Source organism: Actinoplanes sp. NPDC049599 (assembly GCF_044465625.1).
GTDB lineage: Bacteria > Actinomycetota > Actinomycetes > Mycobacteriales > Micromonosporaceae > Actinoplanes.
Genome location: NZ_JBITLX010000008.1, coordinates 57,051 through 113,032 on the forward strand (window position 1 = coordinate 57,051; position 55,982 = coordinate 113,032).

Sequence of the window (55,982 nt, forward strand, 5' to 3'; positions counted from 1 at the left end):
CAGGTGGTACGGCGGGCACGCCGATGTGCCGATCAGCCGCAGTTTCTCGTCCAGGAACTCCATCATCCGCGCCGGGTTCAGCAGCGCCTTGGTCTCCTGGTAGAGGTACGACTTGTTGGCCGAGCCGCCGCCCTTTGCCATGAACAGGAACTTGTACGCGTCCGGCTGGCCGCCCGGGTCCTCGGCGTACAGCTCGATCTGCGCCGGCAGGTTGGAGCCGGTGTTGCGCTCGTCCCACATGGTCAGCGGGGCCAACTGCGAGTAGCGCAGGTTCAGCCGGGTGTACGCCTGGTACACGCCCTGGGCGATGGCCTGCTCGTCGGCGCCGTCGGTCAGCACGTGCCGGCCGCGCTTGCCCATCACGATCGCCGTGCCGGTGTCCTGGCACATCGGCAGCACGCCGCCGGCCGCGATGTTCGCGTTGCGCAGCAGGTCCAGGGCGACGAAGCGGTCGTTCGGCGAGGCCTTCGGATCGTCGATGATGGCGCGCAGCTGGGCCAGGTGGGCGGGGCGCAGGAAGTGCGCGATGTCGTGCATGGCCTCGGCGGTCAGCAGGGTCAGCACGCTCGGGTCGACGGTCAGGAACCGTCGGCCGCCGGGACCGTTGACCACGTCGACACCCTCGTCGGCGAGGAGTCGGTACTCGGTCGGGTCGTCACCCGTCGGCAACAGTGGCGAGTACGAGAAAGCGGCGGCTCTGCTCATGACGGGCAAGCCTAGGCCAGCGCCCGTGGGCGGCGCGAACCAGCACCTTTTGTCACCGCGCCGGCGACGCGCCGAACGGCAGGTACGCCATGTCCCGCCCCGACACCAGGATCAGGCCGCCGGGCCCCACCGCGAACACCTTGGCATCGGTACGCGCCTCGGCGAGCACCCCGCCGGTGCCCGGGCTCAGCGCGATCACCTTGGCGGGTTTCTGCTCGGCCAGCACCGCCGCGTACGGCGTCAGCGCCGCCTGCACGGTCGGGGTGACCGCCCGCCGCCAGGCCACCTTGCCCCGGCCGAACGACCGCCCGACCAGCGTCCGCTTGTCCTCGGTGCGGATCAGCGCGTACCGGTCGTCGACGGCGAGCACCGCCTGGCCCTTGTCGCCCCGCCAGAGCATCCGGCCGTCGTGCGCGGCGATCAGCTCCGGCCGGCCCACCGGGTCGACGCCGAGCACCACCTCGTCGCCGCCGGCCGGGTCGTGCTCCTGCTTGCAGGACGAGCCGTTGTCGGCGGTCCGCAGGTTGAGCGCGTCGCGCGCCCAGACCGGCCGGCCGTTGGGCGGGTCGTGGGCGATGACGCTGTAGTAGCAGGTGCCGTCCCGGGCCTCGCCGGTGACCGTGAGGACGCGGCTGCCGACCACGGCGACCCGCTGGTCCCGGCCCGGCGTCCGGGTCTGCACCACCCGGCCCTGCGCGGTGTCGATCACCTCGATCTTGCCGTCGCCGGGCAGCCCGAGCAGGTTCGGCAGCGGCCGCGGCCCGGCCGCCCGGGCGTCGATCCGCTCCGAGCTCAGCGGCCGGGTGTCGGGCAGGTCGGGGTTGGCGGCGTCCAGCACGAAGCCGATGCCGGGCGTGCCGATCGTCCACATCGGCGTGCTGCCGCGCGGCTCCCAGGCACTGAGCTCACACTCGCCGGCCTTGGGGCAGCGCAGATCGAGCACCGCGTCGGCGTACGTCCACACCGCCGTGGCCTGGGTGTCGCGGCGGCGGACCGCGCCGGTGGCCGGGTCCAGCACCTCGTAGCCCTTGGTGAGCAGCCGCCCGACCACCACGACCGCGTCGGTGGCGCCGCCGGCCACCCCGGCCCAGTCGGCGTCGGACTTCCACAGCTGGACCCCGGCGGTGATCCCGTACGCCTCGATCGAGGTGCGGTACTCGACCACCACCGCACCGCCGGTGATCGTGACGCTGCGTGGTGACCCACCGATGGCGGTCTGCCAGCTGGCCACGCCCTCGGCGATCGGGTCGCTCTGGTTGATCCAGGACCAGATCTTCGGGAACGGGTTCCACACCCCGGTGGTGGCCAGCACGATGATGACCACGACGCCGACCAGCGCGTAGCCTTTCGCCGACCCGCCGGAAGCCACGCCGACACGGTAACGAGATCGACTCAGCGCGACCGCGAGCCCGAAAGGCCCGTGTCGTCCGCGTATTACCGACTTGCCGCCCGGACCAGTGGCATCGTGCGGTACGGGATCTGCTCGGCCAGCGCAATGATCGTCGACGCCCGCAGGATGCCCTCGTAGGTCACGATCTCGTCGATCACCCGTTGCAGGTCGGCGTTGGAACGGGCCACGATCCGGCACATCAGGTCGCCGCTGCCGGTGATCGTGTGCGCCTCGAGCACCTCGGGGATGTCCGCGAGGTGGGCGGTCACCGCCGGGTGGCCGTACCGCTGGCTGATCTCCAGGGTGACGAAGCTCATCACGCCGTAGCCGATCGCCGCGGGTGAGACCTCCGGGCCGAAGCCGCGGATCGCGCCCCGCGCGATCAGCTTGTCCAGCCGCGCCTGGACGGTGCCGCGGGCGACACCCAGCCGCCGGGAGACCTCCAGCACGCCGATCCGGGGCTCCTCGGCCAGCAGCGCGAGCAACCTGCCGTCGAGGGCGTCCAACTGCACATCTTGTCCAGCCATAGTGCCGTAAGACTCTACCGAATGCGCAGACTGACCAGCCACATCTCCGACTATTGCCCAGCACCCGGCGGAGGGTCAGCCTCTGGACATGACGCAGATGTTGGAAACCGCCACCGGGACCGTCGACGTTTTCCCCGTCAAGGGCGTCGACCACCTCCAGTTCCTGGTGGGCAACGCCAAGCAGGCGGCCCACTACTACTCGACCGCGTTCGGCATGACCTGCGTGGCCTACCGCGGCCCAGAGCAGGGCTTCCGCGACTACGCCGAATACGTGCTGGTCAGCGGCTCGGCCCGGTTCGTGATCACGGGCGCCGTGCACGCCGGGGCGCCGCTCGCCGGGCACGTCGCCAAGCACAGCGACGGCATCCTCGACATCGCCCTGGCCGTGCCGGACGTGGACGCGGCGTACCGGCACGCGCTGTCCGCCGGCGCCACCTCGGTGAGCGAGCCGCGTGACCTCAGCGACGAGCACGGCACGGTCCGGGTCGCGTCCATCGCGACGTACGGCGACACCGTGCACACCCTGATCGACCGCTCCAGGTACACCGGGCCGTTCCTCCCCGGCTTCGTGGCCCGCGGCCCGATCGTCGACCGGCAGCCCGCGATCGACGCCGGCCTCCAGCCCAAGCGCTACTTCCAGGCCGTGGACCACGTCGTCGGCAACGTCGAGCTGGGCAAGATGGACGAGTGGGTGGCGTTCTACGGCCGGGTGATGGGCTTCACCAACATGGCGGAGTTCATCGGCGACGACATCGCCACCGACTACTCGGCGCTGATGTCGAAGGTCGTCGCCGACGGCACCCGCAAGGTCAAGTTCCCGCTGAACGAGCCGGCCGTCTCCAAGCGCAAGTCCCAGATCGACGAGTACCTGGAGTTCTACGGCGGCCCGGGCGCCCAGCACGTGGCGGTGGCCACCAACGACATCCTGGCCAGCGTCGACGCGATGCGCGCCGCCGGGTGCGAGTTCCTGGACACGCCGGACTCGTATTACGACGACCCGGAGCTGCGGGCGCGCATCGGTGCGGTGCGGGCCCCGATCGAGGAGCTGAAGAAGCGCAAGATCCTGGTCGACCGGGACGAGGACGGCTATCTGCTGCAGATCTTCACCAAGCCCGTGCAGGACCGCCCGACGGTCTTCTTCGAGCTGATCGAGCGGCACGGGTCGCTCGGCTTCGGCAAGGGGAACTTCAAGGCGCTGTTCGAGGCCATCGAGCGGGAGCAAGAGCTGCGCGGAAACCTGTAACACTGTCTCCGTGACCCAAGCAGACGACGACGCCGCGGCCGTGGCCGGCCCGCCGACCGGCGGGCCGGTGCGCGCCCCGGTGCCGCCGCACCCCGCTCAGCAGGCCCTCGTGCCGCCGCAGACCTTCGGGCCGCCCCGGCCGGCGTCCTACGGCCCCGGGCCGGGGCAGCCGCCGTACTACCCGCCGCAGCAGTACGGCTGGCGGCCGCAGCCCGTGCCGGTGGCCCCCGACGGGCGCCCGCTGGCCGATTTCGCCACCCGGCTGCTCTCCCACCTCATCGACACCTCGATCCTCACCGGCATCGCGATGGTGGTGTTCGTTCCGGTGGTCTTCGCGGTGTTCCTCAACCTGATGCCGGACTTTGCCGAGTCGGCGGGCAACTCCGACCCGACCGTGCTGGCGAACGACATCTTCGCCGACCTCTTCGTGCCGCTGCTGCTGGTCGAGCTGGGCCTGTTCGTGGTGGTGCTCGCGGGCTACTACGTCTACTTCGTCGAGATGATGTTCCGCAGCGGTCAGACGCTCGGCAAGAAGCTGATGAAGATCCGGGTCGTGCCGTTCGCGCCGGGCGCGACGCTGACCCGGGGCATGGCCGCGAAGCGGTACCTGATCGAGTTCCCGGTCGGCATCTTCGTGCCGTTCTTCAACTACCTCGACGGCCTGTGGCAGCTGTGGGACAAGCCGTACCAGCAGACCCTGCACGACAAGGTCGCCAAGACCGTCGTGATAAAGGTTGCGCCATGACATCGCTGCCCGCCGGTTGGTACAAGGACCCGGCCGACCCGACGACCCAGCGCTGGTGGGACGGCGAGGGCTGGCTGGGCAAGGCCATCCCGGCCGACGCGACGCCGCCCGACGGCCCGCCGCCCGCCGACGAGCCCGGGCCGCAAGCACCGCCCGCACCGGCCGCCGGCGCCGTGATCACCCCGCCGCCCGTCGGTGGGAGTCCCGCGGCGCCGGAGAATCCGGCCGGACCGCCTCCGGGCTGGGGGACGCCGCCGGCCGGCTATCAGCAGCCACCGCCGGGTTATCAGTCGCCGCCCCCGGGCTGGACACCGCCGCCGCCGGGTTATCAACCACCGCCGCCGGGTTGGACGCCGCCCGCGGATTACCAGTCGCCGCCCCAGGGCGGCACCCCGCCGGCCGGATATCAGCCGCCCCCGGGCTGGGCGCCACCACCGCCCGGCTGGACACCGCCGCCCCCGGGCTGGACACCGCCGCCCCCGGGCTGGACGCCGCCGCCCGGCTGGGTGCCGCCGCACGCCTACGGCTACCAGGTGCAGGCACGGCCGCACGGCCAGCCGCTCGCCGGCCTGGGCCGCCGCCTGGTCGCCCGGCTCGTGGACATCGTCGCCGTGCTGATCCTCAACGTGCTGGTCAACGGCTGGCTGGCGTACCAGTGGTGGCTCGAGGTCGAGCCGATCTTCCGCGCCACCATGGCCGACCCGTTCGCCACCCCGCAGCCGGCCTCCGCGCGCTCCAGCTACCTGATCCTGACGATGCTCGTGGTCGCCACCGCGCTGTGGTTCGCCTACGAGGTGCCGGCCCTGGCGAACAGCGGCCAGACCCTCGGCAAACGCCTGCTCCAGGTCAAGGTCGTCAAGCTGGAGAGCACCGACCGGCTGGGCTTCGGCCGCGCGTTCGGCCGCTGGGCCCGGATGGGCATGTGGACCCCGCTGTGGAGCTGCTACGGCGTGGGCTTCCTGGCCCAGCTCGTCATCGCCGGCTCGGTGCTCTTCGACCAGCAGCTGCGCCGGGGCCTGCACGACAAATCGGCCGGGACGGTGGTCGTCGCCGTGCCACCCGGCCACCGGGCCCAGCCGGTCCAGGCGGCGCCCGATCACGCCGACGACTCCTCCGGAGGGAAAAGATGAGCAGGCTGACCCGCGCCGACCTGGACGCGCTGCCGGCGTACGTGCCCGGTCGCAGCGTCGCCGACCTGGCCCGCGAGCTGGGCATCGCCGAGGCGATCAAGCTGGCCAGCAACGAGGTGCCGTTCGGCCCGCTGCCGGGCGTGCCGGAGGCGGTGGCGACGGCGATGACCCAGTCGCACCGCTACCCCGACATGGGCGTGCTGGAGCTGCGCAACCGCCTCGCCGAGCGCTACGGCGTCAGCCCCGACCGGATCGTCACGGGCTGCGGCTCGGTGGCGCTGGCCGAGCACCTCGCCAAGGCGACCTGCCTGCCGGGCGACGAGATCGTGTACTCGTGGCGGTCGTTCGAGGCGTACCCGATCATCTCGGCCGGCGTCGGCGCGACCGGCATCCGCGTGCCGAACACCCCGGCGCACGGCCACGACCTGCGGGCGATGGCGGAGGCGATCACCGACCAGACCCGGCTGGTGCTCGTCTGCAACCCGAACAACCCGACCGGTACGAGCGTCCGCAAGGCGGAACTGGACCGGTTCCTGGACGCCGTGCCGTCGGACGTGCTGGTGGTCCTGGACGAGGCGTACCGCGAGTTCGTCACGGACGACCAGGTCCCGGACGGCCTGGCGACCTACGGCGACCGGCCGAACGTCGTGGTGCTGCGCACGCTGTCCAAGGCCTGGGGCCTGGCGGGTCTGCGGATCGGCTTCCTGGTGGCCCAGCCCGAGGTGGCGGCGGCGATCCGCAAGGTGCTGACCCCGTTCTCCACGAGCCTGGTGGCCCAGGCGGCGGCGCTGGCGGCGCTGGACGCCGAGCCGGAGGTGCTCCGCCGCTGCGCGCTGGTGATCAGCGAGCGGGAACGGGTCACCGAGGCGCTCCGCAAGCTGTACCCGGACGTGCCGACCAGCCAGGCGAACTTCGTCTGGCTGCCGCTGGGCGACCGGGCGATGGCCTTCGGCGCGGCCTGCGAGCAGCGCGGGGTGATCGTCCGGCCGTTCCCCGGCGACGGCGTGCGCATCACGATCGGCAAGCCGGAGGAGAACGACGCCCTGCTGGCAGCGGCGGAAGCCGCACTGTAGGCCGGATCGGTCAGTGCTGATGGGCGGGTTCCGCTTTCCAGGCCGGTAGCGCGCTCGCGGCCAGCGCCAGCAGCAGGCAGGTTGCTGTGGTCAGGGCCGCTGCCGGCCAGGGAACCACCAGCGGCACCTCGGTGCCGACCTGGGCGGCGAGGGATGCTGCCGGTGACCGGCCGCATCAGCACCCGGACCAGCAGCGGAACCACCGCCGGCGCCAGCAGGGCCGCCGCGACGACCAGCGCCATGGCCCCGATCGTGGCGAACCGCGCCATGTCGGTGACGCTCGCCGCGGTGGTCGTGAAGACGCCGGCGGCGGCACCGACCGCCGCCGCGGCCGAGCCGGCGACCACCAGCGCCGAGCGGTACAGAGCGGACCGGATCTGCCGCGGTGTCGCGCCGACCGCCCGCAGCAGCCCGATCTCGCGGCGGCGCTGGTTGACGGAGAAGGCCGAGGTGGAGGCCACCAGGGTGGTCGCGGCGGGTGAGGCGCTGCTGGCGCCCACGGTGACGCGGCGGCTGATCACCCACTTCGCCGGCCGGGCCGAGCCCGCGAGCGGGAGGTGCTGACCCTGATCGGCCGGGGGCTGTCGAACGGGGAGATCGCCGAGCACCTGCGGCTGGGCCCGGCCACCGTCAAGACGCACGTCGGCCGGTTGCTGACCAAGCTGCAGGCCCGGGACCGCGCCCAGCTGGTGATCGTGGCGTACGAGACCGGGCTGATCAGACCGCTGCCGGCCGCGGCCGAGCAGCCCGCACCGGGAGGGTCCGCCGGGCCGCCAGGACGCCGAGGGTCGCGGCCACGGTGAACGCCGCGGCCACCGCACAGATCGGCCGCGACCGGGTGAGGATCTGGAACGTGGCCGCGAAAGCGGCGATGAGCTGGGAGATTGCAGATATCGCCCCGGTCGCGGCGATGAGCAGACGCCGCGGGATCCGCCTGGTGAGCGCGGTGCCCGCACCCACCACATGCTCCTGATCCGAGTAAAAGAAGGGGGATCGCTGTGTCGACGCGCGCAACCGAGCTGCTCCGGGTGGTGCACGCCCGTCCCGGTGTCACCCGGGCGGACGCCGCCCGACTGATCGGCGTCGGCACCGGCGCGACCACCGAGCTGGTCGGCCGGCTCGGGCAGGCCGAGCTGCTCGCGGAGGGACCGACCGCGCCGAGCGGGGCCCGGGGCCGCCCGACCACCGCGCTGATCCCGCACCCGCGCGGGCCGCTGATCGCCGCCGCCTCGATCACCCACGAGGCCTGGCGGGTCGACGTCGTCGAGCTGGGCGGCAGCATCCTGGCCACCGCGGGCGAGCCGCTGGCGGGCCGCGGCGGCGACGAGGTGGTCGCGGCGCTGGGTGCGGCGGTGCGCCGGCTGCGTCACGAGTACGGCGACCGGATCCGCGGCATCGGCATCGCGGTGCCGGGCACGGTCTCCCGCGACCTCATGCTGGACGCCAGCTACCTGGGCTGGCACGACGTCGACCTGGCGGCGGCCTGGCCGCGGGCGGAGATCTTCGTGGCCGGCAACGACGCCACGCTGGCCGCCTCGGCGGAGTCCCGGCGCGGGATGGCCGTCGGCGCCGCCGTGGCCCTGCACCTGCGCATCGAGTCGGGGCTGGGTGGCGCGGTGGTGGACGGCGGCAGGGTGCTGATCGGCGCGCTGGGTGCGGCCGGGGAGTTCGGGCACATGCCGTTCGGCGACCCCGCGGTGCGCTGCCCGTGCGGCGCGTACGGCTGCTGGGGCACCGCCGTCGACGGCTCGGCGCTGGCCCGGCTGCTGGGGCACGAGCCGCCGCGCGATCCGATCACGTACGCCCGGCGGATCATCACCTCGCCGGAGCCCGGGCCGGCCGCCGCTGCCGCCACCGTGGCGACGGCCCTGGGCCGGGGCATCGCGGGCCTGGTCAACGGGCTGGACGCGGACCTGGTCACGCTGGGCGGGCTCGGCGTCGACCTGCTGACGGCGGCTCCGGAACAGCTCATGGTCGCGTACCGGGCGGGGTTGATGGGTTTTCGCCGCGCGGCGCCGCCGCCGGTGCTGCCGGCGCTGCTGGGCGACGACGGCCCGATCGCCGGCGCCGCCGAGGAGGCCTGGACGGCCCTGCTCACCAGGCTCGTCTAGGGCGGGGCGCCACCGCGTCAGCCGAGCGGGACCGCGACCAGCTGCCCGGCCGGCGTCTCCGGGCTGGGATAGATCGAGGTGACCGCGTAGAGCGTGCCGTCGCCGACCGCGCAGGCGAAGCCGCCCCGGTCCAGCTCGACGGTGCGCAGCTCCTCGCCGCCCTCGCGGACCCGGACGCAGCGCTTGTTCGGCACGTCGGCATACCAGACCGCACCCTCGGCGTCGATGCAGATGCCGTCGGGCACGCCGGCACCGAGCGGCGCCCAGATCCGCCGCTCGCCCAGGCTGCCGTCGGCGGCGATGGTGAAGGCGGTGAGCCGGCGGGCGTACGACTCGGCGACGATCAGCGTGCCGCCGTCCGCGGTGACCGCCATGCCGTTCGGGAAGTGCACGCCGTCGGCCACCTGCCGGGCCGTGCCGTCCGGCTCGACCACAGCGATCAGGCCGGGTGCGGGCTCGCCGCCGGGGAAGTCGAAGCCGATGTTGTTGACGTACGCGCGGCCGCGGGGGTCGACCGCGATGTCGTTCCACGGATGGGTGCCGCCGAGGGCGGCCAGGTCGGCGTGGGTGACCAGGCTGCCGTCCGGCTCCCGGCGCAGCAGCAGCCCGCGCCCGGTGATCACCAGCAGCCGGCCGTCGGGCAGCCAGTCGATGCAGAACGGGAAGTCGTCGATCCGGGCGACCACCTCCGGCAGGTCCCGCTCGACCCTGATGATCTCGCCGGCACCCCAGTCGCAGAACCAGAGCCGACCCTCGTGCCACCGGGTCGACTCACCCAGGACCAGCCCGTCCATGACCACGCGCATGGAAAACACCCTAGAACACGGCGACGACCACGGGCTCCAGCGAATAGAACTCGCCGCTCGCCGTCGGCATGAGCCGCTCGACGGCCAGGTGGCCGTCGGTCAGCTGCCACTGCTCGGTCGTCCAGGGCTCGGCCCGCTCCTTGGCCACGTACAGCGGGAACGCCGCTCGTTCCGTGCCGCCGGCCAGGTCCAGCATGACCAGCCGGCGGTCCGGGGTGAGCAGCGCGACCCGGCCCGCCCGCGCCCCGAGCACCTGCGCCGCGCCGGCCCGGCGCCACACCTCGCGGCCCGCCCGGGAGGCGGCCACGGCTCCGCCGGCGCTGGTCAGCACCAGGTCCTCCGCGGCCGTGGCGTCCGGGGCGTCCAGGGCCGGGGTGCGTTCCGGGCGCGTACCGCCGGTCAGCCAGCCGTGGCCGGACCCGTCGCGCAGCCCGGCGCACCCGGAGCGGGCCACGTCGCAACCGACCGGGGTGAACGGACCGGCCGGCCAGCCGTCGGCCGGGCCGCCCGTGCGCAGGTCACGGACGCCGGTGTCGCACACGTACCGGTCGCCGGTGGTCACGAAGCCGTTGGCGCAGCCGGCCGGCAGCGGCACCGCCCAGCGCCGGGCGCCGTCCGCGGCCGCGTGGGCGATCAGCTGCCGCCCGTCGCTGACCAGCACGGCGGTCCCGGCGGTATGCAGGCCCGGCGGCGCCCAGACCGCCGCGGAGCCGGTGCGCCCGGTGAAGGACGCGGCGCGGGGTCCGGCGGCCCGCCAGGTGACCTTTCCGGTACGCCCGTCCAGCGCCACCAGCTCACCGTCGGACCAGCGGGTGACCACGGTGGTGCCCACCGCAACGATGCCGGTCAGCCGCTCCGGCCAGCGGCGGAACGACCACCGCGCGGTGTGGATGGTCTTCGCCTCCACCGGCCCGTCGGCCTTGACCAGGCGTGCTCCCGCGTAGACCCGGACGCTCCCGGCCACGATCAGCGGCGCCATCGCGAGCTTGCCGGTCACCCCCGGCGGCACCGTGGCGGCGACCGGGTAGGCGCCGGTGGCCGGCTCCAGCACCTCGGCGGGGGCCAGCACCCGCCAGCCGATCAGGGCCGCGGCCGCCAGCACGGCGACGGCAGCGAAAGCACGCAGCAGCTTTCCGGTCACATCAGGGACGATACGGTCACCACAGCGGTGACTCCTCAGGCGGCGGCAGCCAGGTCGTCCAGGTCACGCCGGAGGGCGCCCTCGACCGTACGGGCAGCCAGCCCGCCGAAGACCAACGCCAGAAACCGGCCCGCCGGCGCGGTCGGCGTCCCGTCCTGCACCACGGTGACCATGGTGCCGCCCCGGTGCCGGCCCTCGATCACCGGCACGAAGGTGTAGGTCATCCGGTATTCCGCGCCGATCCCGGGCGAGGTGACCACAAAGCGCTCACCGGCCACACACTCGTGGACCCGGAACTCCTCGGTGATCTCCCCGCCGTCGGCCATCGTCCGGGTCTCGCGCCACACCGTGCCGGCGCCGAAGGACCCGCGGGTCAGCAGCTCGACGGCGACGACGGTGGACAGCCGGTCGCACCGGCTCGGCAGATCGGTGAAGGCGCGCCACACAGCGGACACCGGCGCCTCGACCAGACGTGTCACCGCTACCGTGGACATAACGTGACCTCCCGCCTAACAAGGTACGGGCAGTCGTTCGTCAGCGACAGACAGTTCCGGTTACCGAACCGAGCCCGATCGGCGTGCCACCGGCACCGGGCGCGGTGGCGCTGATCGTGACCGTGTCGCCGTCCAGCAGGAAGCCCCGGGTGGAGCCGTCGTCGAGCTTGACCGGCTCGGCGCCGTTCCAGGTCAGCTCCAGGAACGAGCCGGCCTGCGCGCGTGCCGGGCCGGAGACGGTGCCGGAGGCGAACAGGTCACCGGTCCGTACGCTCGCGCCGTTGACGGTCAGGTGGGCGAGCTGCTGGGCGGGCGTCCAGTACATCTGGGCGAACGGCGGCGCGCTGACCGGGGTCCCGTTCCACTCGACCGTCAGCGCCAGATCCAGGCCGTCGCCCGGCGGCCGCAGGTACTCCGCCGGCACGGGCTCCTGCGCGACCGCCGGCACCACCGCGCCGGCCAGCGCCTCCAGCGGCACCACCCACGGCGACACCGAGGTGGCGAACGACTTGGCCAGGAACGGCCCGAGCGGCTGGTACTCGAACGCCTGGATGTCCCGGGCCGACCAGTCGTTGACCAGCACCACGCCGAACACGTGCTCGGCGAAGTCGGTGGTGGCGATCCGCCGGCCCGGCACGCCCACCACGAAGCCCACCTCGGCCTCGACGTCCAGCCGCTGGGTCGGCCCGAAGACGCCGGGGCCGAGCTGGCCGGCCGGCCGCTCGATCGGGGTGCCGGAGACGACCACCGTGCCCGCGCGGCCGTGGTAGCCGATCGGCAGGTGCTTCCAGTTCGGCTGCAGCCCGGGCCGCTCCGGCCGCAGGATCCGGCTGACCTGGCTGGCGTGGTGCTCGGAGGAGTAGAAGTCGGTGTAGTCGGCCACCTCGAACGGCAGGTGCAGCTCCACCTCGGCGAGCGGGACGGCCGGCAGGGTGGGCGCCAGCTCGACGATCCGGGCCCGGATCGCGCTCCACTGCGGACGCCCCAGCGCCATCAGCACGTTGAGCGTCGGCTGCCGCAGCGCGCCGCCGGCCAGGATCAGGTCGTCCTGCTCGGCCCGGGCCAGGTCCAGCACCGCGTCGCCCAGCCGGACGCCGATCCGGCGCACCCCGTCGCCGGTGCTGAACACGCCGTACGGCAGGTTGCGCAGGTCGTAGAGGGTCATTCGTAGCCGCCGTTGATCAGGCCGAGACGGATCAGCTCCGTCAGCGGCTCCAGGATGTTGGCCGTCCCGAACCCGGCCCAGAGCGGCCGGGGCTCGTCCCGGCGGGCCCGGGCCGGCTCGACCAGCGGCACCGGGTGGGTGGCGGCCAGCGCCTCGGCGACGTCGGTCACCTCCGCGCCGTCGCTCGCCGCCACCGTCGCGACCAGCACGTTCAGGAAGCCGTGGTGGGTGAAGCCGGTCTCGGGGTCGGTGTGCCGCAGCGCGTGCCGCAGCCCGGCGGCGAGCTTGAACGGCAGGTCGCGGTCGCGGCAGGCGCAGATGACCGCGGCCAGCTCCACGGGGGTGGGGAACAGCTCCGCGGCGAGCCCGCCGACCCGGAACTTGGGCGCGATCCGCAGGCCCCGCGCGCGCTGGGCGGTCACCGTGTCGAGCCCCGCGAGCAGGCCCCAGCTGAGCGGGATCTCCGCGTACACGTCCAGGTCGGGGGCCTCGGCCGCGAGCGCCTCCAGGGCGACCAGGCCGGGCTGGGGGTCCTCGCCGCGGCGGGCGACGGCCGCCTCGACCCGGCCGACCTCGGCGCCGGCCGCGCGCAGCTTGGCGACCACCGCGGGCAGGTGGCCGATCGCGGTGTCGTTGATGACGCCGACCGTGAGCCCGGTCAGGGTCAGATCGGGGTTGGCCAGGGACGCGGGCACCAGCAGCGCCCCGATCAGCCCGGAATACCAGGATCCGCGGTGCTTGGTGTGTGCCGCCCGGGCCTCGGCGAACCCGATGATGCCCGGCGGCAGCAGGGACGCGTCATCGACGAGTCCTGCGAACAGCGGCGGCACCAGCGTTGACACGAAACTGAACCTAATGGACGCTTCGAGAGCCGGACAACACCGTCCGTAATGTCAGTTTTCTAGGGGTGGTGGCAACGATGCCCTACTACCGCAGCGTCGGGGAGATCCCCCGTAAGCGGCACACCCAGTTCCGTCGCCCGGACGGCGGACTCTACGCGGAGGAGCTGATGGGCCAGGAGGGCTTCTCCTCCGACTCCTCCCTGCTCTATCACCGGTACGCACCCACCGCGATCACGGCGGCGGAGGTGCACGAGCCGCCGGTGGCCGGCCGGTCGCCGAACCTGCCGCTGAAGCCGCGGCACCTGCGCACCCACAAGCTCGACGCCGGCCCCGGCGACGCGGTGCTGGGCCGCCGCCCGCTGCTGGCCAACGGCGACGTCCGGATCGGCTACGTGGTCGCGGACCGCCCGTCCCCGCTGTACCGGGACGCGGTCGGCGACGAATGCCTCTACGTCGAGGACGGCGCCGCCACGATCGAGACCACCTTCGGCACCCTGCGGGTCACCGCCGGCGACTACGTGATCATCCCGACCTCGGTGGTGCACCGGATCGTGCCCGACGGGCCGGTACGGATGCTGACCATCGAGGCGACCGGGCACATCGGGCCGCCGAAGCGCTACCTGTCGGTCCGCGGGCAGTTCCTGGAGCACTCCCCGTACTGCGAGCGCGACGTCCGGGGCCCGGACGCGCCGCTGCAGGTCGAGGGCACGGACGTCGAGGTGTACGTCAAGCACCGCGCGGGCTGGACCCGGCACGTGTACGCGCACCACCCGTTCGACGTGGTCGGCTGGGACGGCTGCCTGTACCCGTGGGCGTTCTCGATCCACGACTTCGAGCCGATCACCGGGCGGGTGCACCAGCCGCCGCCGGTGCACCAGACGTTCGAGGGGCCGAACTTCGTGGTGTGCTCGTTCGTGCCGCGCAAGGTCGACTATCACCCGCTGGCGATCCCGGTGCCGTACAACCACCACAACGTCGACTCGGACGAGATGATGTTCTACACCGGCGGCAACTACGAGGCCCGCCGCGGCTCGGGCATCGAGCAGGGATCGATCTCGCTGCACCCGTCCGGCTTCACCCACGGCCCGCAGCCGGGGGCGGTGGAACGCGCGATCGGCGCCGAGGCCTTCGACGAGTTGGCCGTCATGGTGGACACGTTCCGCCCGCTGGAGCTCTGCGACGCGGCGCTGTCCGTCGAGGACACCGGCTACGCCTGGACCTGGAACAGATAGGGCGAGGAGGGGGAGCTCGTGGCTCCCCCTCCCCGTTCTCCCCGGAACGAACGGCTATCCGATGTGGAACTGGTCGCCGTAGACGGCGAAGTCCAGCGGGGTGTTCAGGTCGAGGTTGCCGTTGCGCAGGAAGACCCGCTGGGCGGTGTCGATCCGGGTGACGTCGGAGTGGGCCTCCTCCTTCTTCATCTCCACCACCCGCTCGTCGAGGAACGCGTTGAGCCAGGTCGTCTCGTTGCCGCCCTGCGACGGCGGCTTGGCCAGCCGCAGCGCCCGGCTGCGGATCGAGCGCATGCCCTCGTAGCCGTGCACGACCGCGGCGTCGTAGTAGGCGAACTGGCCCAGCGCGCGGACGCCGTCGGCCTTGCCGTCGCGCACGGACGGGTTGAAGTAGACCCGGTCCCGCTCGGACTCCTGGGCCGCCTGGAACACCGGGTCGGCCGCCGCGGTCTTCCAGTCGCGGGTGAAGTTCGGGTCGAGGCCCGCGTGCGACTCGGTCCCGTTGACGCTGCGCAGCGCCGGCAGGTACTTCGCCAGCACGTTGCCCGGCTTGGTCGCCGTGTACGCCTCGACCAGCTCCAGCATGTCGCCGGTGCCGGAGCAGAAGCCGATGATGCCGGCGGTGTAGCCGCGGCCGTCGCCGATGTCCTCGATGTAGGAGAACTGGGCACGCCAGTTGAGCGAGGAGTTCTCGGCGGCCGAGACGATCTGCATCGCCACGTCCTTCTTCGCCGGGTTGTCCAGGTTGACGCCGCTGCTCGGCGGCGCGGTCGTGGTCGGCGAGGTGGTCGGCGTGGTACCGCCGCCGGGCAGCGTCCACTTCTGGTTGGCGCCCGTGCCGCAGGTCCAGATCTGCAGCTGGTTGCCGTTGGCGGAGCTGTTGTTCGGGGCGTCGAGGCACTTGCCCGAGCCGGTGTTGACGAGCGTGCCGCCGGCGCCGGCGGTCCACTTCTGGGCGCCCGTACCGTTGCAGTCATAGATCTGGATCTTCGTGCCGCCGGTGGTGCCCGCGGCGGTGACGTCCAGGCACTTGCCCAGCGCCCGGATCGAGTTGTCGGAGTTGCCGACGCTCCAGGTCTGAGCGCCCGTGCTGTTGCAGTCGTAGAGCTGCACCGGGGTTCCGTTCGCGCTGTTGGCGGCGGCGACGTCGACGCACTTGCCGCCGAGACCCTTGATCGCGCCGGCGGTGGCCGCGCTGGCCGGCAGGAGGCTGTAGGCGATGCCCGCGGCGGGGATCAGGACGCCGCCGAGGGCGTACGCGAGCACTTTCCGACGGCGTGAGGGGATGGTCATGGCGCTCCTCGTGGGGGTGGAGGCGGGTGGCGCGCAGCGTGAAGCCATCGATGACGGCCGTTGGGGGGACCGTCGCCGAGGCGATGAGTGGTCACGCTAGGTCAGTTAAGTTGATTTATCAATCCCCGTCGATAAATCACTTTTCGTCGGCTTAGGGCGGCATTTCGGCACGGTCGGGGCGCACAGAGGGGACGGAGCGCGACGAAGTCTTGACACCACGGCAGGGCGGTCCTACGGTCCAGCTAATTGTTAGCTGATTTGCCAATCTCTCGAGGGGGCTCCGTGCCGCGACTGGCGGGATCGTCCAAGCTGCTGCGCGCCATGAACGAGAGCGCCGCGCTCGCCCACCTGCTCGAACCGGGCCGGCTCACCCGCGCCGACCTGCGCCGGCTCACCGCGCTCTCCACCCCGACGATCTCGGAGGTGCTGCGCCGGCTCACCGACGCCGGGCTGGTCACCGTCGTGGGTCACAACAGCGGGCGCCCCGGGCCGAACGCGGAGATCTATGCGGCGAACCCCGACGCAGCGTACGCCGCGGCCGTCTCGGTCCGCGACGTCGGCACCAGCGGCGGCCCGTCGGTCGTGGCGGCGCTCTGCGACCTGACCGGCGCCGTCCGGGCCCGCCTCGAGTCCCGGATCGACTTCCTGCACACCGATCCCAAGACCGCCATGGTGGACGTCGTGGCGGAGCTGGGCGCGCGGGCCGGCGTCCCGGCGGACCGGATCCGGCACGTGCAGCTCGGCGTCGCCGGCGCGTACGACAGCCGGGCCGAGACGATCCGGCACGTGGACGTGCCCGGCTTCAGCCGACCTGGGCTGGTCCCGGACATCGCCGCGGCGCTCGGCACCCACGTGGGCGTCGACAACGACGTCAACCTCGCCGCCGTGGCCGAGCGCCGCCGCGGCGTGGGCCGCGAGGCCGACGGTTTCGCCCTGCTCTGGCTCGGCGAGGACGGCCTGGGCCTGGCCATCGACATCGGCGGCGCGCTCATCCGCGGCGCCCGCGGCGGCGCGGGCGAGATCGGCTACATGCCGCTGTACTCACCCGACTCCACCTACCGCAAGGTCGACCTCCAGGACCTGTTCGGCGGCGCGGCGATCCTCGAGCTGGGCCGTGACCACGGCGTCTCCGGCGCCACCCCGAGCGACGTGGTCGCCGCGGCGGCCGACGCCGGCGAGTTCCTCGCCCACCTGGCCGACCGGATCGCGGTCGGCCTGGCCGCCGTGATCGCCGTGCTCGACCCCTCGCTCGTGGTGCTCGCCGGCCCGGTCGCCCAGGCCGGCGGCCGGCCCCTGCTGACCGCGGTCAACGTCGCGCTGCGCCGGGCGGCGCCGCTGGAGAGCACCGTCGCGGTCACCACCATCAACGACGACGCGGTGCTGCTCGGCGCCCTCGACGCCGGGCTCACCGCGGTCCGCGAGGCGCTGATCGCCTCGATCCGCGACAACGAAGCCTGACCCCTGCCGCACCACCGCTGAGAGGACCCCACCGTGCACAAGCGGATACCCCCTGCCCAAAAAACGATCATCGCCGCCGCGGCCGCGCTGCTGCTGACGGCCGCGTGCACCCCGGCGCCCAAGGAGCAGAAGATCGCCGAGAAGGGTACGGAGGTCTCCGGCACGGTCGAGCTCTGGCACTTCTTCACCGAGCGCGAGGCCGCCGCCATCGACACGGTGATCAAGGACTTCACCGCGACCCACCCGACCATCAAGGTGACGGTGAAGCCGGGGCAGGACGACTCGAAGATGACCCAGGCGATCGGGGCGGGCAACGGGCCGGACATCGGGCTGTCGTACTCCACCGACATCGTCGGCAAGTTCTGCTCGTCCGGCGCCTGGGTGGATCTGGCGCCGTACCTCCAGCGGGACAATGTGGACCTCGGCCGGCTCAACGCGACCACCCGGTCCTACACCGAGTTCGGCGGCAAGCGGTGCGCGATGCCGTTCCTCGCCGACGCGTACGGCATCTTCTACAACAAGGACCTGTTCGCCAAGGCCGGCATCACCGAGCCGCCGAAGACCCTGGACGAGCTCACCGAGGACGCCAAGAAGCTCACCGTCCGGAACAAGAACGGCTCGCTGAAGACGGTCGGCTTCCTGCCGCTCTTCGACTTCTACGAGAACGCGGCCGCGCACCTGGCCCCCGCGGTCGGCGCGCAGTGGCTCACCGCGGACGGCAAGTCGGCGGTCGGCACCGACCCGGCCTGGAAGACCCTGCTGACCTGGCAGAAGAACCTGGTCGACTGGTACGGCTACGAGAACCTGCAGAAGTTCCGGGCCGGCCTGGGCGACGAGTTCAGCGCGGACAACGCGTTCCAGAAGGGTCAGGTGGCGATCAACGTCGACGCCGAATACCGGCTGGCGTTCGTCAAGGACCAGGCCCCCGGCCTCAAGTACGGCGTCGCGCCGATCCCGGTCAGCGACCCGGCCAAGTACGGCGGCGGCTACGTCACCGGCAACATCATGGGCATCTCGAAGAACGCCAGGAACCCCGAGGCGGCCTGGGCACTCATCAAGTACCTGACCACCGACGACAAGACGATCGTCAAGCTGGCCAACTCGCTGAAGAACGTGCCGACCACCACCGGCGCGACCGGCGACCCGGGCCTGCAGGTCGAGCCCGAGTTCAAGACCTTCATGGACATCTTCGCCAGCCCGCACTCGCTGACCTCGCCGCCGGCCGCCTCCGGGCCCGCGTACCAGGAGACGTTCGGCACCTTCGCCACCAACTGGCAGTCCGGCAAGGTCAAGGACCTGGACGCCGGGCTGGCCGACGCCGACAAGCAGATCAACAGCGTGATGACCCTGGGCGGTTGACCATGCGGCTGCGCCGGCACCTGACCACCTGGTCGTTCCTGGCCCCCGCGCTGGTCGGCATCGTGGTGTTCTTCGTCTACCCGCTGCTCAGCGCCGTGTACTTCTCGTTCACCAAGTTCGACCTGCTGACCGTGCCACAGTGGGTCGGGCTGGCCAACTACCGGCGGATGGCGGAGGACCCGTTCCTGCTCCAGTCGATCCGGAACACACTGTGGATGGTCGTCGTCCTCGTACCCATCCGGATCATCAGCGCGATCGGGCTGTCCATGCTGCTCACCCAGCTCAAGCGGGGTGCGGGCTTCTTCCGGACGATCTTCTACCTGCCCGCGCTGGCGCCGCCGGTGGCCGCCACCATCGCCTTCGTCTACCTGCTCAAGCCGGGCACCGGCCCGGTGAACACGTTCCTCGCGCACCTCGGCATCGACGGCCCGCTGTGGTTCAACTCGCCCGAGTGGTCCAAGCCGTCGCTGGTGCTGCTCGGCCTCTGGGGCATCGGCGACCTGATGATCATCTTTCTGGCGGCGGTGCTGGGCGTCCCGGCCAGCCTCTACGAGGCGGCCGCGCTCGACGGCGCGAACGCCTGGCACCGCTTCCGCTACGTCACGCTGCCGACCATCCAGCCGGTGATCCTGTTCGCCGCGGTCACCGGCGTCATCTACACGTTGCAGTACTTCGACCAGGCGGCGGTGGCCGGCTCGATCGCCAGCGGGCAGGCCGTGACCGGCGGCGGCATCTCGTCGTCGTTCGGCTTCCCGGAAGGCTCCACGTTCACCTATCCGCTCTGGCTCTACACGGTCGGCTTCCGCTACAACGCGCTCGGCTACGCCAACGCGATGGCAGTCGCGCTGTTCGTGGTCGCCCTCTCCGTGACGGTCATCCTGCTGCGCCGCTCCAAGGCCTTCTCCGGGGAGGAACTATGACCGCCCTCTTGGAACGTCCGGCCGCGGCCGCACCGCCGGCCCTGCGACAGGTACGCAGACAGCACCGGCTGGCGTGGATCGCCCGGCACAGCGTCGCCATCGCCCTGGCCATCATGTTCCTGACCCCGGTGGGCTACCTCTTCCTGATCTCGGTGATGACCAGCAACCAGGCGCTGACCAGCGACTACTGGCCGAACACCTGGCACTTCGAGAACTACGTGCGGGTCTTCGAGGTCACCCCGCTGCCGCGCTACCTGCTCAACACGGTCATCTATGCGGTGTCCGCCACGGTGCTGATGCTGCTGTCCAGCGTGCCGGCCGCGTACGCGCTGGCCAAGCTCCGGTTCCGGGGCCGCAACGCGATGTTCCTGATCGTGCTCTGCGTGATGATGCTGCCGCCCCAGGTGGTGACGGTCCCGCTCTACCTGATGTGGGCCCGGTACGGCCTCACCGGCTCGCTCGCCCCGCTGATCGTCCCGATGCTCTTCGGCGACGCGTTCTGCATCTTCCTGCTCCGGCAGTTCCTGCTCACCATCCCGACCGACTACCTGGACGCGGCCCGGGTCGACGGCTGCGGCGAGTGGCGCACCCTGCTGCGGGTCGTGCTGCCGATGGCCCGCCCGGGCATCGCGGCGGCCGGGCTGTTCCAGTTCTTCTACGCCTGGAACGACTACTACGGCCCGCTGCTCTACACCAGCGAGAACGAGAGCGCGTGGACGCTGTCGCTGGGCCTGGCCTCGTTCCACGGGGTCCACCACGTCGACTGGAACCTGGTCACCGCGGCCACCGTGCTGGCCATGGCCCCGATCGTGGTCGTGTTCTTCTTCGCCCAGAAGGCCTTCGTCCAGGGCGTCACACTGACAGGGGTCAAAGGGTGAGGATCGCTGTGGTCGGCGGCGGGTCGACGTACACGCCGGAGCTGGTGGACGGCTTTGCCCGGCTCGGCGGGATGGTGTCGGAGCTGGTCCTGATCGATCCGGCGGCGGACCGGCTGGACGTGGTCGGCGCGTTCGCCGCCCGGATCTTCCGGCAGCACGGTCACCCCGGCAAGGTCACCTGGACCACCGACCTGGACGCCGGCGTGACCGATGCCGACGTCGCGGTCATCCAGCTGCGGGTGGGTGGGCAGGCGGCCCGGATCAGCGACGAGACCTTCCCGCTGGAGTGCGGTTGCGTCGGGCAGGAGACAACCGGGGCGGGTGGGCTGGGCAAGGCGCTGCGGACCGTACCGGTGGTGCTGGATGTCGCGGCCCGGATCCGGGCCCGGGCCAGGCCGGACGCCTGGATCGTGGATTTCACCAACCCGGTCGGGATCGTCACCCGGGCGCTGCTGGACGACGGCCACCGGGCCGTCGGCCTGTGCAACGTGGCGATCGGCTTCCAGCGCCGCTTCGCCCGGCTGCTCGGCGTGGACCCGGCGGCGGTGGTGCTGGACCACGTCGGCCTCAACCACCTGACCTGGGAACGAGCTGCCTATGTGGACGGTGTGGACCGGCTGCCCGAGCTGCTCGCGGCGCACCTCGGCGAGCTGGCCGAGGAGGTGGACCTGCCGGCGGAAGTGCTGACCGCGCTCGGCACCGTGCCGAGCTACTACCTGAGCTACTTCTACGCCCATGACCGGCACGTCCGGCAGGCCCGCGGGGCGCCGACCCGGGGCCAGCGGGTCGCGGAGATCGAGGCCACGCTGCTGGCGATGTATCGCGACCCGGCGCTGGTGGAGAAGCCCGCGCTGCTGGGCGAACGCGGCGGCGCCTACTACTCCGAGGCAGCGGTGGGCCTGATCGCGGCGCTGCACGGCCGGGACCCGGACGGCGTCCACTCGGTCAACATCCGCAACGCCGGCACCCTGCCCTTCCTGCCGGACCAGGCGGTCATCGAGGTCTCGGCCCGGGTGGGCGAGCGCGGCCCGGCGCCGCTCCCGGTCACCCCGCTGGCCCCGGACCTGGCCGGCCTGGTCGCGCACGTCTCCGCGTACGAGGAACTGGCGCTGGACGCCGCCGTCCGCGGCGGGCGGCACCGGGTCTACCGCGCGCTGCTCGCGCACCCGCTGATCGGCCAGCACGAGGACGCCGAAGCGCTGACCGGCAAGCTGCTCGCCGCGGGTGCGCAGCACCTGGCCTGGGCCTGATGGCGGCCCGCTTCCTGGCCGTGGACGGCGGAAACTCCAAGACGGACATCGTCCTCGGCACCGCGGACGGCGAGGTCCTCGGCTTCGTCCGGGGACCGACCAGCTCGCCGCACACCATCGGGCTGCCCGGCACGATCGCGGTGCTGGGCGACCTGATCGCCGCGGTCCGCGCCGCCGCCGGGCCCGCCGGGTCCGCCCCGATCGACCTGGCCACGGTCTACCTGGCCGGCGCGGACCTGCCCGTCGAGGTGCACCGCCTGCACGCGGCGATCACCGCACAGTCCTGGACCACCCGCACCGTCGTGGACAACGACTGCTTCGCGCTGCTCCGCGCTGGCTCGTTGATGCCGGACGCGGTCGCGGTCGTCTGCGGCGCGGGCACCAACTGCGTCGGCCGGGCGGCGGACGGCCGCACGGCCCGGTTCCTCGCCCTGGGACCGGTCTCCGGCGACTGGGGCGGCGGCCACGACCTAGCCGACCACACCCTGCGCGTGGCGGCCCGCGGCGAGGACGGCCGGGGCGACCGTACCGGGCTGACCCGCGCGGTGGCGGACCACTTCGGCCGCGCGACGGTGGCGGAGGTCAGCATCGCGCTGCACTTCGGCGAGCTGGCGCCGACCCGCATCCGCGAACTGACGCCCCTGCTGTTCCGGGTCGCGGCGACCGGGGACGCGGTGGCCGGGCGCCTGGTCACCCGGCAGGCGGAGGAGATCCTGGCCCAGCACCGGGTGGCGGCCGGCCGGCTCGGGCTGCTGCGGTCGCCGCACGCGCTGGTGCTGGGCGGCGGGGTGTTGCGGGCCCAGCATCCGCTGCTGCATCGGCAGGTGGTGGAGGGGGCATTGGCGCAGGCGCCGGAGGTGCGGATCAGCGTGCTGGACGCGCCGCCGGCGGTGGGGGCGGCGCTGCTGGCCCTGGACGCCCTCGGCGCCGACAGCGCGGCCCAAGCAAGGCTGCGCAGGACTCTGGCGACTGCCCAGCCCGCCGCCGCGATGAGCCCGGCAGCCTGACCTCATTCCCTGTCGCGGTGGGTCAGGAGCGGTCGGCCTGCTCCGCGCCTGACCGCACCCCTCGGCGCGGTCAGGAGCGGTCGGTCAGCACCGCGCCTGACCGCATCCCTCGGCACGGTCAGGAGCGGTCGGTCAGCACTGCCAGCTCCGCGGCGGCGGCGAGGATCATCGCGATGACCAGCGGGACCACCCCGCCGACCAGCGCGAACGCGACCAGCCCGACCGGCGCCAGGGCGGCCGCGTAGACCGCCGCGACGAGCCGCCGCGAGTCGCGGATCTCCCGCATCGCCTCGCCGAACGACGCCGGCAGCGTGCGGGCGAGCCAGCCCACGAAGGCCGCCAGCACCACCACTCCGATGACGCCGCCCCAGGTGCGGGCGACGCCGCCGCTGACGCTGGTCATCACCGCGGCGAGGACCGCGGCGACCAGGATCGCGTTGCTGCTGTAGATGACCGCCGCCCGGAAGATCAGCACGAACGCCGCCGAGCGGTCCAGCACCGGCCGGCTCGGCGGGGTGACCACGGGCGCGGGCGTGACCGGCGGCTCCGGGGCGTCCGGGGTCGGGGTCGGCAGCGCGGCGTCGGCGAGCCCTTCGAGGGCCAGCGCCCACCGGCGGCGTTCCAGCCGGACCACCCCGACGTCACGCTGCGCGTCGCCGATCGCGGTGTCGAGGTCGAGGGCTTCGCCGTACGCGCGCTGCGCCAGGTCGAACAACCGCAGCCGGGCCGCCACCACGGCCAGCACCAGGTGCGCCTCCGCGTCGGTGGGTGCGAGCCGGACGCCGTTCCACGCGGCGTTGAGCGCGTCCTGGCCGTTGCGCGCCTCGCTCAGCAGGGCGGCGCCGGTGCGCTGGGCGTACGGGTCGGCCGGCCAGGTGGTCAGGATCGAGATCGCGACCTGAGCCGCCTCGCCGAACCGGCGCTCGTCGGACAGGGCCATCGCGCGAACGACCAGCGGCTCCGTGGTGCCGGGCGCGACCGTGGCGGCCCGCTCGGCGGCGGCCAGCGCGTCGACCGGTTGCGCCGCGACGAGGTGCACCCGGGCCAGCGTGCTCAGCAGCGCGGCATCGTCGGGGGCGGCGGCGAGACCCAGGGCGATCTCCCCGGCTGCCTCGTCGTAGCGGCCGAGGTCGGCCATCAGGAGGGCCCGCTGCCGGTACTCCTCGGGGGTGGTCTCCGGCTCGGACTGGGAGGTGGGCTCGCTGGACACCCATCGAGCGTAGGTCGTCCCCTCAAAGATCACCCGCGCCGGGGGGCGAGCCGGATCGGGCTCGCCGGTCAGGGACGGGTCACGAGGCGTAGGTGGTGACCTGCGGCCTGCCCTGATCAGACAGCGGCCTGGTAGATCAGCGCGGTCGCGACGGCCGCGAGTCCCTCACCGCGCCCGGTGAGCCCGAGCCCGTCGGTGGTGGTGCCGGAGACGGTGACCGGCGCACCGACCGCCTCGGAGAGCACCTGCTGGGCCTCCTCGCGCCGCTTGCCGATCTTGGGCTTGTCCCCGATCACCTGGATCGACACGTTGCCGACCGCGTAGCCGTGCTCGGCGAGCCGGCGCACGGTCTCCGCGAGCAGCGTGACCCCGGGGGCGCCGGCCCACTCGGGTTCGGCGGTGCCGAAGTTGCTGCCGAGATCACCGAGCCCGGCGGCGCTGAGCAGGGCGTCGCAGGCGGCATGGGCGGCGACATCGGCGTCGGAATGCCCGGCGAGCCCGGACTCGCCCGGCCACATGAGGCCGGCCACCCAGCACACCCGCTGCGGATCGAACGCGTGCACATCCGTGCCGATCCCGACACGCTGGCTCAAGGGGTTCACAGGGCTCACCGCGTCAGGCTACGGCCAGCAACGCCTCGGCGATCACCAGGTCCAGCGGACGGGTGATCTTCATGGCCAGCTCGGACCCGGGCACGCAGGTCACCGGCACGCCGGCCTTCTCCACCATCCCGGCATCGTCGGTATGCGCACCGAGCCCGGCAGCGTGCGCGGCAGCCAGCACCTCCCGCCGGAAACCCTGCGGCGTCTGCACACTCCGCAGCACCGACCGGTCAACGGTCCCCAACACAACCTCGGCCGCGTCGGCGAGGCCGACTTCTTTGATGGTGTCGATGACCGGGAGGACCGGGATCACCGCCGGCCGGCCGGCGCGCACGGCCGCGGCCACCGACTCGATCAGCTCCGCCGGGGTCAGCGCCCGCGCCGCGTCGTGCACCAGCACGATGCCGACCTCCGCCGGCACCACCGCGAGCGCCGCCGCGACGGAGTGTTGCCGTTCGGCGCCGCCCGGCACGACGGTCACCGCGGCCACCGGGGCGAGCAGCGCGCGGACCGCCTCGACCTCGGCCGCCGGGGCGGCGACCACGATCAGGCGGACGGACGGGGCTGCCGCGATGCGGCGCACGGCGTGCACGAGCAGGGGCTCGCCGGCGAGCAGGCGCAGGGCCTTGGGGCCACCCGGGCCGAGCCGGAGACCGGCGCCGGCCGCCGGAACGAGGACCGCGACGTCACCGCGAGCATTGAGCTGCGCGGTCACGTCGCGGTCCTGTTCGACAGGTGACACATGTGGGGGTGGTGCTGAGGTGGTGGGAACGTCAGGCCTCGGTGAGCACCTTGTCGAGGAGGACTTCCGCCTCGTCCTTGGTGCTCTTCTCGGCGAGGGCCACCTCACCGACGAGGATGTCGCGGGCCTTGGCGAGCATGCGCTTCTCCCCTGCCGAGAGACCACGCTCGCGCTCACGACGCCAGAGGTCACGCACGACCTCGGCGACCTTCAGCGGGTTACCGCTGGCGAGCTTTTCGAGATTGGCCTTGTAACGCCGCGACCAGTTGGTCGGCTCCTCGGTGTGCGGTGCGCGGAGGACGTCGAAGACCTTGCCCAGGCCCTCTTCGCCGACCACTTCGCGCACGCCGACGATCTCGGCGTTCTCAGCGGGCACCCGGACAGTAAGGTCGCCCTGGGCGACTCGCAGAACGAGATATTGCTTCGGCTCGCCCTTGATGACCCTAGTCTCGATTGCCTCGATGAGTGCGGCCCCGTGGTGGGGGTAAACAACGGTCTCGCCGACACTGAAAACCATAGGTTCGAAACCCCTTTCGCTGTGTCTAGGGTAACACGCTCAGGCAGCGATGTCCCACCCTGGCCGTGACTGTTAGTGCAGCTCAGAGGCCCTGTGAGCCGTCTTTCTACCGCTTGACATGCGGCCGAAGAACTGCCTCAGTAACTCAGGGTGATCGTGCGGTAACCACTAGAGCCAGCGAGTCGGATATTCCGGACCTGGAGTCTTTGCGAGGTCAAGCTTATCGCTAGCGGCCGGAACCGACCACCACTGGCGGTTCAGCCCTAGGGTGCGGGAGGCTGGACTCAGGTCCCCGGCCACGCGAGACTCGTTGGCAGGGGGGAGGGTGAATCGTGGGCAGTCTGAGCGACAACGGCGGCAACTGGCCGCCCGATGGCGGCTCCCCTGACGGCCTGCCGGACCTCCCCGAGGAGTGGGGCGTCATCGTCGTCCCGGACGACCTCTCGGAGCTGTCCGACGAGGTCAGCGCGGTCCAGGCCGAGCTGCACCGGGCCCAGCACCGCAGCCGCTGGCAGCAGTTCGCCGACCGCCCCGGCATGCGCGTCCTGCGCCGGATCGGCGCCGCCAGCCTGCGCGCCCCGGTCCTGATCATCTCGATGGCCGTCCTGGTCACCGTGGCCAGCCTGTTCGCCTCGGCGTGGCCCGGGCCGGCCCGGTCGCCCGCCACCCAGCGCACCGCCGCCACCACCGACGACCGCGGCGACGTGCTGCCCGCGCTCGAGCTGATCGGCAGCGACGGCAAGAACGTCTCGCTGCGGGCCCAGCTGCCCGCCGTCGTGTTGCTCACCGACGGTTGCGACTGCGCCGGCCTGATCGCGGACACCGCGGCCGCGGTGCCGCCCGGCATCACGGTCGTGACGGTGGTCGCCGGCGCCGCCGCCGGGCAGACCGGGGCCGCCCCGCCCACCAACGCCGCCCCGCCGGCTCAGCCCCGGACGGTGCGCACGCTTCGCGACCCGACCGGCGAGCTCCGCGCCGGGCTCGACCTCGGCACTCCCGACGGCACGGCGGCGGCCCTGCTGGTCGACCGCAGCGGTGAGATCGTCCGCAAGATCGCCCGGACGGTCTCGATCGAGGAGCTCCGCCCCGACCTCGCCCGGCTCTGACGCAGCGTGACGGCGCCCCGATCACTGTCCGCGGCGCCGGGCTCGGCCGGTTGCGGTCAGTAGGACCGGGAGCGGACGACCCGCCAGCGGAAGACCGCCGGGCCCTCGGTCTCGGCCGACATCGCCAGAAAGAGCGCGTCCGCCAGGCCGACGGTCAGCTCCACCGGCTGCGGGTCCTGCCGGTCGCACGGTACGGCCCGGCCGGAGTCCAGCCCCGTGTCGCTGAGCCGCACCCGCACCTGACCGGCGCCCACACACAGCATCGCGAGCGCGTACGAGCCGCCCTGCACGGCCGTGTTGCGCTCCGCGCGCTTCCCGGCGGCCAGCACCACCGTCTCCGCCTCGGCCTGCCTGGGCAGGTCGGGCAGCAGCCGCTCCACGGTGATCCGGCCGGCCACCAGCGCCGGGTCCTCGCCGGTGTCCGGGGCGGCCCGGACGAACCAGACGCCGCCCGCCACGAGCAGGACCAGGGCAAACGCGTAGAGAGCCGCGCCCGTTGCCCGGTCCGTACTCACCGCACCACCCTAGGGCGTCTCCAACAGGACGCCATAGAGCGTGAGGCCGGGCCCGAAGGCCAGCAGCACCACCCGACCCGGCGGCTGCGGCCTGCGCCGCAGCGCGTCCAGGACCAGCAGGACCGTCGGGGACGAGCAGTTCCCGTACGCGGCCAGCACCTCCCGGGAGGCCGTCAGCGCCGTGGCCGGCAGGTCGAGCTGCTGCTGCACCACGTCCAGGATCTTCGGGCCGCCCGGGTGCACCGCCCAGTCGTCCACGTCGGCGATCGTCAGGCCGTTGCGGGCCAGCAGCTCGTCCACCATCGCCCGGACGTGCAGCGACAGCACGTCCGGCACCTGTGGCGACAGCCCCATCCGGAAGCCGAGATCGGTGACGTCCCAGGTCATGTGGCCGGCCGTGGTGGTGTCCGTGAGGGCGGTGACGTCGCTCACGACGTACCCTCCGGCTCTGCTCTCGGCGGTGAGCACGACGGCGGCCGTGGCGTCCGAGAAGAGCGCGTGCGAGACGATCTGCTGGATGTCCGCCCGCGGATCCGCCGGCTGCAGGTGCAGGCTGGTGAGCTCGGCGCAGAGCAGCAGCGCCGGGCGGCTCCGGGCGGCGACGAAGTCGGCCGCCGTGCCGAGTCCGGGCAGCGCGGCGTAGCAGCCCATGTGCCCGACGAAGAGGCGCTGCAGCGACGGGGCCATGCCCATGTCCCGGGCCAGCAGGATGTCCAGGCCCGGCGTCGCGTAGCCGGTGCAGGAGCAGACCACGAACAGGCCCAGCTCGTCGGCGGCGACGCCGGCCTCGGTGAGCGCCCGGCCCACCGCCTCCTTGGCCAGCGGCATGGCCTCCACCTGGTAGCGGCGCATCCGGCGCTCGGTGGACCAGCCGGAGACGTCCTCCAGCAGCGGGCTGACCGCCGCCTGCCGGGTGCGGACGCCCGAGTTGGCGAAGATCCGCTGCGCCAGCCCCCGACGGCCGCCCATGTAGTGCTGCGAGAAGAAGCCCTCCCACAGCTCGTCCTGTGCCGCCGCCGGCGGTAGCGCGACACCCAGGCCGGCGATCACCGCCTGACCGATTCTTTTCACTTGTGCCTCCCCAGGCCGAACCCCGCCGTGTGGTGCTTACCCGCGGAAAGCGATCACCACCGCGGGGCGGAGCCTTGCGAGTCCGGATCACCGCCCAGCGCCTCGACGCCGAGCCAGTCCGCGCACACGTCCGAGGTCGCCGGCTGCAGCGATCCGGCCCGAGCGTCCCGGTAGAGGCGTTCCAACGGGTGGCCACGGCGCATCGCGGACGTGCCCGCCGCCTCCAGCATCGAGGCGGCGACCTCGGCCGCCGTCGTGCCCGCGACCAGCTTGGCCCGCCACACCCAGCGGTTCGTCTCGGTGTCGCCGGGCGCCTCGTCGACCCGGCGGGCCGCCTCCATCACCGTCAGGTGCGCCGCCGCGACCGCCGCGTCCGCCCGCCCGATCCGGGCCCGTACGGCCGGCAGATGCCCCAGCTTGCGGGCGGTGACATGCTCGACCGCCGCGTCCACCGCCGCCCGGGCGACACCCACGTAGACGGCCGCGTAGCTGGCCACCATCCAGTGCGGGGCGAGCTGGGCGACCACCAGCGCCAGCCCCTCCACCCCGCCGAGCAAAGCCGTGGCCGGCACGGTCACGTCGATGTGCACGTCGTGCGAGCCGGTCGCGCGCATACCCAGCGCGTCCCAGGTGGGCTCCACCGTCAGGCCGGCGCCGGGCGGCACCAGGAACTGCGACACCTTGTCCGGGTCGAGCGCGCTGCGGGCCGCCACTAAGTACCCGTCCGCGTGGCCCGCGCCCGAGCAGAACGTCTTGGCGCCCTTGATGTGGAAACCCTCGTCGGTCTCGGAGTAGCTGGTGGTCATCTGGGAGAGCCGGGAGCCGGCGCCGCGCTCGCTCATCGCCACCGCGTACCAGCTGCCGTCGGCGGCCGCGCGCAGGTAGTTGTCCCGGGCCGCCAGCGCCTCCGGCGGCAGGCCCAGCGCCTCGGCCAGCTCGTCGCTGATGCCACCGAGCGCCCCGGTGACCGAGGCGTGCATGTTGAAGATCAGCGCGGTGGCGCCGTTGCCCCGGGCCAGCTCGTAGGCGACCGTCGCGTAGTCGGCGAAGCCCGCGCCGGCGCCGCCCAGCCGGGTCGGCACCATCAGCCCGAACATCCCGGAACGGCGCAGGTCGGCGAAGTCGTCCGCGGGGAACACGCCCGCGCGGTCGTGCTCGGCGGCCCGCGCCGCGAACCTGGGCGCGAGCCGGCGCGCTTCCTCGACGTTCATGCCATCTCCCCCTGCTTGCGGCCCATGCCCTGGTAGACCACGGCGGTGGAGCGGGTCGGGATCATCCGGCCCAGCGGCTCCGTCCCGGCGCCGACCGGCAGGAACAGCCAGCGGAACAGGCCGATGACGCTCGGGCGCAGGCCGCGCACCCGGAGCCGGACGCCGTGCTTCGCGCATTCCGCGGTCAGCTCGCCCGGATCGACGAACAGCTCGGGGTCGTGGATGCCGGTCGGGGCGGCGCGGAACCGTTCGCCGAGCGTCACCGTGACGAACCGGCCCAGCCGGGTGTCGTTGACCGTGTCCAGCACCAGCAGCCCGCCCGGCCGGAGCACCCGGCACAGCTCGGCCACCGCGGCCGGCAGGTCGGTGACGTGCTCGAGGATCTCGCCGGCCACCACCACGTCGGCGGCGCCGTCGGCCAGCGGCAGCGCGGTCACGTCGCCGGTCACCGCGGTCACGCCCCGGGCCGCGGACTGCACCAGGCCGGCGCGGCCCAGGTCGACGCCGACATGCCGGTAGCCGAGCCGGTTGACGTGCGGGGCCAGCAGGCCGCCGCCGCAGCCGGCGTCGAGGAGGATCGCGGCCGGGCGCTCCGCGGGCGGCACCAGCGCGCCGCGGGCCTCCGCCAGCCAGTGCAGCAGCTCGAAGCCACCGCCGGGGCGCCACCACTCTCCCGCGAGCTCGTCGTACTGACGCGGATCGTTACGTGGCAGCAGCGGCATGTGATCGAGCGTGGCACGAGTGGGTCACAAGCACCACACTGCTTTCATGTCCGGACCCGTCGCTCTGCTCAAGGCCTCGCACCCGGAACCGGGCGGCGCCGTCACCTTGGCCATGACCCTGCTCGCGGTGGGGGTCGGGCACCGGGGCTGGGGCGTGGCCGGTGTCGCCGCCGCGATCGGGGCCACTCAGCTGTCGGTGGGGTGGGTGAACGACTGGCTGGACGCCGACCGGGACCGGGTCGCGGGGCGCACCGACAAGCCGGTGGCCTCGGGGGCGGTCTCCCGCCGTACCGTGGGGGTCGCCGGTCTGATCGCCTCGCTGGCCGTGCCGCTGCTCGGCCTGCCCTTCGGCGCGAAAGCGACGATCTGCGTCACCCTGGTCGGGATCTTCGCGCTGCTCTACGACTGGCCGCTGAAGTCCACCCCGCTCTCCGTGCTGCCCTACCTGGTGGCGTTCGGGCTGATGCCGGCCTTCGTGGTGCTGGCCCTGCCGGGCAGCCCGTGGCCGCCGGTCTGGCTGGTCGCCGCCGGCGCGCTGCTCGGCGGCGGGGCGCACTTCGCCAACGTGCTGCCGGACCTGGCCGACGACGCCGCGACCGGGGTGGTCGGGCTGCCGCACCGGCTCGGCGCGACCTGGTCGCAGATCGCCGCCGCCGGTCTGCTGCTGGCCGCGACCCTCACCCTGGTCTTCGGACCACCCGGACCGCCGTCGTGGCCGGGCATCGCGGCCGCCGTGGCCGCCGCGGTGGTCCTGCCGCTCGGCTGGTACGGGGCAAAGCGCGCGTCCCGCCGCGGCACCCGACAGGTGGCGATGTTCCGTTCGGTGATCGTGGTGGCGCTGCTCGACGTCGCATTGCTGGTCTTCAGCGGCCGGGTGGTGTGAATGGACGGGTCGGCGTACGTGCCGGATCTACGCCCTCTAGGCTGATCGGCGGAGCATTCTCGAGTTTCTTGGAGGACTGTGATGCGCTCGCTGGGAACCCGCCGCGCCGCCCTGGGCCTGGGTGCCGCCGCGCTGGCCACGGTCGCGCTCGCCGGCTGCAGCGCCGGTCAGGTCGCCGAGACGGCGCTCAAGAACCCCTCGGTCTACGGCGTGAATTCCGACAGCTCCGACAGCTCGGTCTTCATCCGCAACCTCGCGGTGGCCTACCCGGGCACCGCCGGCTACCCGGCCGGCGCCGACGCGCCGCTGCAGGTGGGCCTCTACAACCAGACCCGGCAGGCGATCACCGTGCTGGTCAGCAGCCGGCCGGCGACCGACGTGGCCGGCGTGGTCTCCGCGCAGGCGGTCGGCCTGAGCGGCGGCGCCGCGGCGTCGTCCGCGCCCTCGGCCACCCCCGAGCCGTCCGGCAGCAGCACGCCGTCGGCCGAGCCCAGCGCACCGGGCGCGGCCACCCGGCCGGCCCGGATCGAGATCGCGCCGCTCGGCTCCGTCACGTTCCTGCCGGAGGACGCCGAGAAGCTGGTGGCCACCGGCCTGAGCGGCAAGCTGGTCCCGGGCCAGTCGCTCAACCTGGTGTTCGAGTTCAGCAACGGCGCCGAGCCGCTGGTCCTGCGTGCCCCGATGGCCGTGCCGCTGAGCCCCGCCTCGCGCGCGCCCGGCATCGAGCCCGAGGGCGAAGAGGAGTAAGTCCCCGCTTTGTCATACCGGCGGGCTAGCGTGACGGGTGTGACGACTTCCCGCACTCCGTCCCGCGCCCGCTCTGAGCCGCGACCTGCCTATCAGTGCGACGCCTGTGGCCACCAGCCGCCCAAGTGGCTCGGTCGCTGCCCGGATTGCAGCGAGTGGGGCTCGATCATCGAGTCCACCTTGACCGGTCCGGTGGTGTCCGGCCGGGTGGTCAGCTCGCGCATGCCGTCGGAGCCGGCCCGTCCGATCAAGACGATCAGCGCCGCTCCGGCCAAGGCGGTGCCCAGCGGCGTCAGCGAGCTCGACCGGGTGCTCGGTGGCGGGCTGGTGCCCGGCGCGGTGGTGCTGCTGGCCGGCGAGCCCGGCGTCGGCAAGTCGACCCTGCTGCTCGACGTCGCCCAGCAGTGGGCGGCCGGCACCAACACGCCCTCGCTGGTGGTCAGCGGTGAGGAGTCGGTCAGCCAGGTGCGGCTGCGCGCCGAGCGGCTGGGCGCCCTGCACGACAATCTCTACCTCGCCTCCGAGAGCGACCTCGGCGCGGTGCTCGGCCACCTCGACGCGGTCAAGCCCGGCCTGCTGATCATCGACTCGGTGCAGACCATCTCCGCGCCGGGCACCGAGGGCGTCCCGGGCGGCGTCACCCAGGTGCGCGCCGTCACCGCCGCGCTGGTCAGCATCGCCAAGGAGCGCGGGGTCGCCACCGTGCTGGTCGGGCACGTCACCAAGGACGGCTCGGTCGCCGGCCCGCGCGTGCTCGAGCACCTCGTCGACGTGGTGCTGCACTTCGAGGGCGACAAGCACTCGTCGCTGCGCCTGGTCCGCGGCGTCAAGAACCGCTACGGCCCGGCCGACGAGGTGGGCTGCTTCGAGATGCACGAGACCGGCATCGTCAGCCTCGCCGACCCGTCCGGTCTGTTCCTCACCCGCTACAACGAGCCCGTGCCGGGCACCTGCGTCACGGTGGCGATGGAGGGCCGCCGGGCGATGGTGACCGAGGTGCAGGCCCTGATCGGCGCCCAGGTGCAGGGCTCACCCCGGCGCACGGTGTCCGGCCTCGACAGCGCCCGGCTGGCCATGGTGCTGGCGGTGCTGCAACGCCGGATGGAAAAGATCAAGCTGCACGACCGGGAGGTCTTCGCGGCCACCGTCGGCGGCATCCGGGTCACCGAGCCCTCGGCCGACCTGGCGATGGCGCTGGCCGTCGCCTCCGGCTCGCTCAACCTGGCCATGGCGCCACACCTGGTGGCGATCGGCGAGGTCGGGCTCACCGGCGAGGTCCGCCGGGTGGGCGCGATCGGCCGCCGGCTGGCCGAGGCGGCCCGGCTCGGCTTCCGCTTCGCCCTGGTGCCGCCCGGCTACGGCGCCGGCGAGGGCGACAGCCCGCCCAAGGGGATGCGCGTCGTCGAGGTGGGTGACCTGCAGACCGCCGTGCAGTGGGCAGCCCGGGCGTCGGCCGAATGACCTCCACGATGCGCTCACGGGCAGTGACCGACGCTGACGCTCTGAAACCGCGTCGGAACCGCGACTCGTTGACCTGGAAACGAGTCCGTAGAATGTACAGGTGCCGCTCGACCGCGATGCCTCATCCAACCGCCATGCCAATGGTGCTGCCGGCGTCAACGGTTCGGCAGCCCGCCCGATGACCCCGACGACGCCCGGCCTGACCGGCGGTGGAGTCAGCGGCGACCCGCTGCGCGCGAACCTGGCTCTGATGGCCCCCGGCACCGCCCTGCGCGACGGCCTCGAACGCATCCTGCGCGGCCGCACCGGCGCGCTGATCGTGCTCGGCTACGACGCGATCGTCGAACAGATCTGCACCGGCGGCTTCCCGCTCGACGTGGAGTTCTCCGCGACCCGCCTGCGCGAGCTGTGCAAGATGGACGGCGCGGTGGTGCTCTCCAGCGACGGCACCCGCATCGTCCGCGCCGCCGTGCACCTGATGCCCGACCCGGGCATCCACTCCGAGGAGTCGGGCACCCGGCACCGCACCGCCGAGCGGGTGGCCAAGCAGTCCGGCTTCCCGGTGATCTCGGTCAGCCAGTCGATGCACATCATCGGCCTCTACGTGAACGGCCAGCGCCACGTCCTCGACGACTCCGCGGCCATCCTGTCCCGCGCCAACCAGGCCCTGGCCACCCTGGAACGCTACAAGCTGCGCCTCGACGAGGTCTCCGGCACGCTGTCCGCCCTGGAGATCGAGGACCTGGTCACGGTCCGCGACGCGGTGGCGGTGGTGCAGCGCCTGGAGATGGTGCGCCGCATCGCCGACGAGATCTCCGGCTACGTGGTCGAGCTGGGCACCGACGGCCGCCTGCTGGCCCTGCAGCTGGACGAGCTGATGGCCGGCGTCGACTCCGACCGCACCCTGGTGATCCGCGACTACCTGCCGACCGGCCGCAAGGCCCGCACGCTGGACGAGGCCCTGGTCGAGCTCGACCTGCTCACCGCGACAGAAATGATCGACCTGGTCGCGGTGGCCAAGGCGATCGGCTACCCGGGCGCCTCCGACGCCCTGGACGCGGCGGTGAGCCCTCGAGGATTCCGGCTGCTGGCCAAGGTCCCCCGGCTGCCGGCCCAGATCGTCGAACGGCTGGTCGACCACTTCGGCAGCCTGCAACGCCTGCTGGGCGCAACGGTGGAAGACCTCCAAGCAGTGGAAGGCGTAGGCGACGCCCGCGCCCGAGGCGTCCGCGAGGGCCTGTCCCGCCTTGCCGAGGCGTCGATCCTCGAGCGGTACGTCTAAGCTTCCACCCGATATGGCCCCACTACCCTCCCCCGCCGACCTGACCTCGCTGGTCCTCCGCACGGACTTCAGCGACGATGCCGCCTGGGACGAGCTGAGAGCGGTCCTCCGCAGCGAGGGCGCCCACCGCAGCGCGACCTACGTCAGCGACCCGGCATATGCGGGGGTGACGATCCAGGCGCTGGTGGAGGCGGACGCGGCCGCCGTCGAGGACGACAAGCTGACCTACGTGTTCGTTGCGGACGCGGTGACGCTGAGCAATGACGAGTGGCTGTTGCTGGCTGTTGACCTCGAAGAGGAGCCCGGACGGTCGTTCCGGGTGCGGCCGGGGGCGTTCACGGACGTGTCGGCAAATCTTGCTGTCGCTAATATGGAGTTTGCGGATTTTGCGGGGGCTACGGACGAGACAGGGACGTTTCGCGGCTTTGATGAATAGGGTTCCGCGGCCTATTTCATCCACGGCGGCTCTGCAATTCGCGGGGGCTTTGCGACCCATCGGGGCCAAGTCATACGCCCCGGCCATCCGCCCCGGCGTCGCGACCCACTCCGGCCCGGTCATCCACCTCGGCCTCGCTCCGTCGCGGCCTCGCATCCGTCGCGGTATGCGATTCATCGCGGCTATGCCATCGATCTCGTAGCCCTGAGCGCGAGCAGCGGTCCCGTTCGGGTAGGTGGGGTCGCAGCCGGGCGCCGATCAGTCCGCCTGCGCCGCAGATGTGGGCATACGCGCTGCTGTGGTGCAGAGTCGATCACTGCCGGTACCACGCGCACAGGATCGGGAGTCTGCCATGTCGCTGCGCCTTCGCACCTCCGCCCGCGCGATCATCCTCGACGAGGATGACCGCGTCCTGCTGTGCCGATTCGCTTTCCCCCACCCCGCGGTCCCGGACGGAGCACAGGGCGTCTGGGCTGCTCCAGGTGGCGGCATAGAGCCAGGTGAGGACGGGCTGTCCGCGCTGCGCCGCGAGCTGCGAGAGGAAACCGGCTTGGTCACCGCCGGCGATCCGCCGCACGTCTGGCATCAGGTAGTCGTTGCCGCAGACCATGCGCCCGGCTTCGACGGCATGGTCAACGACTACTTCCTCATACGCACCACCCACTTCGAGCCGCAAGGCGAGTTCACCGACGACCAGCTCGCCGCTGAGCACCTCGCCGCCTTTCGATGGTGGCGGCTCGCCGAGATCGCCAGGTACCCCGGACCTGACTTGTTTTCGCCCCGTGACCTGGCCACACTGCTGACCGACCTGCTCACATCCGGGATACCCGCCGACCCGGTCACACTCGGCATGTGAAGATCAGCGGCCCGCTGAACTCTGCATGATCACTGGCGGATCGGCCCGGTTTCCACGACCGAAGCCAATCTCGGCGTCGCGACCGACCGGGCCTGGTCATCCGCACCGGCTCGGTCATCATCCAGGCCTGGTCAGGTGCCCCCGCCATCCTCACGGCTATGCCATCCAGCGCGGCTTTGCGATCCACCAGGGCCTTGTCATCCACCCCCGGCCCGGCCATCGCCCCGGCCTCGCGACCAACCCAGCCGCGGTCATCTCGGCCAAGTCATCCGTCACGCCCGGCCAACGCCCCGGCATCGCGAACCACCCCGGCCCGTCACCACCCCGGCCAAGTCATCCGTCACGCCCGGCCAACGCCCCGGCATCGCGAACCGCCCCGGCCTGTCACCACCCCGGCCAAGTCATCCAGCGCGGCTGGCAATCCACCCAGGCCAGATCACTCAAATGCGGCCAGGTCGTCCTACCCGGATCGGTCATCACCGGGCCTCACAACCCCCACCCGCGAGCGCCACCGCACCCGCACAGTCGAACGTCAGATCCACCCGCAAGCTGAACCCACCGTGGCGCGGTCATCCGCCGCGCGGTGGCGACCAGGCAGGCAACCATGCGGGCGACCCAGAACGGCGACGGGCCCTGATAGCGGCCTGCGGACTGGTCAGGCGGTGATGGTGACGGCCACCGGCGCGCTGATCTTGGCGCCCAGCCGGAACCGCATCTCGTACTGCCCCGCCGGCGGCGCCGTTCCCGTTGCCAGGCCGGCCGTGCACTTGTTGGCCTGCTTGCCGTTCCAGGTCACGTTGTATTCGCGTTCGCCGTTCGGCGGGAATGAGCGGACCTCGGAGCCCTTGACCGTGCTGCACGTGTCCGAGGACCAGACCCGGCTCGCGCCCTGGCCGATGTAGAGCTCCTGGAGGTCCGCGCCCACGTCGCGGGAGCAGGTGCGGGCCGAGATGTTCTTGATCTTGAGGCGGACCGCCAGGGGGGCGCCCCGGCGGACGGTTGTCGCGGCGGGCACCGGGGTTACCGACATTTCCGCGTCGGTGCAGGTGCCGGCGGCTGCCGCGTTGACGTTCGTGTCGGAGGTGCCGTCCTGGGTGCCGTCGTCCGGGTCGCCGTCTGCCGTCGGGCCGGTGCCCGCGCCGCTGGCGGTGAGGTCGCCCGGTTCCGGCAGGGACGGGTTGCCCGCGCCCGGGCCCGGGTCGGTGAAGGAGGGTTCGTCCTCGGGCGTCGCCGACGCCGAGGTGGGCATGATCGGCGCCTGCGAGGAAGCGCCCGTGCCGCGCTTGCTGTCCTTGTCGTCCCCGCCGGAGCAGGATACGAACAGCACGATGACGCCGAGCAGCAGCGCACCGAGCACCACAGCGCGACGCCGCCAGTACACGGCGGCAGGAAGGGGACCGACCGTCGAACGCATGATGCGTGCACGGTATCCCCGGAATGGGGACACAGCCGCCGCGACGCGCCGATAACGCGACACCGACTCGCGCGCTGATCGTTAGAGATAAACCTTGCGCTGGTAGATGGCGTGCGCCCCGGCGACCCGATCGAGGAAGAGTTTTCCGGCGCAGTGGTCGATCTCGTGTTGCAGCGCCCGCGCCTCGAACGCGTCGGTGGTCAGCCGCACCGGTTCGCCCGTACCCGGTAGGACGGCCTCGACCACGACGCGGCCGGCGCGTTTCACGTCGCCGGTCAGGTCCGGCACGGACATGCAGCCTTCGCGGCCGGGCCGCCACCGGCTGGCCTCCACGACCCGGGCGTTGCACAGCACGAACGTGCCGTGCGCGGTCACCGTCTTCGGGTGTTCGGTCACGTCCACGACGAACACCTGCGCACCCACCCCGACCTGCGGGGCGGCCAGGCCGACGCAGCCCGGCGACACCCGCATGGTGGCGACCAGGTCGGCGGCGAGCTGCACGATCTCGGGATCGGCCGGGTCAACCTCGGCGCCCTCGCGGCTGAGCACGCCGGCCGGTGCGGTGACCACCGGCAGCACCCTGCCCTCGACGCCGAGCAGGTCGGGCTTCCAGTCGGCCAGGGCGTCGCTCATAGGACGTCCGACTCGGCCCGGCGCAGGGTCACGTCGACACCCAGCTCCTGCGCGGCCACCGCCAGCCGGGCGGCCAGGTCGTCGGCGCTGCCCGGCGGCACGTCTACCTCGGCGATCAGCACGTAGAGCGGGCCGGTCAGCCGGGTGGTGAGATCGGTGATGTTGCCGCCGGCGGCGGCCACCACCCGAGTGACCGCGGCAACGATCCCGAGCCGGTCGGCGCCGTGCACGCTGACCAGGTACGGCTCCCCCGCCACGTCGGCATCGGCCTCGGGAGCCACCGCCCGGACGGTGGTCAGCACGCCGGTGAGCGGGAGCAGCGCCTTCTCCACGTCCTCGGCGGTGGGGCCGGTGCAGATCAGGGTCATCGCGAAGTGACCGCGCAACCGGGTCATGGTGGAGTCGGACAGGTTGGCACCGACCCCGGCGAGCGCCTCGGAGACGTCGGCGACGATGCCGGTCCGGTCGGGACCGATGACGGTGATGGCGAGCTCGTTCACTCCGGCATCGTAGGGCCTGCGCCGCCGATCCGGTCGCCGGCGAGGCGCAACCCGCCCCGGCGAGACCCGAACGACAGACCCCGGACGGAACTGGGCCGGGAAGGCCCCGGCACGCCCGCAGGTAGACCCGGCACGCCCACGGGTAAGCCCGGCACGCCCGCAGGTGGGCCCGGCGGTGGGCCCGGCGCGGGCCGGCGGGACGGACCCTAAGCTGGTGCCGTTATGACGCTCGCCGACTCGGTCATCCAGTGGTACGACGCCAACGCCCGCGATCTGCCCTGGCGGGTCCCCGGCACCACCCCCTGGGCGGTGCTGGTCAGCGAGGTGATGCTCCAGCAGACCCCGGTCGTCCGGGTGACCCCCGCCTGGCACGCCTGGCTGACCCGCTGGCCCGACCCGGCCGCGCTGGCCCAGGATCCCCCGTCCGAGGCGATCCGGATGTGGGGCCGGCTCGGCTACCCCCGGCGGGCGATGCGGCTGCACGCGTGCGCGGTGGCCATCGTGGAACGCCACGGCGGCCGGGTCCCCGACGATCTGGAGCAGCTGCTCGCGCTGCCCGGCGTCGGGACCTACACGGCGCGGGCGGTGGCGACCTTCGCGTACGGGCAGCGCCACCCGGTCGTCGACACGAACGTGCGCCGGGTGGTGTCCCGGGCCGTGGCCGGTGACCCGGATGCCGGGCCGACCACCACGACGGCCGACCTGGCGGCGATGGCGGAGCTGCTCCCCGCGGAACCCGCTCGCGCCGCCCGGGCCAGCATCGCGTTCATGGAACTCGGCGCGCTGGTCTGCACGGCCCGGTCGCCACGCTGCCCGGAATGCCCGTTCGAGGCGGTCTGTGCGTGGCGGCAGAGCGGGGCACCCGCGCCGGCCGGCCCGACCCGGCGGCCGCAGAAGTACGCCGGCACCGACCGGCAGGTCCGCGGCCTGCTGCTGGAGGTGCTCCGGCATGCCACCGGCCCGGTGCCCCGGCAACGGCTGGACGCGGTCTGGATGGACGAGGTGCAGCGGGCCCGGGCCCTGTCCGGCCTGGTCACCGACGGCCTGGTCGAGCCGCTGGACCACGACGCCGACCGGTTTGTGCTGGCCGGCGACCACCCGCCCCGCTACCCGAGCCTGGAGTAGGCATGTCCACCTATGACGCGTCGCCGTCCGCGCTGAAACCGCTGATGCAGATGTTCTGGTCGGCGGCGGGCTGGCGGGAGCCGCCGGTGCCGCCGGCGCCCCCCCGTGCAGGCCAAGGCCGTCGCGGACGGCGTGATGGTCGATCGGCCGCGGTCGGACAGCCATGACGGCTGGGTGGCGGCGGCGCGGAAGGCAGCGGCGTCGGTCTCCGCCGCGGAGGTGGGTGACGCCTTCCTGGAGAGCCTGAGCAGCCGGCGTCTTGATCTCCGGTCGGCGCTGGGCTCCTACGCCGTGGGGCGCGCGCTCGAGGAGCACGAGTACCGGGCCGCCAGGGGCGCTCGGCACTGCGTCGTCTGCGAGCAGTACCCGGACCCCGAGGAGGACGTCAACGTCCTCAACTTCGAGCGGTTCAAGTGGGGCGGGGTGCGGCACTCGGACGTCCGGTACGTGGCGTTCGACCTGGAACAGTTCGCACGGGCGCCGCGTACCGGTGCCACCGACGCGGACCGGCTGCTCGGCCGGGAGATCATCAAGACGCTGGGCGCGCTGCCGGCGGGTTCCATGGTGGGCAAGGCCGCGGCGTCGCTCCGGATGGTCCCGAGCAACAAGGCGGAGCGCGAGGTCCTCGTCATGATCTTGATGAGCTTCGGTATCTGGAGTCCGGTGACCCGGGCCGCCTACCGCGACACCGGCAAGGAGTCCGGCATCAACGACGGGGCCGTCGCGGAATTCCTGGCGGGAGCCGGGTAGGGCCGTTCCGGCGGGAGCAGTGCCGGGTCGCGGGTGGCCCGCACCCGGCGCGCCAGCTCGGTGACGTCGGTGATCGAGACCGTCCACTCGTCCACGTACCGGGGCACCGCCTCGCCGCCCAGACCGAGCTGCAGCGACCGGTACGGCAGCACCGCGAGCTGGATGGACCGCTCCGGGTCCCACTGCACCCGCACGGGGCTGCGCTTCACCCGCCGCGACCACTCGGCCCGGGTCTCGCCGCCGCCGACCTCGTAGTGGCTGGGGCACGCGCGCGCCAGCGCCCACTCGAACCCGGCCCGGGTGATCTCCACGGCCAGCACCCGCTCCTGACCGGGCTTGGCCGCCCAGCCGCAGCGGTACATCATCCACAGGAACGACGGCTTGATCCACGTCATCCGGTCCCGTTTGAACGGCGCCACGAAGCGGCCGGCGCGCACGGCCGGCTCGGCGATCGCCGGCGAGTAGGCCTGGTAGACGGTGATCGTGTCGGCCGTGTAGACGGCTCTGATCTGCCGTTGCGGTGTTTCCATGCGTCGATGATCGGGCGGGCGGCGCACCCCGGGCCAGCGATTAACGCCAGAACGGCCCGACGCCGAAGCGCCGGGCCGTTCCGTGGGTCGTGCTGACCTACTCCTCCGTGGCGGCCGCGCCGAGGTCGGCGGGCACCGCGTCGGGGACCACGGCGCCACGGTCGGCGCCGGTGAACGTCAGCTTCGACTTCTCGATGTTCTCCGGGTCTCCCTCGCAGTCCACCACCACGATCTGGCCGGGGCGCAGCTCGTTGAAGAGGATCTGCTCGGAGAGGGTGTCCTCCAGGTCGCGCTGGATCGTCCGGCGCAGCGGCCGGGCGCCCAGGACCGGGTCGAAGCCCTTCTTCGCCAGGTACTTCTTGGCGTTGTCGGTCAGCTCGAGGCCCATGTCCTTGTTCTTGAGCTGGGTCTCGATCCGGGCCGTGAAGATGTCGACGATGTGCAGGATCTCGTCCTGGCGGAGCTGGTGGAAGACGATCGTGTCGTCGATGCGGTTGAGGAACTCCGGGCGGAAGTGCTGCTTCAGCTCGTCGTTGACCTTGACCTTCATCCGGTCGTAGTTGCTCTCGACGTCCTCGGACGCCTGGAAGCCCAGCGACACCGCCTTGGCCACGTCACGCGTGCCCAGGTTGGTGGTCAGGATGATCACCGTGTTCTTGAAGTCCACGATGCGGCCCTGACCGTCGGTGAGGCGGCCGTCCTCCAGGATCTGCAGGAGCGTGTTGAACACGTCCGGGTGGGCCTTCTCGATCTCGTCGAAGAGGACCACGGAGAACGGCTTACGGCGGACCTTCTCGGTCAGCTGGCCGCCCTCGTCATAGCCCACGTAGCCGGGAGGGGCACCGACGAGGCGGGACACCGTGTACCGGTCGTGGAACTCGGACATGTCGAGCTGGATCAGCGCGTCCTCGGAGCCGAAGAGGAACTCGGCGAGCGCCTTGGAGAGCTCGGTCTTACCGACACCGGACGGGCCGGCGAAGATGAACGAGCCCGAGGGGCGCTTCGGGTCCTTCAGGCCGGCGCGGGTGCGCCGGATCGCCTTCGAGACCGCCTTGACCGCGTCCTCCTGGCCGATGACGCGCTTGTGGAGCTCGTCCTCCATGCGGAGCAGCCGGGAGGTCTCCTCCTCGGTCAGCTTGTAGACCGGGATGCCGGTCCAGTTGCCGAGGACCTCGGCGATCTGCTCGTCGTCGACCTCGGAGACGACGTCGAGGTCGCCCGCCTTCCACTCCTTCTCCCGCTGCGCCTTCTGACCCAGCAGCTGCTTCTCCTTGTCGCGCAGCTGCGCGGCCCGCTCGAAGTCCTGCGCGTCGATCGCGCTCTCCTTGTCGCGGCGGACCTGGGCGATGCGCTCGTCGAAGTCGCGGAGGTCCGGCGGTGCGGTCATCCGGCGGATGCGCATCCGGGCGCCGGCCTCGTCGATCAGGTCGATCGCCTTGTCCGGCAGGAAGCGGTCGGAGATGTAGCGGTCGGCCAGCGTCGCGGCGGCCACCAGGGCGGCGTCGGTGATGCTGATCCGGTGGTGCGCCTCGTAGCGGTCGCGCAGGCCCTTGAGGATCTCGATGGTGTGCGCCAGTGACGGCTCACCCACCTGGATCGGCTGGAAGCGGCGCTCGAGCGCGGCGTCCTTCTCGAGGTGCTTGCGGTATTCGTCGAGGGTGGTCGCACCGATGGTCTGCAGCTCACCACGCGCGAGCATGGGCTTGAGGATCGAGGCGGCGTCGATGGCGCCCTCGGCGGCACCCGCACCCACCAGGGTGTGGATCTCGTCGATGAACAGGATGATGTCGCCGCGGGTGCGGATCTCCTTGAGCACCTTCTTGAGGCGCTCCTCGAAGTCACCGCGGTAGCGGGAACCGGCGACCAGCGCGCCGAGGTCGAGCGTGTAGAGCTGCTTGTCCTTGAGCGTCTCGGGCACCTCGCCCTTGACGATGGACTGCGACAGCCCCTCGACGACGGCGGTCTTGCCGACGCCGGGCTCGCCGATCAGCACCGGGTTGTTCTTGGTGCGGCGGGAGAGCACCTGCATGACCCGCTCGATTTCCTTCTCCCGGCCGATGACCGGGTCGAGCTTGCCCTCGCGGGCGGCCTGGGTCAGGTTGCGTCCGAACTGGTCGAGCACCAGGGACGTCGACGGGGCGGCCTCGCCCGCGGCGGCGCCGGCGGCGGCCGGCTCCTTGCCCTGGTAGCCCGAGAGCAGCTGGATGACCTGCTGGCGGACCCGGTTGAGGTCGGCGCCGAGCTTGACCAGCACCTGGGCGGCGACGCCCTCGCCCTCACGGATCAGCCCGAGCAGGATGTGCTCCGTGCCGATGTAGTTGTGGCCGAGCTGCAGGGCCTCGCGCAGCGAGAGCTCCAGCACCTTCTTGGCCCGCGGCGTGAACGGGATGTGCCCGCTCGGCGCCTGCTGGCCCTGGCCGATGATCTCCTCGACCTGCTGCCGGACACCCTCGAGGGAGATGCCGAGGCTCTCCAGAGCCTTCGCGGCAACACCTTCGCCCTCGTGGATGAGACCGAGCAGGATGTGCTCTGTCCCGATGTAGTTGTGGTTGAGCATCCGGGCCTCTTCTTGGGCCAGGACGACAACCCGTCGCGCTCGGTCGGTGAACCGCTCGAACATGCCCTCGTGCTCCTCACGTGCCGTGCGCCAATGAACTGGCGGGGCCAGCGCACGGGTATCGGTGATACCTGTGCTCTCTCACTCTATCGCCGTCGGGAGACTCTGCTGGGCCCTCGAGCCCTCTGGTGACGTCCTGCGCCGATGTTCTCCCCAACTTCGCACGCTCAACGCCTGTTCCCCACCCTTGCGGAGTACGCGCACAGCGAAATCGCCCGCGCCGGAAACGCCGTCCACAGCCTGTGGACAACGCGCTCCGCCCCTGTGGATAACTTACGCAAGGTCGGCGAAGAACGCGCGAAAAGCAGAGGGGTCCGCCGCGCTCACGCGCAGCGGACCCCTCGGCGGGCCGTCCGGCTCAGCGGCCGGGCCCCTTGGCGTGGAACTCGTCCACGATCTCCTGCGGGATCCGGCCGCGGTCGGAGATGTCCTTCCCGGCCTTCTTCGCCCACTCCCGGATCGCCTTGTTCTGCTCCCGGTCCGCCGTCGCACCGCCGCGACCACGGGCCGCCCGGCCGCCGACGACGACGCCACCGCGCGCGACCTTGGAACCCGCGCCCACGTAAGGCGCGAAGACGTCCCGCAATTTCGCCGCGTTCGACTCGGACAGGTCGATCTCGTACTGAATGCCGTCGAGGGCGAACTTGACGGTCTCCTCGGCGTCACCGCCGTCGAGGTCATCGACCAGCTTGTGAATGATCTGCTTGGCCACGCGCCGTTATCCTCCCGAACACAGGTACTCAGTTCACGCTTTTCCCCTGAACAATAACGCCCGTGCCGCAGGCTCCGTCAATGGCGGGCTGCACCAAGACGTGCGGCGATGCAAATCGTGTCCGGCCACGCCCTACTCCGGACGCACCAAGGGGAAGAGGATCGTTTCCCGAATGCCCAGCCCGGTGAGCGCCATCAGGAGCCGGTCGATTCCCATTCCCATCCCACCGGCCGGCGGCATTCCGTACTCCATGGCGCGCAGGAAATCCTCGTCCAGCTGCATCGCCTCGGCGTCGCCGCCGGCGGCCAGCAGGGACTGCGCTACCAGGCGTTCGCGCTGCACCACCGGGTCGACCAGCTCGGAGTACGCGGTGGCCAGCTCGAAGCCCAGCACGTAGAGGTCCCACTTCTCGGTCAGCCCCGGCTCGGAGCGGTGTGCCCGGGTCAGCGGGGTGGTCTCCTCCGGATAGTCGCGCACGAAGGTGGGCGCCTGCAGGGTGTGCTGCACGAGATGTTCGAAGAGTTCCTCGGCGAGCTTGCCCGCGCCCCACTTCGGGTCCACCGATAGGTCGTGCTTTTCGGCATACCGCTGCAGGCTCGCCAGATCGGTACGCACCGTTACTTCTTCACCGAGCGCCTCGGAGAGCGCACCGAAGAGGGTGATCGAACGCCACTGGCCGCCCAGGTCCAACTCGGTGCCGTCGAAGTGGGTCACGATGTGTGATCCGGCGGTCGCGGTCGCGGCCTCCTGAATCCACTCGCGGACCTGCTCCTGCATCACGTTGTAGTCCGCATACGCCTGGTAGGCCTCGAGCATCGCGAACTCCGGCGAGTGCGTGGAATCCATGCCCTCATTGCGGAAGTTGCGGTTGATCTCGAAGACGCGTTCGATGCCGCCCACGACGGCCCGCTTCAAAAAGAGTTCCGGGGCGATACGCAGATAGAGATCTATGTCCAGCGCGTTGCTGTGCGTCACAAACGGCCGGGCCGTGGCGCCACCGTGCAGCAACTGCAACATCGGCGTTTCCACTTCGAGATAATTGCGCGCGAACAGCGACTCGCGCAGGCTCCGTACCGTGGTCGCCCGGGCCCGGACCATCTCCCGGGCCTGCGGCCGGACGATCAGGTCGACATAGCGCTGCCGGACCCGGGTCTCCTCGCTCAGCGGGCGGTGCGCGACCGGCAGCGGGCGCAGCGCCTTGGCGGTCATGGTCCAGGAGTCGGCGAGCACGGAGAGCTCACCGCGCCGGCTGGTGATCACCTCGCCGGTGATGCCGACCAGGTCACCCAGGTCCACCAGGCGCTTCCACTGCTCCAGCGCCTCGGCGCCGACCTTGTCCAGGGACAGCATGGCCTGCAGCTCGGTGCCGTCGCCGTCGCGCAGCGTGGCGAAGCAGAGCTTGCCGCCGTTCCGCACGAAGATCACCCGGCCGGTGATACCGACCGTGTCGCCGGAGGCGGAGTCGGTGGCCAGCTCGGCGTAATCGGCGCGGACCTCGGCGAGCGTCGCGGTGCGCGCGAAGCCGACCGGGTACGGCTCGACACCCTCGGCCAGCAGCCGGTCCCGCTTCGACCGGCGGACCCGCATCTGTTCGGGAAGGTCCTCGGCGGGGTCAACGGCTGGGGTGGCGTTCTGCTCGGTCACGGCACGACTCTCTGTGGAAGACAAAGGAAGGATGGCGAAAAGCGTACTAAGGCGGCTTCAGACGTTCCGCTCATATACCATCCGGAGCCCGATCAGCGTGATCATCGGCTCGTGCGCGGTGATCGTCCGGCAGGCGTCCTTGACCAGCCAGGCGAGCCCGCCGGTGGCGATGACCGAGCGCACGGTGCCCAGCTCGGCGGTCATCAGCTCGACGATCCGGTCGACCTGCCCGGCGACACCGTAGTAGAGCCCGGACTGCAGGCACTCCACGGTGTTCTTGCCGATCACCGAGCGCGGCTTGGCCGGCTCCACCTTGCGCAGCTGGGCGGCGCGGGCGGCCAGCGCGTCGAAGGAGATCTCGATGCCGGGCGCGAACGCCCCGCCGAGGAACTCACCCTTCGCGCTGATCACGTCGAAGTTCGTGGTGGTGCCGAAGTCGACCACGATCGAGGGCCCGCCGTAGAGCGCGTGCGCGGCCAGGGTGTTGACCACCCGGTCCGCGCCCACCTCCTTGGGGTTGTCGATGGCGAGCTGCACCCCGGTCTTCACGCCCGGCTCGACGATGACGTTCGGCAGGTCACCGTAGTAGCGCCCGAGCATCGTCCGCAGCGACCGCAGCGCCGCCGGCACGGTCGAGCACGCGGCCACCCCGGTGATCTCCACCGCGTCGCCGGCGAGCAGGCCCCGGAACATCAGGCCGAGCTCGTCGGCCGTGGACCGGGCGTCGGTCTTGATCCGCCAGTTGTGGACGAGCTTGTCCCCGTCGAAGGTGGCGAGCACGGTGTTGGTGTTTCCGATGTCAATGCACAGCAGCACGGAGGGAGCCTATCCAGGAAAATCAAAACCGTTTGACGGTACGGGCGTCGGGCTCCCCAACCGCAGCACCGTCCTCCACACCGCACCGGTTCTGGAGGCGCTCGGTGGGCCGCCCGCGCCGGGCGGCCCAAGCTCTGGTCAGCGCGGGCGCAGGTCCAGGGCGATGTCCAGGATCGGGCTCGAGTGGGTCAGCGCGCCCACCGACAGGTAGTCCACCCCGGTCGCGCCGTACTCCTCGACGGTTTCCAGGGTCAGGTTGCCGGTTGCCTCCAGCTCGGAGCGGTCGCCGACCGCGGCCACCACCTCGCGCAGCAGGTCCGGGGCCATGTTGTCGCAGAGCAGGAAACTCGCCCCCGCCTCGACCGCCTCCCGGGCCTCGGCGACCGTGGTGACCTCCACCTGCACCGGAACGTCCGGGAAGGCCTCGCGGACCAGCCGGTACGCCGCGCTGATGCTGCCCGCCGCCAGCTTGTGGTTGTCCTTGATCATGGCCACGTCGTAGAGGCCCATGCGCTTGTTGGTGCCGCCGCCGACCCGGACCGCGTACTTCTCCAGCGCGCGCAGGCCCGGCGTGGTCTTGCGGGTGTCCAGCACCGTCGCCTTGGTGTCCGCCAGCGCGTCCGCCCACCGGCGGGTGTGCGTCGCCACGCCGGACATCCGGCAGAGCAGGTTGAGCGCGGTGCGCTCGGCGGTCAGCAGCGACCGGGTCGGGCCGGTGATGACGGCGAGCACGTCGCCGCGCGCCACCCGGACCCCCTCGGCGATCAGCTGGTCGAAGGTCGCCGTGCCGCCGGAGGTCGCCGCGAAGACCTGAGCCGCGACCGGCAGGCCGGCCACCACGCCGGGCGCCCGCGCCACCAGCTCCGCCGTGTCGACCTGGCCGCCCGGGATCGTCGCCTCGCTCGTCACGTCCCGCGGCGGATCACCCAGGTCCTCGGCGAGCGCCGTGTAGACGACCCGCTCCACCTCGCCCAGATCCAGCCCGCTCGTCATGCTGTGCCCACCTTTCGCATGCCCTTCTGGCCCTCACGGCCACGGCCGTCGCCAGCTCGCGCCCGGCGACGCTCGGTGCAGTCGGTCATGCTGTGCCCACCTTTCGCATGCCCTTCTGGCCCTCACGGCCACGGCCGTCGCCGGCTCGCGCCCGGCGACGCTCGGTGCAGTCGGTCATGCCATCTCCTCGAAGGTCTGGGTGATCGTGCCCTTGGCGTCGATCGCGTCCAGCAGGTGGCCGCGCCACTCGTCCAGGGCGTTCGGGTAGTCCTCGCGCCAGTGGCAGCCGCGGGTCTCGCGGCGCTCGGCCGCCGAGGCCACCAGCGCGGCGGCCACGGTCAGCAGGTTGGTCGCCTCCCACGCCGCGTTGTGCGCGACGCCGTGCTGCTCGCCGAGCCGGGCCAGCTCCTTCGCCGTGGCGGCCAGCGAGTCGGCCGAGCGGAGCACGCCGGCCCCGCGGGTCATCGCCCGCTGCAGGTCGGTGCGGATCGCCGGGGACACCACCCAGCCGGGCTCGCCGGCCGGCGTCACCGGCTCGGCCTGCGGCGGCAGGTCCCGGGCGATGTCGTCGGCGATCCGCCGGGCGAAGACCAGGCCCTCCAGCAGCGAGTTGCTGGCCAGCCGGTTCGCGCCGTGCACGCCTGTGCAGGCCACCTCGCCGCAGGCGTACAGGCCCGGGATGGAGGTGCGGCCGTGCAGGTCGGTGCGGACGCCGCCGGAGGCGTAGTGGGCCGCCGGGGCGACCGGGATCAGCTCGGTCGCCGGGTCGACGCCGGCGCCGCGGGTGGACGCCACGATGGTCGGGAAGCGCTGCTCCAGGAACTCCTTGCCCAGGTGCCGGGCGTCCAGGTAGACGTGGTCGGCCCCGGTCGCGCGCAGCACCCGGTGGATGCCCTTGGCGACCACGTCCCGCGGCGCCAGCTCGGCCAGTTCGTGCTGGCCGACCATGAACCGCTTGCCGGTCTCGTCGACCAGGTGGGCGCCCTCGCCGCGCAGCGCCTCGGAGATCAGCGGCCGCTGCACCGAGGTCACGTTCGCGGTCATGAACGACGTCGGGTGGAACTGGACGAACTCCACGTCGGTGACCTTGGCGCCGGCGCGCAGCGCGAGCGCGACCCCGTCGCCGGTGGAGACGGCCGGGTTGGTGGTGGAGGCGAAGATCTGGCCCATGCCGCCGGTGGCCAGCACGACCGCGCGGGCCAGGATCGCGCCGACGCCGTCCTCGCTGCCCTCGCCCAGCACGTGCAGGGTGATGCCGCAGGCCCGGCCGTCGCCGCCCCGCAGCAGGTCCAGCACCAGGGCGTGCTCGACCAGGCGGATCCACGGGTCGCGGAGCACCGCCTGGTGCAGGGCGCGCTGCACCTCGGCGCCGGTGGCGTCGCCGCCCGCGTGCACGATCCGGTCGGCGCGGTGCCCGCCCTCGCGGGTCAGCATCAGCGAGCCGTCGGCGTGCCGGTCGAACTCGGCGCCGATCCGCATCAGCTCGCGGATCCGGGCGGGGCCCTCCTCGACCAGCACGCGGACCGCCGCGGGGTCGCAGAGGCCGACCCCGGCGATCTCGGTGTCGAACGCGTGCGCCTCGGGGGTGTCCAGCGGGTCCAGCACGGCAGCGATGCCGCCCTGTGCCCAGCGGGTCGACCCGTCGTTGATGTTGACCTTGGTGACGACGGTGACGTGCAGCCCCGCCTCGCGCAGGTACAGGGCGGCGGTCAGGCCCGCGACACCGGAGCCGACCACCAGCACGTCGGTGGTCTCGGTCCAGCCGGGCGCGGCGGCGGCCAGACGGCGGGGGAGCGCCGGAAGGTCGGCAAGATGCGACATGCGCCCAGTCAACAGGCCCGGGGCCGGGAAATCACGGCCGGGGCGCGAAGAAGTGCCAGGCGTTACTGGTACTGCACCGGCATGGCCTTGCTGCCCTTGCCCTTGAGCGAGGCGGTCAGGGTCGCCGCGTCCAGCCACAGGTAGCACCGCACGCCCCGGTCGCCCAGTGTCCACACGTCTTTACCGCCGGGCAGCGAGATCACGCCGGCCCGGAACTGCAGGTCGGCGTCGTCGGGCACGCCCACGTACCCGGCGATCAGGCCGCGGCAGCCGTCGTGCAGCTTGTCCCACTGCTTGGTGGTCGCGGGGTACCCGTCGTCCCCGGCCTCCCAGACCCCGACGAACTCCGCGTTGTGCCCGGCCGAGCAGGGCGTGGACGGCATCGTGCCGATCTTGCCGGCCTTGTCCAGCAGCACCCGGTAGCAGGTCAGCAGCAATGGCGAGGCCCGCTCCTTGAGCGCGTCCCGGAGGCTGCCGACCCGCTGCACCAGCCCGCCGTCGTCCTCCACCGAGCTGCTCACCAGCACCTCGCAGCGGTACCAGCGGGCGCCACCGGTCCAGGCGGCCCGGGTCGGCTGGATCACCCCGATCCAGAGCCGGGCGGTCCGCCACGGCCCGCCGACGTACGCGGTGGTCTTGGCGTCACACGTCCGGTACGCGGCCCGCGCGCCGGCCGAGTCGGGGGCCGGCGGGTCCGAGGCCTCGGCGGCCGGGCTCGGATAGGTGCCGACGTGCACGGTCTCGGTGCGGTGCTTGAGCTTGCAGTCGACTTCCTCGTACGTGGCCCGGGTGCCCGCGGTGGTGAAGTTGGCCAGGTGACAGGTCTCCGCGACCGGGGTGAAGCCGGTCGGCACGCCGATCGCGGCCCAGCTGTCGGTGAGATCCCCGTCCACTCCGGCCGGGTTGCCGCACCCGCCCGCGAGCACGACCGTGAGCAGGCTCGACGCCACCGCGACCGGCAACCGCCAGGAACGGCGCAGCCGGGGCAGGTGTCGCATGAATCCGTGCCTCCCGAGCGCCAGACAGTGTCCGATTTGTCGATGATAGGGCAATCGACACGGTCACCACGGCGCCTTCGGCCGGACTGCTCCCCGCGTACCGGATCCTCGGGGCGGCGGATCGGCCACCCGGCGGGCCCGCCGGGTGCGGCCTCAGGCCGCGTCGCCCAGCAGCACCGGGACGTTGTCGATCAGCCGGGTGGTGCCCACCTTGGCGGCGACCAGCAGCCGCGCCGGGCCGTCCGTGGGCGCCGGGCCCAGCAGCGGATCGGTCAGGGCCAGATAGTCGACCTGGATGCCCGGCTCGTCGGCGAGGATCTTGCCGGCCGCCTCCAGCACGCGCTGCGCGTCGCTCTGCGCCGCGCCCTCCCGCAGGGCCTGCGACAGCGCGAGGGCCGCCGTGCGCTGCTGAGCCGAGAGGTAGCGGTTGCGGCTGGACAGCGCCAGGCCGTCGGCCTCACGGACCGTCGGCACCCCGATGATCTCGACACCGAGCTCCAGGTCGCGCACCATCCGGGTGATCAGGGCCAGCTGCTGGAAGTCCTTCTCGCCGAAGAACGCCAGGTCGGCGCGGGTCAGCCGGAGCAGCTTGGCGACCACGGTGAGCATCCCGGAGAAGTGCCCGGGCCGGCTCGCGCCCTCGAGGATCTCGCCCATCGGGCCGGCGTGCAGCGTCACCAGCGGCGAGCCGCCCGGATACATCTCGTCCCGGTCCGGCGCGAACACCACGTCGACCCGCTCGGCGCGACAGGCCTCGACGTCGGCGGCCAGCGTGCGCGGGTACTTGTCGAAGTCCTCGTTCGGCCCGAACTGCAGCGGGTTCACGAAGACCGTGGCGATCACGAAGTCGGCGCGCTTCCGCGCGACGCGCATCAGCTCGCGGTGCCCCTCGTGCAGGGCGCCCATGGTCATCACGACGGCCACCCGGCCGGTCGCGGCGGCCCGGGCGGCGGCCAGTTCGGCGCGGGTGTGGATGAGCGCGGTCATGTGGGACTCCCTACGGTCGCCTGGGCAAGAACGTCCATCAACAGCGCCGCGTCCCGCGGCCGCAGCCGCCCCGCGGCAATGGCCCGGTCGGCGGTGCGCCGGGCCAGAGCAAGATAGGCCGGTACGGACTCCGGCGCGATGCGGCTCAGATGCTTGCCCACGGTGCCCGCGTCACCCCGCGACACCGGGCCGGTCAGCGCGGCGTCGCCCAGGCTCAGCGCGTTCTCCAGGGCCGCGTGCAACAGCGGCGAGAGCACCACCTGCGGGCGCTCGACGCCGGCCGCCCGCAGCAGGTCGGCCGCCTCGTTGACCAGCGTGACCAGGTGGTTCGCGCCGTGCGCCAGGGCCGCGTGGTAGAGCGGCCGGGCGTCCTCGGCGATCCACTCCGGCACCCCGCCGAGGTCGGTGACCAGCCGCGCGGCGAAGGCCCGGTCGCGGGCGGTGACGCCCCAGGCGATCCCGGGCAGCCGGTCCAGGTCGGCCGCCGCCCCGGTGAAGGTCATCGCCGGGTGCAGCGCGAGGCCGTCGACGTCGCCGAGCACCCCGAGACCGTGCGCGCCCGAGGTGTGCGCGACGACCGTGCCGGGACCCAGCGCGCCGGTCGCGGCCAGGCCGGACACGACGGCGCCGAGATGGTCGTCCGGGACGGCGAGCAGCAGGAGATCGGTGGCGGCGCGGGCGACCTCGTCGGCGGGCAGGATCACGGCCTGCGGCAGGAGGCGCCGGGCGCGCTCCCGGGAGGCGGTGGAGACAGCGGCGGCGGCGACCACGCGGTGGCCGGCCTCCGCCAGCGCGGCGCCGAGCACGGCACCCACCCGGCCTGCCCCGACAACACCCACGACCAGCGGGTAAGCGCGCCTTCCGGCGCGCGGCACAGCGCTCATCAAAAGATCCAGTCCTCGAGTGTCGGTTCCGCCTTCAGTCCGCTCAAGGGCGGCGGTGGGGCGGTTGGACGGGGTACCGGTCGACCGCAAGTATGCGCCGGTGTAACACGCTCGTGACAAGAGCGTGTGAACAACTGCACCGGCGGTTTGGGCCTAGATTGGCAAGCGTGACGAGCCTGGATTGGCAAGCGGCGATGACCGCCGCACTGTACGGCCCCGGCGGCTTCTTCACCCGGGCCACCGACAGCCCCGCCGACCACTTCCGCACCAGCGTGCACGCCTCCCCGCTGTTCGCCGGCGCGCTGCTCCGGCTGATCCGCGAGGTGGACGCCGCGCTGGGCCGCCCGCGCGTGCTCGACGTGGTGGACGTGGGCGCCGGCCGCGGCGAACTGCTCGCCGCCCTCCGCGCGCTGCTCAGCGGGGAGCCGGCGGACGAACTGGCCGGGCGGGTCCGGTTCGCCGGGGTCGAGGTCGCCGCCCGGCCGGCCGGGCTGCCGGCCGACATCCGCTGGCAGCGGTACGTCCCCGAGCAGCTCACCGGAGTGCTGCTGGCCACCGAATGGCTGGACAACGTGCCGCTGGGCGTGGCCGAGGTCGACCCCGGCGGGCGGGTCCGGCGGGTGCTCGTCGACCCCGGCACCGGGCAGGAGTCGCTGGGCCCGGACGTGGACGCCGCCGACCGGTTCTGGCTGGCCCGGTGGTGGCCGACCGCCCGGCCCGGCGACCGCGTCGAGATCGGCTGGCCCCGGGACGTCGCGTGGGCCGACGCGGTCGCCGCGGTGCGGCGCGGCTGCGCGCTCGCGGTGGACTACGGGCACCTGCGCTCGGCGCGACCCGCGCTGGGCACCCTCACCGGCTACCGGGACGGACGGCAGGTGCCACCCCGGCCGGACGGCAGCACCGACGTCACCGCCCACGTGGCGGTCGACTCGGCCGCGGCGGCTACCGGGACGGCGTACCGGATCATCGGTCAGCGGGCCGCGCTGCGGGCCCTGGGGGTCCGCGGCGGCCGGCCCCGGCTGGAACTGGCCCGCACCGACCCGGCGGGCTACCTGCGGGCACTGGGCGCGGCCGGGGCCGCCGCCGAACTCACCGACCCGGCCGGGCTGGGCGCGCACTGGTGGCTGCTGCACGAGATCGGCATCGACCTCCGTGGGACGATGCTGGCAATGAGCGAATCATCAGTGCGGCGCCCAGCGGATGTCATCGGCGCAGCGCCGGCGGAGGTGATGGCATGAGTGACCTGCGGGAGCTGACCGTCGGCACGGGGTCCGGGCTGGACACGGCCGACATGGTCCTCAACATCGGACCCCAGCACCCGTCCACGCACGGCGTGCTGCGGCTCAAGCTCACCCTCGACGGCGAGCGGGTGGTCTCCTGCGAGCCGATCGTCGGCTACATGCACCGCGGCGCCGAGAAGCTGTTCGAGGTGCGCGACTACCGGCAGATCATCGTGCTGGCGAACCGGCACGACTGGCTCTCGGCGTTCTCCAACGAGCTGGGCGTCGCGCTCGCCGTGGAACGCCTGATGGGCATCGAGGTGCCCGAGCGCGCGACCTGGCTGCGGATGGCCCTCGCCGAGCTGAACCGGGTGCTCAACCACCTGATGTTCCTCGGCTCGTACCCGCTGGAGATCGGCGCGATCACGCCGATGTTCTACGCGTTCCGGGAACGGGAGACGCTCCAGGCGGTCATGGAGGAGGTCTCCGGCGGCCGGATCCACTACATGTTCAACCGGGTCGGCGGCCTCAAGGAGGAAGTGCCGGCGGGCTGGACCGGGCGGGCCCGGACGGCGATCGACGAGGTCCGCCGCCGGATGCCGGACATCGACCGGCTGATCCGCCGCAACGACATCTTCCTGGCCCGCACGGTGGGCGTCGGCGTGCTGACCGCCGAGCAGGCCGCGGCGTACGGCGCCTCGGGCCCGGTGGCGCGGGCCAGCGGCCTGGACCTCGACCTGCGGCGCGACGAGCCGTACCTGGCGTACGACCAGCTGGACGTGCCGGTGGTGACCCGGACCGCCGGCGACTGCCACTCCCGGTTCGAGGTGCTGCTCGACCAGGTGTACGTGTCCCTGGACCTGGCACAGGAGTGCCTGGACCGGGTGGACCGGATCAGCGGCCCGGTGAACGTGCGCCTGCCCAAGGTGGTCAAGGCGCCGGAGGGTCACACGTACGCGTGGACCGAGAACCCGCTCGGCATCAACGGCTACTACCTGGTCTCCCGGGGCGAGAAGACCCCGTGGCGGATGAAGATGCGCACGGCCTCGTACGCGAACGTGCAGGCGCTGGCGACGCTGATCCCGGGCTGCCTGGTGCCGGACCTGATCGCGATCCTGGGTTCGATGTTCTTCGTGGTCGGAGACATCGACAAGTAGCGGTCACCAGCGGCCGGGGCGCTCCTGGCTGCGGGGTGCCCAGCCGTGCTGGGGTGCCAGCGGGTCGGGGCCGTAGCCCGGCTTGTCCTCGCCGCCGCGGCCGGTGGTTGTGTGGTCGTCGGTTTCGTCGGCGTCGGTTTCGTCGGCGTCGGCGAAGAAGCTCGAGGTCTCGATGCCGTAGGCGCTGGGTGCCGGCTGGTCGTGGGACACGTTGTAGTCGTAGCCGCCGGTCCGGTCGAAGCCGTAGTCCGTGCCGTAGGTCTCGGGGCCGACGCCGTAGCTCTGGAACTCCGGCTCGGCGCCGTAGGTCCTGGGCGCGGGGCGGGCGCCGTAGGTCTGGGGTGCGGGAGCGGCCGGGGAGCCCAGGCCGTAGGCCTGGGGCGCAACGGTGCCGTAGCCCTCCGCGGCGCCATACCCCTCCGGGGGGCCGTAGGTCTTCGCCGGGGGCGGCGTGGTCGGGGCGCCCAGGCCGTAGCGGGCGAGGTCGGTGCCCGTGTCCGGCGCGGCGTGCCGGCGCGAGGGCCGCTGCTCGGCCGCCGGCGGCGCCGCCTCGGCGGTGCCGTAGTGGTCCGCTCCCCCGCTGCGCTCGGCCCACGCCGAGCCGGACAGTCCCGGGCCGTAGCCGCCGGACGACCGTGGCTCGGCCGCGTCGTCGTCCCGTCCGTATCCGCCGCCGGGGGGCGGCACCACGGCTGCGGCGCGCTGGCGCGGAAGCGGTGCTGCCGCGGCGGCCCCGCTTGCGACGGGCCGCAGGGCCGCGGATCCCACGGACGCGGAGCCGGTCACCGGCGCGGCCGCCGCGGCGACCGTGGGGATCCGGGCCACCGAGGTGTGTCCGTCGGGCGGCGCGACAGACGCGGTAGCGACCGCCGGACGTCCGGGCGGGGCAGGTGCGTCACCCCGGTCGGCGTCGGGCGCCCAGCCGTCGGCCCGGGCCTGCCCGGCCACAGCCCGCCCGGGCACCGCCGCCGAAGCCCGCCCGTTGACCGGATAGCCGGCCGCCCCGGCCGACACCGGCATCACCCGGCCGCCGGTGGTGTGACCGACCTCC

At 72.5% G+C, this 55,982-nt stretch carries 55 protein-coding genes and 2 pseudogenes (2 of these 57 cut by a window edge); 25 read left to right on the top strand and 32 right to left on the bottom strand.

Annotated elements, in window-relative coordinates:
* The 3 genes from ACIBQZ_RS16885 to ACIBQZ_RS16895 form a co-directional block, all read right to left on the bottom strand.
* Positions 1-705, bottom strand: the beginning of a protein-coding gene (locus ACIBQZ_RS16885; RefSeq protein ID WP_396089554.1) for a fumarate hydratase. It extends 954 nt beyond the left edge of the window; the window shows 705 of its 1,659 coding nt (coding positions 1-705); the start codon lies at positions 703-705; the stop codon falls past the left edge of the window.
* 52 nt (positions 706-757) lie between these two features.
* A complete protein-coding gene (locus ACIBQZ_RS16890; protein WP_396089555.1) occupies positions 758-2,074 on the bottom strand; it encodes a hypothetical protein in 1,317 nt (438 codons plus the stop codon).
* A gap of 65 nt (positions 2,075-2,139) precedes the next feature.
* Complete coding sequence (locus tag ACIBQZ_RS16895; protein ID WP_396089556.1) at positions 2,140-2,622, bottom strand: Lrp/AsnC family transcriptional regulator; 483 nt, start codon at positions 2,620-2,622, stop codon at positions 2,140-2,142.
* An 88-nt stretch (positions 2,623-2,710) separates the two neighbouring features.
* On the opposite strand from ACIBQZ_RS16895, the gene hppD reads away from it, so the two are divergent.
* The 4 genes from hppD to hisC are packed head-to-tail and all read left to right on the top strand — an operon-like array spanning position 2,711 to position 6,813.
* Positions 2,711-3,865 carry a 4-hydroxyphenylpyruvate dioxygenase gene (gene hppD, locus ACIBQZ_RS16900; protein WP_396089557.1) on the top strand — a complete coding sequence of 385 codons (1,155 nt, stop codon included), beginning with the start codon at positions 2,711-2,713 and terminating at the stop codon, positions 3,863-3,865.
* A gap of 10 nt (positions 3,866-3,875) precedes the next feature.
* Positions 3,876-4,610 (top strand): RDD family protein, encoded by a 735-nt coding sequence (locus ACIBQZ_RS16905; RefSeq protein WP_396089558.1) that lies wholly within the window; start codon positions 3,876-3,878, stop codon positions 4,608-4,610.
* Complete coding sequence (locus ACIBQZ_RS16910) at positions 4,607-5,740, top strand: RDD family protein (RefSeq protein ID WP_396089560.1); 1,134 nt, start codon at positions 4,607-4,609, stop codon at positions 5,738-5,740. Before ACIBQZ_RS16905 ends, ACIBQZ_RS16910 begins: the two co-directional genes overlap by 4 nt.
* A complete protein-coding gene (gene hisC, locus ACIBQZ_RS16915) occupies positions 5,737-6,813 on the top strand; it encodes a histidinol-phosphate transaminase (RefSeq protein WP_396089561.1) in 1,077 nt (358 codons plus the stop codon). Before ACIBQZ_RS16910 ends, hisC begins: the two co-directional genes overlap by 4 nt.
* Before the next feature lie 248 nt (positions 6,814-7,061).
* Here hisC and ACIBQZ_RS16920 read toward each other — a convergent pair.
* A pseudogene (locus ACIBQZ_RS16920) lies at positions 7,062-7,334 on the bottom strand (FtsX-like permease family protein); the annotation flags it as partial.
* Here ACIBQZ_RS16920 and ACIBQZ_RS16925 point away from each other — a divergent pair.
* The 3 genes and pseudogenes from ACIBQZ_RS16925 to ACIBQZ_RS16935 form a co-directional block, all read left to right on the top strand.
* Positions 7,264-7,616 (top strand): annotated as a pseudogene (locus tag ACIBQZ_RS16925) (response regulator transcription factor); the annotation flags it as partial. The pseudogenes ACIBQZ_RS16920 and ACIBQZ_RS16925 sit on opposite strands and share 71 nt — an antisense overlap.
* Positions 7,613-7,786: a hypothetical protein gene (locus ACIBQZ_RS16930; RefSeq protein ID WP_396089562.1), complete on the top strand. Its 174-nt coding sequence runs from the start codon at positions 7,613-7,615 to the stop codon at positions 7,784-7,786. The pseudogene ACIBQZ_RS16925 and the gene ACIBQZ_RS16930, both read left to right, overlap by 4 nt.
* 25 nt (positions 7,787-7,811) lie before the next feature.
* Entirely contained in the window at positions 7,812-8,924 is a 1,113-nt protein-coding gene (locus ACIBQZ_RS16935) for an ROK family protein (protein WP_396089563.1), read from the top strand.
* 17 nt (positions 8,925-8,941) lie between these two features.
* Here ACIBQZ_RS16935 and ACIBQZ_RS16940 read toward each other — a convergent pair whose 3' ends face one another.
* From ACIBQZ_RS16940 to ACIBQZ_RS16960, 5 genes are read right to left on the bottom strand one after another with little or no spacing between them, the layout of a single operon-like run.
* Entirely contained in the window at positions 8,942-9,730 is a 789-nt protein-coding gene (locus ACIBQZ_RS16940) for an SMP-30/gluconolactonase/LRE family protein (protein ID WP_396089565.1), read from the bottom strand.
* Between the two features lie 10 nt (positions 9,731-9,740).
* The gene (locus ACIBQZ_RS16945) at positions 9,741-10,871 is read right to left on the bottom strand and encodes a PQQ-binding-like beta-propeller repeat protein (RefSeq protein WP_396089566.1); all 1,131 of its coding nucleotides are present in this window, start codon (positions 10,869-10,871) and stop codon (positions 9,741-9,743) included.
* A 35-nt stretch (positions 10,872-10,906) separates the two neighbouring features.
* Positions 10,907-11,365, bottom strand: a complete 459-nt coding sequence (locus ACIBQZ_RS16950) for an SRPBCC domain-containing protein (protein ID WP_396089567.1) — start codon at positions 11,363-11,365, stop codon at positions 10,907-10,909.
* Between the two features lie 40 nt (positions 11,366-11,405).
* Positions 11,406-12,530: a fumarylacetoacetase gene (gene fahA, locus ACIBQZ_RS16955; protein WP_396089568.1), complete on the bottom strand. Its 1,125-nt coding sequence runs from the start codon at positions 12,528-12,530 to the stop codon at positions 11,406-11,408.
* Positions 12,527-13,372: a hypothetical protein gene (locus tag ACIBQZ_RS16960; protein WP_396089569.1), complete on the bottom strand. Its 846-nt coding sequence runs from the start codon at positions 13,370-13,372 to the stop codon at positions 12,527-12,529. The genes fahA and ACIBQZ_RS16960 overlap by 4 nt, the downstream gene beginning before the upstream one ends.
* 77 nt (positions 13,373-13,449) lie before the next feature.
* Here ACIBQZ_RS16960 and ACIBQZ_RS16965 point away from each other — a divergent pair, with 77 nt between their 5' ends.
* On the top strand, positions 13,450-14,604 hold the full coding sequence (locus ACIBQZ_RS16965; protein WP_396089570.1) for a homogentisate 1,2-dioxygenase: 1,155 nt from the start codon (positions 13,450-13,452) through the stop codon (positions 14,602-14,604).
* 54 nt (positions 14,605-14,658) lie between these two features.
* Here ACIBQZ_RS16965 and ACIBQZ_RS16970 read toward each other — a convergent pair whose 3' ends face one another.
* Positions 14,659-15,897: a chitosanase gene (locus ACIBQZ_RS16970; protein ID WP_396089571.1), complete on the bottom strand. Its 1,239-nt coding sequence runs from the start codon at positions 15,895-15,897 to the stop codon at positions 14,659-14,661.
* Positions 15,898-16,179: 282 nt separating this feature from the next.
* Here ACIBQZ_RS16970 and ACIBQZ_RS16975 point away from each other — a divergent pair, with 282 nt between their 5' ends.
* The 6 genes from ACIBQZ_RS16975 to ACIBQZ_RS17000 are packed head-to-tail and all read left to right on the top strand — an operon-like array spanning position 16,180 to position 22,769.
* Positions 16,180-17,355: an ROK family protein gene (locus tag ACIBQZ_RS16975; RefSeq protein ID WP_396089572.1), complete on the top strand. Its 1,176-nt coding sequence runs from the start codon at positions 16,180-16,182 to the stop codon at positions 17,353-17,355.
* A 33-nt stretch (positions 17,356-17,388) separates the two neighbouring features.
* Entirely contained in the window at positions 17,389-18,714 is a 1,326-nt protein-coding gene (locus ACIBQZ_RS16980; protein ID WP_396089573.1) for an ABC transporter substrate-binding protein, read from the top strand.
* A 2-nt stretch (positions 18,715-18,716) separates the two neighbouring features.
* Positions 18,717-19,634 (top strand): carbohydrate ABC transporter permease, encoded by a 918-nt coding sequence (locus ACIBQZ_RS16985; protein WP_396089810.1) that lies wholly within the window; start codon positions 18,717-18,719, stop codon positions 19,632-19,634.
* Positions 19,631-20,512, top strand: coding sequence for a carbohydrate ABC transporter permease (locus ACIBQZ_RS16990; RefSeq protein ID WP_396089574.1), 882 nt, complete (start codon positions 19,631-19,633; stop codon positions 20,510-20,512). Before ACIBQZ_RS16985 ends, ACIBQZ_RS16990 begins: the two co-directional genes overlap by 4 nt.
* Positions 20,509-21,762 (top strand): 6-phospho-beta-glucosidase, encoded by a 1,254-nt coding sequence (locus ACIBQZ_RS16995; protein WP_396089575.1) that lies wholly within the window; start codon positions 20,509-20,511, stop codon positions 21,760-21,762. Before ACIBQZ_RS16990 ends, ACIBQZ_RS16995 begins: the two co-directional genes overlap by 4 nt.
* Complete coding sequence (locus tag ACIBQZ_RS17000; RefSeq protein WP_396089576.1) at positions 21,762-22,769, top strand: N-acetylglucosamine kinase; 1,008 nt, start codon at positions 21,762-21,764, stop codon at positions 22,767-22,769. Before ACIBQZ_RS16995 ends, ACIBQZ_RS17000 begins: the two co-directional genes overlap by 1 nt.
* Positions 22,770-22,887: 118 nt before the next feature.
* On the opposite strand, the gene ACIBQZ_RS17005 is transcribed toward ACIBQZ_RS17000, so the two are convergent.
* The 4 genes from ACIBQZ_RS17005 to ACIBQZ_RS17020 form a co-directional block, all read right to left on the bottom strand.
* A complete protein-coding gene (locus ACIBQZ_RS17005; RefSeq protein WP_396089577.1) occupies positions 22,888-23,979 on the bottom strand; it encodes a tetratricopeptide repeat protein in 1,092 nt (363 codons plus the stop codon).
* Between the two features lie 116 nt (positions 23,980-24,095).
* Complete coding sequence (gene ispF / locus ACIBQZ_RS17010; RefSeq protein WP_396089578.1) at positions 24,096-24,590, bottom strand: 2-C-methyl-D-erythritol 2,4-cyclodiphosphate synthase; 495 nt, start codon at positions 24,588-24,590, stop codon at positions 24,096-24,098.
* Between the two features lie 4 nt (positions 24,591-24,594).
* Positions 24,595-25,296 carry a 2-C-methyl-D-erythritol 4-phosphate cytidylyltransferase gene (gene ispD / locus ACIBQZ_RS17015; RefSeq protein ID WP_396089579.1) on the bottom strand — a complete coding sequence of 234 codons (702 nt, stop codon included), beginning with the start codon at positions 25,294-25,296 and terminating at the stop codon, positions 24,595-24,597.
* Between the two features lie 58 nt (positions 25,297-25,354).
* Positions 25,355-25,840 (bottom strand): CarD family transcriptional regulator, encoded by a 486-nt coding sequence (locus tag ACIBQZ_RS17020; protein WP_026206027.1) that lies wholly within the window; start codon positions 25,838-25,840, stop codon positions 25,355-25,357.
* Positions 25,841-26,172: 332 nt separating this feature from the next.
* Here ACIBQZ_RS17020 and ACIBQZ_RS17025 point away from each other — a divergent pair, with 332 nt between their 5' ends.
* Positions 26,173-26,946 (top strand): hypothetical protein, encoded by a 774-nt coding sequence (locus ACIBQZ_RS17025; protein WP_396089580.1) that lies wholly within the window; start codon positions 26,173-26,175, stop codon positions 26,944-26,946.
* A 56-nt stretch (positions 26,947-27,002) separates the two neighbouring features.
* Here ACIBQZ_RS17025 and ACIBQZ_RS17030 read toward each other — a convergent pair whose 3' ends face one another.
* The 4 genes from ACIBQZ_RS17030 to ACIBQZ_RS17045 all read right to left on the bottom strand — a co-directional run bounded on the left by ACIBQZ_RS17030 (position 27,003) and on the right by ACIBQZ_RS17045 (position 30,465).
* Positions 27,003-27,461: a DUF6023 family protein gene (locus ACIBQZ_RS17030; protein ID WP_396089581.1), complete on the bottom strand. Its 459-nt coding sequence runs from the start codon at positions 27,459-27,461 to the stop codon at positions 27,003-27,005.
* A 9-nt stretch (positions 27,462-27,470) separates the two neighbouring features.
* Positions 27,471-28,523, bottom strand: a complete 1,053-nt coding sequence (locus tag ACIBQZ_RS17035; RefSeq protein WP_396089811.1) for a type III polyketide synthase — start codon at positions 28,521-28,523, stop codon at positions 27,471-27,473.
* Positions 28,524-28,585: 62 nt separating this feature from the next.
* Entirely contained in the window at positions 28,586-29,743 is a 1,158-nt protein-coding gene (locus tag ACIBQZ_RS17040; RefSeq protein ID WP_396089582.1) for an acyl-CoA dehydrogenase family protein, read from the bottom strand.
* The gene (locus ACIBQZ_RS17045) at positions 29,740-30,465 is read right to left on the bottom strand and encodes a methyltransferase domain-containing protein (protein WP_396089583.1); all 726 of its coding nucleotides are present in this window, start codon (positions 30,463-30,465) and stop codon (positions 29,740-29,742) included. The genes ACIBQZ_RS17040 and ACIBQZ_RS17045 overlap by 4 nt, the downstream gene beginning before the upstream one ends.
* Before the next feature lie 46 nt (positions 30,466-30,511).
* Between ACIBQZ_RS17045 and ACIBQZ_RS17050 the strand changes: the two genes are divergently transcribed.
* From ACIBQZ_RS17050 to ACIBQZ_RS17075, 6 genes are all read left to right on the top strand, one after another.
* Positions 30,512-31,348, top strand: coding sequence for a UbiA family prenyltransferase (locus ACIBQZ_RS17050; protein ID WP_396089584.1), 837 nt, complete (start codon positions 30,512-30,514; stop codon positions 31,346-31,348).
* Positions 31,349-31,429: 81 nt separating this feature from the next.
* The gene (locus tag ACIBQZ_RS17055; RefSeq protein ID WP_396089585.1) at positions 31,430-32,095 is read left to right on the top strand and encodes a hypothetical protein; all 666 of its coding nucleotides are present in this window, start codon (positions 31,430-31,432) and stop codon (positions 32,093-32,095) included.
* A 39-nt stretch (positions 32,096-32,134) separates the two neighbouring features.
* A complete protein-coding gene (gene radA, locus ACIBQZ_RS17060; RefSeq protein ID WP_396089586.1) occupies positions 32,135-33,556 on the top strand; it encodes a DNA repair protein RadA in 1,422 nt (473 codons plus the stop codon).
* Between the two features lie 100 nt (positions 33,557-33,656).
* Positions 33,657-34,838: a DNA integrity scanning diadenylate cyclase DisA gene (gene disA, locus ACIBQZ_RS17065; protein WP_396089587.1), complete on the top strand. Its 1,182-nt coding sequence runs from the start codon at positions 33,657-33,659 to the stop codon at positions 34,836-34,838.
* A gap of 13 nt (positions 34,839-34,851) precedes the next feature.
* Complete coding sequence (locus ACIBQZ_RS17070) at positions 34,852-35,274, top strand: DUF6924 domain-containing protein (RefSeq protein ID WP_396089588.1); 423 nt, start codon at positions 34,852-34,854, stop codon at positions 35,272-35,274.
* Between the two features lie 352 nt (positions 35,275-35,626).
* Positions 35,627-36,130 carry an NUDIX domain-containing protein gene (locus tag ACIBQZ_RS17075; protein ID WP_396089589.1) on the top strand — a complete coding sequence of 168 codons (504 nt, stop codon included), beginning with the start codon at positions 35,627-35,629 and terminating at the stop codon, positions 36,128-36,130.
* 655 nt (positions 36,131-36,785) lie between these two features.
* Here the strand turns inward: ACIBQZ_RS17075 and ACIBQZ_RS17080 are convergent.
* The 3 genes from ACIBQZ_RS17080 to ACIBQZ_RS17090 all read right to left on the bottom strand — a co-directional run bounded on the left by ACIBQZ_RS17080 (position 36,786) and on the right by ACIBQZ_RS17090 (position 38,677).
* Positions 36,786-37,544, bottom strand: coding sequence for an adhesin (locus ACIBQZ_RS17080; RefSeq protein WP_396089590.1), 759 nt, complete (start codon positions 37,542-37,544; stop codon positions 36,786-36,788).
* 81 nt (positions 37,545-37,625) lie between these two features.
* The gene (locus ACIBQZ_RS17085; RefSeq protein WP_396089591.1) at positions 37,626-38,177 is read right to left on the bottom strand and encodes a peptide deformylase; all 552 of its coding nucleotides are present in this window, start codon (positions 38,175-38,177) and stop codon (positions 37,626-37,628) included.
* Positions 38,174-38,677, bottom strand: a complete 504-nt coding sequence (locus ACIBQZ_RS17090; protein WP_396089593.1) for a glycine cleavage system protein R — start codon at positions 38,675-38,677, stop codon at positions 38,174-38,176. The genes ACIBQZ_RS17085 and ACIBQZ_RS17090 overlap by 4 nt, the downstream gene beginning before the upstream one ends.
* A gap of 222 nt (positions 38,678-38,899) precedes the next feature.
* Here ACIBQZ_RS17090 and ACIBQZ_RS17095 point away from each other — a divergent pair, with 222 nt between their 5' ends.
* Positions 38,900-39,802, top strand: a complete 903-nt coding sequence (locus tag ACIBQZ_RS17095) for an A/G-specific adenine glycosylase (protein ID WP_396089594.1) — start codon at positions 38,900-38,902, stop codon at positions 39,800-39,802.
* A gap of 135 nt (positions 39,803-39,937) precedes the next feature.
* Entirely contained in the window at positions 39,938-40,552 is a 615-nt protein-coding gene (locus ACIBQZ_RS17100; RefSeq protein ID WP_396089595.1) for a hypothetical protein, read from the top strand.
* On the opposite strand, the gene ACIBQZ_RS17105 is transcribed toward ACIBQZ_RS17100, so the two are convergent.
* The 10 genes from ACIBQZ_RS17105 to ACIBQZ_RS17150 all read right to left on the bottom strand — a co-directional run bounded on the left by ACIBQZ_RS17105 (position 40,480) and on the right by ACIBQZ_RS17150 (position 52,554).
* Entirely contained in the window at positions 40,480-41,082 is a 603-nt protein-coding gene (locus ACIBQZ_RS17105; protein ID WP_396089597.1) for a DUF4291 domain-containing protein, read from the bottom strand. The two genes, ACIBQZ_RS17100 and ACIBQZ_RS17105, sit on opposite strands and share 73 nt — an antisense overlap.
* A 97-nt stretch (positions 41,083-41,179) precedes the next feature.
* Positions 41,180-43,702 carry an ATP-dependent Clp protease ATP-binding subunit gene (locus ACIBQZ_RS17110; protein WP_396089598.1) on the bottom strand — a complete coding sequence of 841 codons (2,523 nt, stop codon included), beginning with the start codon at positions 43,700-43,702 and terminating at the stop codon, positions 41,180-41,182.
* A 355-nt stretch (positions 43,703-44,057) separates the two neighbouring features.
* On the bottom strand, positions 44,058-44,411 hold the full coding sequence (locus ACIBQZ_RS17115) for an Lsr2 family protein (protein WP_396089599.1): 354 nt from the start codon (positions 44,409-44,411) through the stop codon (positions 44,058-44,060).
* A gap of 132 nt (positions 44,412-44,543) precedes the next feature.
* A complete protein-coding gene (gene lysS / locus ACIBQZ_RS17120) occupies positions 44,544-46,055 on the bottom strand; it encodes a lysine--tRNA ligase (RefSeq protein WP_396089600.1) in 1,512 nt (503 codons plus the stop codon).
* A 57-nt stretch (positions 46,056-46,112) separates the two neighbouring features.
* Positions 46,113-46,871, bottom strand: a complete 759-nt coding sequence (locus tag ACIBQZ_RS17125; protein ID WP_396089601.1) for a type III pantothenate kinase — start codon at positions 46,869-46,871, stop codon at positions 46,113-46,115.
* A 138-nt stretch (positions 46,872-47,009) separates the two neighbouring features.
* Complete coding sequence (gene nadC / locus ACIBQZ_RS17130) at positions 47,010-47,864, bottom strand: carboxylating nicotinate-nucleotide diphosphorylase (RefSeq protein ID WP_396089602.1); 855 nt, start codon at positions 47,862-47,864, stop codon at positions 47,010-47,012.
* A gap of 174 nt (positions 47,865-48,038) precedes the next feature.
* On the bottom strand, positions 48,039-49,685 hold the full coding sequence (locus ACIBQZ_RS17135; RefSeq protein ID WP_396089603.1) for an L-aspartate oxidase: 1,647 nt from the start codon (positions 49,683-49,685) through the stop codon (positions 48,039-48,041).
* A gap of 62 nt (positions 49,686-49,747) precedes the next feature.
* Positions 49,748-50,683, bottom strand: coding sequence for a septum formation family protein (locus ACIBQZ_RS17140; protein ID WP_396089604.1), 936 nt, complete (start codon positions 50,681-50,683; stop codon positions 49,748-49,750).
* 153 nt (positions 50,684-50,836) lie between these two features.
* Entirely contained in the window at positions 50,837-51,670 is an 834-nt protein-coding gene (panC, locus tag ACIBQZ_RS17145; protein WP_396089606.1) for a pantoate--beta-alanine ligase, read from the bottom strand.
* Positions 51,667-52,554 carry a Rossmann-like and DUF2520 domain-containing protein gene (locus ACIBQZ_RS17150; RefSeq protein ID WP_396089607.1) on the bottom strand — a complete coding sequence of 296 codons (888 nt, stop codon included), beginning with the start codon at positions 52,552-52,554 and terminating at the stop codon, positions 51,667-51,669. Before ACIBQZ_RS17150 ends, panC begins: the two co-directional genes overlap by 4 nt.
* A 194-nt stretch (positions 52,555-52,748) precedes the next feature.
* On the opposite strand from ACIBQZ_RS17150, the gene ACIBQZ_RS17155 reads away from it, so the two are divergent.
* Together ACIBQZ_RS17155 and ACIBQZ_RS17160 are read left to right on the top strand one after the other, a co-directional pair.
* A complete protein-coding gene (locus ACIBQZ_RS17155; protein ID WP_396089812.1) occupies positions 52,749-53,792 on the top strand; it encodes an SAM-dependent methyltransferase in 1,044 nt (347 codons plus the stop codon).
* Positions 53,789-54,931 (top strand): NADH-quinone oxidoreductase subunit D, encoded by a 1,143-nt coding sequence (locus ACIBQZ_RS17160; RefSeq protein WP_396089608.1) that lies wholly within the window; start codon positions 53,789-53,791, stop codon positions 54,929-54,931. Before ACIBQZ_RS17155 ends, ACIBQZ_RS17160 begins: the two co-directional genes overlap by 4 nt.
* A 3-nt stretch (positions 54,932-54,934) precedes the next feature.
* Here ACIBQZ_RS17160 and ACIBQZ_RS17165 read toward each other — a convergent pair whose 3' ends face one another.
* Positions 54,935-55,982 carry the 3' portion of a hypothetical protein gene (locus tag ACIBQZ_RS17165; RefSeq protein ID WP_396089609.1) on the bottom strand. The gene runs 473 nt beyond the window's last position, so only the last 1,048 of its 1,521 coding nucleotides appear in the window; its start codon lies beyond the right edge, outside the window; its stop codon occupies positions 54,935-54,937.

Coding starts and splice junctions, on each gene's coding strand:
- ACIBQZ_RS17020 (WP_026206027.1), bottom strand. CDS start 25,840: ATGGTTTTCAGTGTCGGCGAGACCGTTGTTTACCCCCACCACGGGGCC.
- ACIBQZ_RS17045 (WP_396089583.1), bottom strand. CDS start 30,465: ATGCCGCTGCTGCCACGTAACGATCCGCGTCAGTACGACGAGCTCGCG.
- ACIBQZ_RS17155 (WP_396089812.1), top strand. CDS start 52,749: ATGACCGCCGCACTGTACGGCCCCGGCGGCTTCTTCACCCGGGCCACC.
- ACIBQZ_RS16985 (WP_396089810.1), top strand. CDS start 18,717: ATGCGGCTGCGCCGGCACCTGACCACCTGGTCGTTCCTGGCCCCCGCG.
- ACIBQZ_RS17000 (WP_396089576.1), top strand. CDS start 21,762: ATGGCGGCCCGCTTCCTGGCCGTGGACGGCGGAAACTCCAAGACGGAC.
- hisC (WP_396089561.1), top strand. CDS start 5,737: ATGAGCAGGCTGACCCGCGCCGACCTGGACGCGCTGCCGGCGTACGTG.
- ACIBQZ_RS17095 (WP_396089594.1), top strand. CDS start 38,900: ATGACGCTCGCCGACTCGGTCATCCAGTGGTACGACGCCAACGCCCGC.
- ACIBQZ_RS17150 (WP_396089607.1), bottom strand. CDS start 52,554: ATGAGCGCTGTGCCGCGCGCCGGAAGGCGCGCTTACCCGCTGGTCGTG.
- ACIBQZ_RS17075 (WP_396089589.1), top strand. CDS start 35,627: ATGTCGCTGCGCCTTCGCACCTCCGCCCGCGCGATCATCCTCGACGAG.
- ACIBQZ_RS17135 (WP_396089603.1), bottom strand. CDS start 49,685: ATGTCGCATCTTGCCGACCTTCCGGCGCTCCCCCGCCGTCTGGCCGCC.
- ACIBQZ_RS17055 (WP_396089585.1), top strand. CDS start 31,430: ATGCGCTCGCTGGGAACCCGCCGCGCCGCCCTGGGCCTGGGTGCCGCC.
- hppD (WP_396089557.1), top strand. CDS start 2,711: ATGACGCAGATGTTGGAAACCGCCACCGGGACCGTCGACGTTTTCCCC.
- ACIBQZ_RS16940 (WP_396089565.1), bottom strand. CDS start 9,730: ATGCGCGTGGTCATGGACGGGCTGGTCCTGGGTGAGTCGACCCGGTGG.
- ACIBQZ_RS17085 (WP_396089591.1), bottom strand. CDS start 38,177: ATGAGCGACGCCCTGGCCGACTGGAAGCCCGACCTGCTCGGCGTCGAG.
- ACIBQZ_RS16990 (WP_396089574.1), top strand. CDS start 19,631: ATGACCGCCCTCTTGGAACGTCCGGCCGCGGCCGCACCGCCGGCCCTG.
- ACIBQZ_RS17040 (WP_396089582.1), bottom strand. CDS start 29,743: ATGAACGTCGAGGAAGCGCGCCGGCTCGCGCCCAGGTTCGCGGCGCGG.
- nadC (WP_396089602.1), bottom strand. CDS start 47,864: ATGACGAGCGGGCTGGATCTGGGCGAGGTGGAGCGGGTCGTCTACACG.
- ACIBQZ_RS17050 (WP_396089584.1), top strand. CDS start 30,512: ATGTCCGGACCCGTCGCTCTGCTCAAGGCCTCGCACCCGGAACCGGGC.
- ACIBQZ_RS17100 (WP_396089595.1), top strand. CDS start 39,938: ATGGTCGATCGGCCGCGGTCGGACAGCCATGACGGCTGGGTGGCGGCG.
- ACIBQZ_RS17070 (WP_396089588.1), top strand. CDS start 34,852: ATGGCCCCACTACCCTCCCCCGCCGACCTGACCTCGCTGGTCCTCCGC.
- ACIBQZ_RS16950 (WP_396089567.1), bottom strand. CDS start 11,365: ATGTCCACGGTAGCGGTGACACGTCTGGTCGAGGCGCCGGTGTCCGCT.
- ACIBQZ_RS17140 (WP_396089604.1), bottom strand. CDS start 50,683: ATGCGACACCTGCCCCGGCTGCGCCGTTCCTGGCGGTTGCCGGTCGCG.
- ACIBQZ_RS16910 (WP_396089560.1), top strand. CDS start 4,607: ATGACATCGCTGCCCGCCGGTTGGTACAAGGACCCGGCCGACCCGACG.
- ACIBQZ_RS17160 (WP_396089608.1), top strand. CDS start 53,789: ATGAGTGACCTGCGGGAGCTGACCGTCGGCACGGGGTCCGGGCTGGAC.
- ACIBQZ_RS16965 (WP_396089570.1), top strand. CDS start 13,450: ATGCCCTACTACCGCAGCGTCGGGGAGATCCCCCGTAAGCGGCACACC.
- panC (WP_396089606.1), bottom strand. CDS start 51,670: ATGACCGCGCTCATCCACACCCGCGCCGAACTGGCCGCCGCCCGGGCC.
- fahA (WP_396089568.1), bottom strand. CDS start 12,530: ATGACCCTCTACGACCTGCGCAACCTGCCGTACGGCGTGTTCAGCACC.
- ACIBQZ_RS16895 (WP_396089556.1), bottom strand. CDS start 2,622: ATGGCTGGACAAGATGTGCAGTTGGACGCCCTCGACGGCAGGTTGCTC.
- ACIBQZ_RS16970 (WP_396089571.1), bottom strand. CDS start 15,897: ATGACCATCCCCTCACGCCGTCGGAAAGTGCTCGCGTACGCCCTCGGC.
- ACIBQZ_RS17110 (WP_396089598.1), bottom strand. CDS start 43,702: ATGTTCGAGCGGTTCACCGACCGAGCGCGACGGGTTGTCGTCCTGGCC.
- ACIBQZ_RS17105 (WP_396089597.1), bottom strand. CDS start 41,082: ATGGAAACACCGCAACGGCAGATCAGAGCCGTCTACACGGCCGACACG.
- ACIBQZ_RS17080 (WP_396089590.1), bottom strand. CDS start 37,544: ATGCGTTCGACGGTCGGTCCCCTTCCTGCCGCCGTGTACTGGCGGCGT.